Origin of the sequence: Pseudoalteromonas rubra (assembly GCF_000967655.1) — a bacterium.
Taxonomy (GTDB): domain Bacteria; phylum Pseudomonadota; class Gammaproteobacteria; order Enterobacterales; family Alteromonadaceae; genus Pseudoalteromonas; species Pseudoalteromonas rubra_A.
In genome coordinates this window covers 1-57,671 of the sequence record NZ_JXYA01000058.1, presented here as the reverse complement: position 1 = coordinate 57,671, position 57,671 = coordinate 1, and the positions used below count along the sequence as shown (strand labels likewise).

Annotated in this window: 50 protein-coding genes (1 of these 50 running past the window's edge); 35 read left to right on the top strand and 15 right to left on the bottom strand. The window is 52.0% G+C overall.

Translation table 11 applies throughout. From position 1 onward, the window contains the following. Positions 1-37: the 3' end of a YheV family putative zinc ribbon protein gene (locus TW77_RS21095; protein WP_010386993.1), read on the top strand. 164 nt of this gene lie to the left of the window's left edge; 37 of the gene's 201 nt are visible here — the last part of the coding sequence; the start codon falls outside the window, past its left edge; the stop codon is at positions 35-37. A 57-nt stretch (positions 38-94) separates the two neighbouring features. Here TW77_RS21095 and TW77_RS21090 read toward each other — a convergent pair whose 3' ends face one another. Then, positions 95-307 carry a SlyX family protein gene (locus TW77_RS21090; protein ID WP_046006934.1) on the bottom strand — a complete coding sequence of 71 codons (213 nt, stop codon included), beginning with the start codon at positions 305-307 and terminating at the stop codon, positions 95-97. A 2-nt stretch (positions 308-309) separates the two neighbouring features. Then, positions 310-1,302 carry a WD40 repeat domain-containing protein gene (locus TW77_RS21085; RefSeq protein WP_046006933.1) on the bottom strand — a complete coding sequence of 331 codons (993 nt, stop codon included), beginning with the start codon at positions 1,300-1,302 and terminating at the stop codon, positions 310-312. 268 nt (positions 1,303-1,570) lie between these two features. Here TW77_RS21085 and fkpA point away from each other — a divergent pair, with 268 nt between their 5' ends. Further along, positions 1,571-2,341, top strand: coding sequence for an FKBP-type peptidyl-prolyl cis-trans isomerase (fkpA, locus tag TW77_RS21080; protein ID WP_046006932.1), 771 nt, complete (start codon positions 1,571-1,573; stop codon positions 2,339-2,341). Positions 2,342-2,454: 113 nt separating this feature from the next. On the opposite strand, the gene TW77_RS21075 is transcribed toward fkpA, so the two are convergent. Next, a complete protein-coding gene (locus TW77_RS21075) occupies positions 2,455-2,928 on the bottom strand; it encodes an Rsd/AlgQ family anti-sigma factor (protein WP_046006931.1) in 474 nt (157 codons plus the stop codon). Positions 2,929-3,569: 641 nt separating this feature from the next. Between TW77_RS21075 and hemE the strand changes: the two genes are divergently transcribed. Then, complete coding sequence (gene hemE, locus TW77_RS21070) at positions 3,570-4,637, top strand: uroporphyrinogen decarboxylase (protein WP_046006930.1); 1,068 nt, start codon at positions 3,570-3,572, stop codon at positions 4,635-4,637. Between the two features lie 71 nt (positions 4,638-4,708). Here hemE and speE read toward each other — a convergent pair whose 3' ends face one another. Next, positions 4,709-5,575 (bottom strand): polyamine aminopropyltransferase, encoded by an 867-nt coding sequence (gene speE, locus TW77_RS21065; RefSeq protein ID WP_046006929.1) that lies wholly within the window; start codon positions 5,573-5,575, stop codon positions 4,709-4,711. A 240-nt stretch (positions 5,576-5,815) separates the two neighbouring features. Between speE and speA the strand changes: the two genes are divergently transcribed. The 5 genes from speA (at position 5,816) to TW77_RS21040 (ending at position 11,850) form a co-directional block, all read left to right on the top strand. Further along, entirely contained in the window at positions 5,816-7,696 is a 1,881-nt protein-coding gene (gene speA, locus TW77_RS21060) for a biosynthetic arginine decarboxylase (protein WP_046006928.1), read from the top strand. Positions 7,697-7,850: 154 nt separating this feature from the next. Beyond that, the gene (locus TW77_RS21055) at positions 7,851-8,774 is read left to right on the top strand and encodes an acyltransferase (protein WP_046006927.1); all 924 of its coding nucleotides are present in this window, start codon (positions 7,851-7,853) and stop codon (positions 8,772-8,774) included. A 25-nt stretch (positions 8,775-8,799) separates the two neighbouring features. After that, a complete protein-coding gene (locus TW77_RS21050) occupies positions 8,800-9,720 on the top strand; it encodes an acetyltransferase (protein WP_046006926.1) in 921 nt (306 codons plus the stop codon). Further along, entirely contained in the window at positions 9,717-10,922 is a 1,206-nt protein-coding gene (locus TW77_RS21045; RefSeq protein WP_046006925.1) for a mechanosensitive ion channel family protein, read from the top strand. The genes TW77_RS21050 and TW77_RS21045 overlap by 4 nt, the downstream gene beginning before the upstream one ends. A 109-nt stretch (positions 10,923-11,031) precedes the next feature. Beyond that, complete coding sequence (locus tag TW77_RS21040) at positions 11,032-11,850, top strand: substrate-binding periplasmic protein (RefSeq protein ID WP_052713295.1); 819 nt, start codon at positions 11,032-11,034, stop codon at positions 11,848-11,850. Here TW77_RS21040 and TW77_RS21035 read toward each other — a convergent pair. Beyond that, positions 11,847-14,435, bottom strand: coding sequence for a serine hydrolase (locus TW77_RS21035; protein WP_046006924.1), 2,589 nt, complete (start codon positions 14,433-14,435; stop codon positions 11,847-11,849). The genes TW77_RS21040 and TW77_RS21035 overlap by 4 nt on opposite strands. Before the next feature lie 194 nt (positions 14,436-14,629). On the opposite strand from TW77_RS21035, the gene TW77_RS21030 reads away from it, so the two are divergent. Then, on the top strand, positions 14,630-15,136 hold the full coding sequence (locus TW77_RS21030) for a DUF6653 family protein (RefSeq protein ID WP_046006923.1): 507 nt from the start codon (positions 14,630-14,632) through the stop codon (positions 15,134-15,136). Here TW77_RS21030 and TW77_RS21025 read toward each other — a convergent pair. Together TW77_RS21025 and TW77_RS21020 are read right to left on the bottom strand one after the other, a co-directional pair. Beyond that, complete coding sequence (locus TW77_RS21025; RefSeq protein ID WP_046006922.1) at positions 15,121-15,468, bottom strand: rhodanese-like domain-containing protein; 348 nt, start codon at positions 15,466-15,468, stop codon at positions 15,121-15,123. The two genes, TW77_RS21030 and TW77_RS21025, sit on opposite strands and share 16 nt — an antisense overlap. A 3-nt stretch (positions 15,469-15,471) precedes the next feature. Further along, the gene (locus TW77_RS21020; RefSeq protein WP_046006921.1) at positions 15,472-15,660 is read right to left on the bottom strand and encodes a YgaP family membrane protein; all 189 of its coding nucleotides are present in this window, start codon (positions 15,658-15,660) and stop codon (positions 15,472-15,474) included. Between the two features lie 116 nt (positions 15,661-15,776). On the opposite strand from TW77_RS21020, the gene TW77_RS21015 reads away from it, so the two are divergent. From TW77_RS21015 to TW77_RS21005, 3 genes are read left to right on the top strand one after another with little or no spacing between them, the layout of a single operon-like run. Continuing rightward, the gene (locus tag TW77_RS21015; RefSeq protein WP_046006920.1) at positions 15,777-16,085 is read left to right on the top strand and encodes an ArsR/SmtB family transcription factor; all 309 of its coding nucleotides are present in this window, start codon (positions 15,777-15,779) and stop codon (positions 16,083-16,085) included. Beyond that, entirely contained in the window at positions 16,082-19,408 is a 3,327-nt protein-coding gene (locus TW77_RS21010) for an efflux RND transporter permease subunit (protein ID WP_046006919.1), read from the top strand. The genes TW77_RS21015 and TW77_RS21010 overlap by 4 nt, the downstream gene beginning before the upstream one ends. Beyond that, complete coding sequence (locus tag TW77_RS21005) at positions 19,401-20,501, top strand: efflux RND transporter periplasmic adaptor subunit (RefSeq protein WP_046006918.1); 1,101 nt, start codon at positions 19,401-19,403, stop codon at positions 20,499-20,501. The genes TW77_RS21010 and TW77_RS21005 overlap by 8 nt, the downstream gene beginning before the upstream one ends. On the opposite strand, the gene TW77_RS21000 is transcribed toward TW77_RS21005, so the two are convergent. After that, on the bottom strand, positions 20,464-21,141 hold the full coding sequence (locus TW77_RS21000) for a nitroreductase family protein (RefSeq protein WP_046006917.1): 678 nt from the start codon (positions 21,139-21,141) through the stop codon (positions 20,464-20,466). The genes TW77_RS21005 and TW77_RS21000 overlap by 38 nt on opposite strands. Before the next feature lie 252 nt (positions 21,142-21,393). Between TW77_RS21000 and TW77_RS20995 the strand changes: the two genes are divergently transcribed. Further along, positions 21,394-22,059 carry a fumarylacetoacetate hydrolase family protein gene (locus tag TW77_RS20995; protein ID WP_046006916.1) on the top strand — a complete coding sequence of 222 codons (666 nt, stop codon included), beginning with the start codon at positions 21,394-21,396 and terminating at the stop codon, positions 22,057-22,059. Here the strand turns inward: TW77_RS20995 and TW77_RS20990 are convergent. The 4 genes from TW77_RS20990 to TW77_RS20975 are packed head-to-tail and all read right to left on the bottom strand — an operon-like array spanning position 22,049 to position 38,859. Continuing rightward, a complete protein-coding gene (locus tag TW77_RS20990) occupies positions 22,049-23,332 on the bottom strand; it encodes an MFS transporter (RefSeq protein ID WP_046006915.1) in 1,284 nt (427 codons plus the stop codon). The genes TW77_RS20995 and TW77_RS20990 overlap by 11 nt on opposite strands. Further along, positions 23,329-27,450, bottom strand: coding sequence for a non-ribosomal peptide synthetase (locus tag TW77_RS20985; protein WP_046006914.1), 4,122 nt, complete (start codon positions 27,448-27,450; stop codon positions 23,329-23,331). The genes TW77_RS20990 and TW77_RS20985 overlap by 4 nt, the downstream gene beginning before the upstream one ends. An 11-nt stretch (positions 27,451-27,461) precedes the next feature. Further along, the gene (locus tag TW77_RS20980; protein ID WP_046006913.1) at positions 27,462-33,848 is read right to left on the bottom strand and encodes a non-ribosomal peptide synthetase; all 6,387 of its coding nucleotides are present in this window, start codon (positions 33,846-33,848) and stop codon (positions 27,462-27,464) included. Between the two features lies 1 nt (position 33,849). After that, a complete protein-coding gene (locus TW77_RS20975) occupies positions 33,850-38,859 on the bottom strand; it encodes a non-ribosomal peptide synthetase (protein WP_082078996.1) in 5,010 nt (1,669 codons plus the stop codon). Between the two features lie 186 nt (positions 38,860-39,045). Between TW77_RS20975 and purT the strand changes: the two genes are divergently transcribed. Beyond that, positions 39,046-40,233, top strand: coding sequence for a formate-dependent phosphoribosylglycinamide formyltransferase (purT, locus tag TW77_RS20970; protein WP_046006912.1), 1,188 nt, complete (start codon positions 39,046-39,048; stop codon positions 40,231-40,233). Further along, complete coding sequence (locus TW77_RS20965; protein WP_046006911.1) at positions 40,230-41,117, top strand: aldo/keto reductase; 888 nt, start codon at positions 40,230-40,232, stop codon at positions 41,115-41,117. Before purT ends, TW77_RS20965 begins: the two co-directional genes overlap by 4 nt. Before the next feature lie 17 nt (positions 41,118-41,134). Here the strand turns inward: TW77_RS20965 and TW77_RS20960 are convergent, their stop codons facing one another. Continuing rightward, positions 41,135-41,821, bottom strand: a complete 687-nt coding sequence (locus TW77_RS20960; RefSeq protein ID WP_071211957.1) for a TorF family putative porin — start codon at positions 41,819-41,821, stop codon at positions 41,135-41,137. 239 nt (positions 41,822-42,060) lie between these two features. Further along, positions 42,061-43,227: a hypothetical protein gene (locus TW77_RS20955; protein WP_046006910.1), complete on the bottom strand. Its 1,167-nt coding sequence runs from the start codon at positions 43,225-43,227 to the stop codon at positions 42,061-42,063. Positions 43,228-43,438: 211 nt separating this feature from the next. On the opposite strand from TW77_RS20955, the gene TW77_RS20950 reads away from it, so the two are divergent. From TW77_RS20950 to rplQ, 19 genes are all read left to right on the top strand, one after another. After that, complete coding sequence (locus TW77_RS20950) at positions 43,439-45,388, top strand: AsmA family protein (protein ID WP_046006909.1); 1,950 nt, start codon at positions 43,439-43,441, stop codon at positions 45,386-45,388. Positions 45,389-45,564: 176 nt separating this feature from the next. Beyond that, positions 45,565-46,407, top strand: coding sequence for a polysaccharide deacetylase family protein (locus TW77_RS20945; protein ID WP_046006908.1), 843 nt, complete (start codon positions 45,565-45,567; stop codon positions 46,405-46,407). 300 nt (positions 46,408-46,707) lie between these two features. Next, positions 46,708-47,076: a 50S ribosomal protein L14 gene (rplN, locus tag TW77_RS20940; protein ID WP_010386947.1), complete on the top strand. Its 369-nt coding sequence runs from the start codon at positions 46,708-46,710 to the stop codon at positions 47,074-47,076. A gap of 10 nt (positions 47,077-47,086) precedes the next feature. Next, the gene (rplX, locus tag TW77_RS20935; RefSeq protein WP_046006907.1) at positions 47,087-47,401 is read left to right on the top strand and encodes a 50S ribosomal protein L24; all 315 of its coding nucleotides are present in this window, start codon (positions 47,087-47,089) and stop codon (positions 47,399-47,401) included. 15 nt (positions 47,402-47,416) lie between these two features. After that, positions 47,417-47,956 (top strand): 50S ribosomal protein L5, encoded by a 540-nt coding sequence (gene rplE, locus TW77_RS20930; RefSeq protein ID WP_010386945.1) that lies wholly within the window; start codon positions 47,417-47,419, stop codon positions 47,954-47,956. Positions 47,957-47,966: 10 nt separating this feature from the next. Beyond that, a complete protein-coding gene (gene rpsN, locus TW77_RS20925; RefSeq protein ID WP_010386944.1) occupies positions 47,967-48,272 on the top strand; it encodes a 30S ribosomal protein S14 in 306 nt (101 codons plus the stop codon). 20 nt (positions 48,273-48,292) lie between these two features. After that, entirely contained in the window at positions 48,293-48,685 is a 393-nt protein-coding gene (gene rpsH / locus TW77_RS20920; protein ID WP_046006906.1) for a 30S ribosomal protein S8, read from the top strand. A gap of 13 nt (positions 48,686-48,698) precedes the next feature. After that, entirely contained in the window at positions 48,699-49,229 is a 531-nt protein-coding gene (rplF, locus tag TW77_RS20915; RefSeq protein ID WP_046006905.1) for a 50S ribosomal protein L6, read from the top strand. Positions 49,230-49,238: 9 nt separating this feature from the next. After that, the gene (gene rplR / locus TW77_RS20910; protein WP_046006904.1) at positions 49,239-49,589 is read left to right on the top strand and encodes a 50S ribosomal protein L18; all 351 of its coding nucleotides are present in this window, start codon (positions 49,239-49,241) and stop codon (positions 49,587-49,589) included. 9 nt (positions 49,590-49,598) lie between these two features. Next, entirely contained in the window at positions 49,599-50,105 is a 507-nt protein-coding gene (gene rpsE / locus TW77_RS20905; RefSeq protein ID WP_046006903.1) for a 30S ribosomal protein S5, read from the top strand. Positions 50,106-50,111: 6 nt separating this feature from the next. Then, positions 50,112-50,291: a 50S ribosomal protein L30 gene (rpmD, locus tag TW77_RS24905; protein ID WP_010378276.1), complete on the top strand. Its 180-nt coding sequence runs from the start codon at positions 50,112-50,114 to the stop codon at positions 50,289-50,291. Between the two features lie 4 nt (positions 50,292-50,295). Next, complete coding sequence (gene rplO, locus TW77_RS20900; RefSeq protein ID WP_046006902.1) at positions 50,296-50,730, top strand: 50S ribosomal protein L15; 435 nt, start codon at positions 50,296-50,298, stop codon at positions 50,728-50,730. 11 nt (positions 50,731-50,741) lie between these two features. Next, on the top strand, positions 50,742-52,070 hold the full coding sequence (gene secY / locus TW77_RS20895; protein WP_046006901.1) for a preprotein translocase subunit SecY: 1,329 nt from the start codon (positions 50,742-50,744) through the stop codon (positions 52,068-52,070). 22 nt (positions 52,071-52,092) lie between these two features. Further along, entirely contained in the window at positions 52,093-52,206 is a 114-nt protein-coding gene (rpmJ, locus tag TW77_RS20890) for a 50S ribosomal protein L36 (protein WP_002959476.1), read from the top strand. Between the two features lie 129 nt (positions 52,207-52,335). Continuing rightward, complete coding sequence (gene rpsM, locus TW77_RS20885; RefSeq protein WP_010386936.1) at positions 52,336-52,692, top strand: 30S ribosomal protein S13; 357 nt, start codon at positions 52,336-52,338, stop codon at positions 52,690-52,692. Between the two features lie 13 nt (positions 52,693-52,705). Continuing rightward, a complete protein-coding gene (gene rpsK / locus TW77_RS20880) occupies positions 52,706-53,092 on the top strand; it encodes a 30S ribosomal protein S11 (protein ID WP_010386935.1) in 387 nt (128 codons plus the stop codon). A gap of 22 nt (positions 53,093-53,114) precedes the next feature. Then, the gene (rpsD, locus tag TW77_RS20875; RefSeq protein ID WP_046006900.1) at positions 53,115-53,735 is read left to right on the top strand and encodes a 30S ribosomal protein S4; all 621 of its coding nucleotides are present in this window, start codon (positions 53,115-53,117) and stop codon (positions 53,733-53,735) included. A gap of 24 nt (positions 53,736-53,759) precedes the next feature. Beyond that, positions 53,760-54,746, top strand: coding sequence for a DNA-directed RNA polymerase subunit alpha (locus tag TW77_RS20870; RefSeq protein WP_010386933.1), 987 nt, complete (start codon positions 53,760-53,762; stop codon positions 54,744-54,746). Positions 54,747-54,785: 39 nt separating this feature from the next. Then, complete coding sequence (gene rplQ / locus TW77_RS20865; RefSeq protein ID WP_010386932.1) at positions 54,786-55,187, top strand: 50S ribosomal protein L17; 402 nt, start codon at positions 54,786-54,788, stop codon at positions 55,185-55,187. Between the two features lie 239 nt (positions 55,188-55,426). On the opposite strand, the gene TW77_RS20860 is transcribed toward rplQ, so the two are convergent. Continuing rightward, entirely contained in the window at positions 55,427-55,786 is a 360-nt protein-coding gene (locus tag TW77_RS20860; protein ID WP_156158725.1) for a hypothetical protein, read from the bottom strand. A 552-nt stretch (positions 55,787-56,338) separates the two neighbouring features. On the opposite strand from TW77_RS20860, the gene TW77_RS20855 reads away from it, so the two are divergent. After that, positions 56,339-57,412, top strand: a complete 1,074-nt coding sequence (locus tag TW77_RS20855; protein ID WP_046006898.1) for a M23 family metallopeptidase — start codon at positions 56,339-56,341, stop codon at positions 57,410-57,412. Positions 57,413-57,671: the final 259 nt, after the last annotated feature.

The window sequence follows — 57,671 nt, the reverse complement described above, 5'->3', positions numbered from 1 at the left end:
GTTTGAACAGGTTATTGGGGTATTCAGACCTGAATAAGGGGTGTGGCTTCACAGTTCAATAGTCAGAGCGGGTTTAACCCGCCCGGCTGTGCCATTAATAGTGTGGCGGTGGCGGCTCCTGATGCTGCGGCATCATGCCCGGATCTCTGCCTTCTTTAATCTTTTCTGCCAGTAATTCAATCTGGCGCTGCATTTTGGCAAGGCGTACCTGATGCGCACTCAGCTCATTATTTAAAGTCTCTATGGTTTCGTCCTGAAACGCCACTTTGGCTTCCAGCTCGTTAACGCGATCTTCGAGTTCAGTCATGGTTACTCTCTTGCAAATTGTTCTAACAGGCCGCTGGAACTTTCTGTCAGCAGGGTGTTGTCGTTTCCTGTAAAGGCCACAGCGAAGACCACTGCGGACTTAGGTCGGCTGCCCTCACGCGGCTTTACGCGCCAGGTTGCGAGCTTCTCACCACTGTTAACCTGCCACAGGGTGAGTTGCCGGTTTGGCGAGCCCGTCGCAATTAACCGCCCATCCTGATTGAAGCGCACGGCACTGAATATCTTCTGGCGCGCAATATACTGCAATTGTGACTTGATTTCACCTGAAGTGAGCTGCCAGATGCTGGCCTTTTTCATGCTGTCTGCGGTAAACGCGTAGCGCCCCTCGGGATCTAAGGCCACTTTCGTGACCCGACTGGGGTGGTTAAAGCGGTGGATCACCTGGCCGGTGCGGGTATCCCAGAAGTAAGCGCTGTAATCATTGGCCCCGGTTAACGCAAAGTGGCCGTTGGGTGACAGCGCAATACTGTTAATTTTTTCCTGATGACCAAGGAACTCTATGCGCCTGCCGCTATCTAAGTCGAGATGCACAACCACATTGTCGCTGCGTCCGTAGAGCACATAGCGGCCTTCGTTGCTGATTGCGATGTCGCGGATGGTGCCTTGTTCTATCTGGTAGTAGCCAATGTTCTGGCCATCGGATAAACGCCATATGGCGAAGCGGTCGTTGGCTGCGGTCACTGCACTGGAATTGTCATGGGCAATGGCCAGTGAATGTACCAGCTCGTCGGCTTGCTGTGATTGAGACCACTGATATTTCAAACCATGGGTGGTGTTATCCCATAAAACCACTCCATGTTCGATGGACGACACTAAACTGTAACGCCCATCGTGTGAAATAGCGGCGGCAAAGGCACCACGCGTGGCATGTTCTACAGTCAACAGCGCATCCGAGCTGTCTGTGGGGCAGCCAGCAAGCAGTGAGGTGATGAGAATAAAGGCAATTTGTGCGTTGCGCCGTAAAATTTTGGGCATAAATTCGGTATTTCCTCTTAACTCCATGATTTGCAGCGAGTAGACTAATGGGTAATTTGCAGAGGCCACAAAACTGATATTAGCCTATCGGTATATGAATGTCGCCGATCCCGAAATGAATTTTGCGTCAAAAAGAGAAATTTGGCTTTATGCGCTACGGATGTTAATGTGGCATCCACCCTTTTTAAGATTAATATAATTTTAACAAAGACACCCAACCAGGATAGTGATTGTCGCACTCTGAGCCTGGGTATGTCGGAGAGAAAACATGAAACAAACAATTAAGTTATCCTTAGTGGCTGCCGCGGTTCTGGCATTGACCGCTTGTAATCAAAAAGCAGAAGAAAAAACAGCGAAAGTTGAAGAAGTGAAGCTGGAAACTGAAGTGCAGCAGCAAGCTTATGGTATCGGCGCATCGGTTGGTAACTTCCTGCAAAAAGATATGGCAGACAAGAAAGAGCTGGGCATTGAGCTGGACCAGGCACTGATCATGCGCGGTTTCAAAGATGCACTAGACGGCAACGCTAAACTGGACGAAGCGAAAATTCGTGAAGTTCTGACTGCACTGGACTCATCTGTACGTGAAAAGCAAACAGCAAAAGCCAAAGCAGATGCGGAAAAGAACAAGGTTGAAGGCGCAGAGTACCTGGCTGAAAACGCGAAGAAAGACGGTGTTAACGTGACTGAGTCTGGTCTGCAGTACGAAGTACTGAGCGAAGGCGAAGGTAAAAAGCCAGTTGCGACTGACATCGTAAAAGTACATTACAAAGGTACTTTGCTGGACGGCTCTGAGTTTGACAGCTCTTATGCACGTAACCAGCCTGCTACTTTCCCTCTGAACCAGGTTATCGCTGGCTGGACTGAAGGTCTGCAGCTGATGGCGGTTGGCTCTAAGTACAAATTCACTATCCCTTCAGAGCTTGGCTACGGTGAGCGTAACCTGGGTAAGATCCCGGCTAACTCTACGCTGGTATTTGAAGTAGAACTACTTGAAATCCAGGAAGAGAAAGAGCACGGTCACGCGCACGACTCAGAGTAATTTAGTCTTAGCCTCATCAGTCGATGGGGCTTTACTAAAGACCCAATAAAAAAGGACCAACGCGGTCCTTTTTTATTGTCTGCTTTTTTACTTTACAGATTCACTCAGTGTGATCAATCTTCGCTGTGATTCGCATACAGGTTATCAATCAGTTCATCTTCGAGTGCAAAGCGCAACTCCAGGGCTTCACCCAGCTCAGAAAGATCTTTATCAAAGTCTGCCATCAGGTTGTCTGACTGCGCCTCTGCATACTTGTCGTTGAAGTCCAGTGCCAGGTCGGTGGTATCCGTGATCCTGGGATACAGCGATTGCGCCAGCTTGAGGCTTTGTGGGCCCTTTTCTTTACAGGCGGCAACCAGGTTGTCGTAAATTTCAAAATGCCCGGCGGACAGGTAATCCATCAGGATCTGACAAAATGTCTGGATCTGTAGCTGATCAGGCAGGGCGTGGTCGTCCTGTTCAAACGGAGACAGGCCTGCAACCTTACAATACAGCAGCAAAAGCTCCTGTCGTTCAGCTAACCAGTTGTCGATAACGCTATGGCTACCTCCCCACCTTTGTTGGGCTTGTTCTAAGCGTGACAGCATAGTTATCTCCTTAGCGGGTCATAATCTGCCCGTGGCTTGCCAAAAACATCGGCACAGTGTGACCCAAAACGGGGTCAAGACTTGACAGTGACCACCAAAAAGCGGTGATGCCGATTATGTTTATCTGTCCTCTATAAAAAGGAAATCTGATGCAAAGGTCAACCTCTTTTTTTGTCTAGTGAGTAAATAACGGGCTATGTTTCTGAAGCGGGGGCGGGAATAACTCTTGTTTACGAGCTGCTCAGTGTAAACTGGCCGCTAGGGGGATGAGGTGTTTAAAATTAGTTAAACAAAAAAGCCGCTTCAGGGGGTATTCCTGAGCGGCCATCAATGCAGTTTAGCAATAGAGCTTTATTATTATTGGTTTTAAAGGTGTTTTTATTCTTCTTAGCGCAGCAAATTTATAGCAAGCTTTTACCCTTGTTGCAAACAGTTTAATCAGGTGTTTTTAATCTGGTTTGTAATTGATTGAACTAAAAGGGGTTTAATTTAACGCGAATTGAATGGAAAACAGTCAGAGTGACATAAAGTGCTTAATCCAGATCATGGTGACGGGAATTTGCATGTTGTTTCAATAGTGGCGTATTGAAGTTAATGATACAATCTGAGCAATTTTTACAGCATTGGAATGAAATTACGCTATGAGCGAGTTGAAAAATGATCGTTACCTGCGCGCGTTGATGAAACAACCCGTAGATGTTACGCCCGTTTGGATGATGCGTCAGGCTGGCCGCTATCTTCCTGAGTACCGAGCGACCCGAGCGCAAGCCGGCGACTTTATGAGTCTGTGTAAAAACGCAGAACTGGCCTGTGAAGTGACCCTTCAGCCATTGCGTCGGTACCCGCTTGATGCGGCGATCTTATTCAGCGACATCCTGACTATCCCGGATGCGATGGGACTGGGCCTGTATTTTGAAACCGGTGAAGGTCCTAAGTTTGAGCGTCCGATCAGCTCGCTGAGCGATGTACAAAAGCTGCCTAAGCTGGATCCAACCGATGAGCTGGGCTATGTGATGAATGCGGTCAGCACCATTCGCCGCGAGCTTAAAGGCGAAGTGCCGCTGATCGGCTTCTCTGGTTCACCCTGGACGCTGGCGACTTACATGATTGAAGGCGGCAGCAGCAAAACCTTCGGTAAAATCAAGAAAATGGCCTTTGCTGAGCCGAAGACACTGCACCTGTTGCTTGATAAAGTCGCAGACTCCGTCATTGATTATTTGAATGCGCAGGTCAAAGCCGGTGCACAGTCGCTGATGATCTTTGACTCATGGGGTGGGGTACTGAGCCCGCGTGACTACAAAGAGTTCTCTTTGCAGTACATGCATAAGATTGTTGATGGTCTGATCCGTGAAAACGATGGTCGTAAAGTGCCAGTTACCCTGTTCACCAAAAATGGCGGCCAGTGGATTGAAGCGATTGCGGCAACGGGCTGTGATGCGGTTGGCCTGGACTGGACAATCGACATTGCCGACGCCAGACGTCGCGTGGGTGACAAGGTAGCCCTGCAAGGCAATATGGACCCATCTATGCTGCACGGCACGCCTGAGCGTATCCGTGAAGAGGTACAACATATCCTGTCTGGTTACGGTCAGGGTTCGGGTCATGTGTTTAACCTGGGCCATGGTATTACCCCGGATGTTGACCCGGAAAATGCCGGTGTGTTTATCAACGCCGTGCATGAATTCAGCCGTCAGTATCATCAGGAATAACTGACAGGCATAGAAAACCCGGCTGATGCCGGGTTTTTTATATCCAGATAAACGCTGCGAGTGCGTAGATATTAATCCTTGCTTTCAAAGGCTCGGCGCATAAACCCTGGGGTTGCCAGCGCACCTTTGTGTATTCCGGTATTGTAATACTCAGTGTCAAAGCCAGCCTGCTCGGCGTCTTGCTCACGAAAGCCATTAAACGGCTCGCCTTTACGCGCCAGCGTCGCTGACCATAAACCGCTTGGGTAGATAGGCTGCGGGAATGGCAGAGTTTGCAGATCAACAAAGCCGACATCCAGCATGGCCTGGCGCATTTCTTTCAGCAGGGTCATGTGCATCAGCGGCGACTCACTTTGTTGCACCAGAATACCGCCCGGGCGCAACGCCTTCAGACAGCTGGTGTAAAACGCGTGGTTGAACAGGCCTTCACCCGGTCCAACCGGATCGGTGCCATCGACGATAACCACATCGACTGACTCCGGTGCGGCGTCGTGCATATACTTAATGCCATCATCAAACATCACAGTGGCGCGTGGGTCGTCGTTAGAGGCGCACAGCTCTGGGAAATATTTTAATGCCATTTGCGTGACGACTTCGTCAATGTCGATTTGGGTCACGGTTTCTACACCAGGGTGCTTGAGCACTTCACGGAGTGTACCGCAGTCTCCACCACCAATGATCACCACATTTTTAGGTGCCGGATGAGAAAACAAAGCAGGGTGGCTCATCATTTCATGGTAGAAAAAGTTTTCCCGGGTGCTGACCATAGTACAGCCGTCAATGATCATCAGATTGCCAAAGTCTGTGGTCTCATACATTTCAACATTCTGAAATGGCGACTGGATCTCGTCCAGTTTACGGTTAACGCGTAATGAAAACGCGCTGCCATCACGGTCGCTGATCTCAGTAAACCAGCGGTTAGCTTCTAAATTTGACATTGTTGCCTTCATGCAGATGTAATTTTCAGAGATTTTGCCAGCGCTTTCGCCCCAGCTCAATCTATTTTAGCGTATAAACGCCGACTCGGTTAGCGACAAAGTGAGCTTGCCGGCTCACAAAGTGGTGCAATGCGTATCAAAGGGTGGGCGTGTTTTGCGCTTAGGGTGGCAAAAGATTGTCACATCTGGGCCATAAGTATTAAAATGTGCAGTCTGTAAAGCAAGTTAATAGAGATTGCCATGACCTGGGGTTTGCAAACCGCACGTGCCACTTATAACGTGACGCACTGGAGTGAAGGATATTTTGACATCAACGATCAGGGGGAGCTGGTTGCCTATCCCGATGGTGATCGCGCAAAACCGGCGATTTCGCTGGTTGAGTTAACCGAGCGCTTCAAAGAGCAGGGCCTCACCTTGCCGGTGCTGGTGCGTTTTACTGACATTCTTAACAGCCGTGTTGAGACCATGACACAGGCCTTTTCACAGGCAACCGCCGCTAAATCTTATCAGGGGCAATACACCTGTGTTTACCCTATCAAAGTAAACCAGCAGCGCTCCGTGGTGAGCAAGTTACTGGCGCACCCGAGCGGCCTGGTTGGTCTTGAAGCGGGCTCTAAGCCGGAGTTGATGGCGATTCTGGGGATTGCCAAAGATCCCATCACCATTGTTTGCAACGGCTATAAAGACAGCGAGTTTTTACGTCTGGCGATGATAGGTCAGGCGATGGGCCACAAGGTGCAAATCGTGATTGAAAAACTCTCTGAGCTGGATACTTTGCTTAAAGAGATCGCAACTTTGGGCATTGAGCCGGCCATAGGTATTCGCATTCGTCTTAATTCCATTGGTAAAGGCAAGTGGCAAAACACAGGCGGAGAAAAAGGCAAATTTGGTCTGACGGCCAGCCAGGTGCTCAGTGCGGTTGATAAGCTCAAAGCGCAAGGCAAACTGCACTTAATGCAGCTGGTGCACTTTCATATTGGCTCGCAAATCGCCAATATCCGCGACATTCAGCGTGCACTGCGCGAGTGTGCCCGCCACTATGCCGAGTTGTCTCAGCTGGGCGTGCCATTAAAAACGGTCGATGTGGGTGGTGGCCTGGGCGTGGACTATGAAGGGTCCGGCTCTCGCAGCGCCTGTTCAATGAACTACACGGTGGCGGAATATGCCCGTAACGTGGTCGGTGCCTTTGCCGAGGTGGCGGAGCAGCACGGGTTGCGTCATCCGGATATTATCACTGAATCTGGCCGTGCATTGACGGCACACCATGCGGTGCTGATCACTGATGTGATAGACGTTGAAAAAGCCCCGTACCAGACCATCCCGAGTATGCCGGCCCAATCTGCCCATCATATCCAGCAGGAGCTGTGGTCATCATTACAAAGGCTGACGCCCAGACTGGCCATAGAAACCTACCACGATGCCATGCATCTGTTCGGTGATGGTCATGACCAATATGTGCACGGCCTGATAGGCATGCAGCAATGGGCGCAAATTGAGCAACTGTATTTTACTATCCTGCAAAGGGTCAGAGAGTGTCTGAATATTCATTCGCGCTCTCACCGTGAGGTGCTCGATGAGCTCAATGAAAAGCTCGCGGATAAACTGTTCGTGAACTTCTCTTTGTTCCAGTCTTTACCTGATGTTTGGGGGATCCAGCAGCTGTTCCCGGTGATGCCCATTGCGGCGTTGGATCAGCCGCTCACTCAGCGCGCAGTGATCCAGGATATTACCTGTGACTCGGATGGTCAGATCCGGGAATACGTAGAAGGTGCGGGGATCGAATCGAGCCTGCCCATTCCGCCTTATCAGCCCGGTGAGCAATATCATATTGCGATGTTCATGGTTGGGGCATACCAGGAAATTCTTGGCGATTTACACAATCTGTTCGGAGATACCGACTCAGTGCATGTGGAACTCACCGAGACAGGGTATGAGCTAAGCAATGCCATCAAAGGCGACAGTGTGGAAGATGTACTGCGATTTGTACACTATGATAAAGCCGTGCTGGCAGAGAACTTTACCACGCAAATCTCTGCGCTGTCAGTTGATGAGGCGACCAAAGCCGACTATCTGGCACAATTACATGCCGGGCTCAGCGGTTATACCTATTTTGAAGACTAATTCCCTGGTCATGCACCAGCCAGTGCCGGCTGCCTAAGGAGTCTTGGCAGCCAAGGGCCCGGTATGGTGTAATAGGGCCAGTTCGTTATTCTTATCCTGTGGTCTGTTTGCACAGTCAGTCAGGCCATTGTCAGTCGTAGTAAAGGAACATTGCATGTCGTTAATCCGTCAGGTTCTGGGGTTACTGTTATACGCTATTAATACACTGTTCTGGTTTCTTCCCATTTTTTTATTGGGCGTGATCAAACTCTTACCTATCCCACCTTTGCAAAAGGTGGCCAGTCGCATCGCCAAAGGGTGTGCCAGTTTATGGGTGGCAGGCAACAATCTTAATCAATCGATTGTGTCGCCATTTCGGCTTACTGTCTCCATGCCAGACACGATGAAAGCCCAGGACTGGTATCTGGTTATTGCCAATCATCAGAGCTGGGTAGACATATTGATCTTGCAGCGGGTGTTGCACCGTAAAATCCCCTTTCTGAACTTTTTTCTGAAAAAAGAGCTGCTGTACGTGCCGGTACTTGGCCTTGCCTGGTGGGCGCTGGATTTTCCGTTTATGAAACGAACCAGCAAAAGCCAGCTCAAGAAAAACCCTAAGCTGCGTGGCAAAGACGTTGAAACCACACGTAAGGCGTGTGAAAAGTTCAAAACCATGCCGGTGAGTATCGTGAACTTTGTAGAAGGGACACGCTTTACCACGCAAAAGCATCAGCGTCAGAACAGCCCGTTTAAGCATTTGCTCAAACCAAAAGCCGGCGGCATCGCGTTTGTGATGCAAGCTATGGGTGAGCAGATCAACCAGGTGGTCAATGTCACCATTCATTATCCGGGTGGTATTCCCAGCTTTATGGACTTTGTGGCCGGGCGCGTTGATGAAATAACTGTTCAGGTTGAACTGATGCCAGTCAGTGCTGAGCTAATTGGCGATTACAGCAATGATAGCGAATTCAGAGTACGCTTCCAAAGCGAGCTGAACCGGTTGTGGACGCAAAAGGATCAGCAGTTAGCGGACCTGGTGGTTAACCATAGCAGTCCCGAGGCGCCTGCTGAGCAGCAGCAAAAGTCGCAGCAGTCCTGAGCATCATTCAGCTAAAGGAGGTGGTATGTTGAGAAGGTTTTTACCAGCCTGGTTAGTCGGTATGCTGGCTACTATGATACTACTGGCCAATACCCTGTTATGGGGCGTCGTGGTGTTTGCACTGGGCCTGGTTAAGTGCATTTTGCCGCTGCGTGGTGTGTCTGAACTATTGCACTGGGCGTATAAAGGCTGGTGCCGGGGCAATCGCCTGGCGCTGTGGCTTGGTTGTGCTGAAATATCGCTGGATTTACCTGAGCAAATGAGTGAGCAGGCCTGGTATATGCTGGTGGCCAATCATATCAGCTGGTTAGATATTGTGGTGCTAAGTGCACTCGAGCGCTTACCAGCTCCTAAGTTTTTTCTTAAAGATGAACTCAAATATGTGCCACTGATCGGCACCGGTGCCTGGGCACTGGGCATGCCCTTTATGAAGCGGGCAAGTAAGGCGAAAATCGCCAAAAACCCTAAGCTCAAAGGTATGGACGTAGAACGTACCCGACACAGTTGTCGTCACTTTCGACAGCACCCGACCACCGTGATTAATTTCGTTGAAGGTACCCGATTTACTGCACAAAAACATCAGCGTCAGGGTGGGGAGTTTCAATATCTGCTGAAGCCTAAAGCGGGCGGAGTCGCCTTTGCGTTAGAGGTTTTGGCCCAGCAATTGGACGGCATGCTCGATGCTACCGTGATTTATCAGAGCCCGGATCAACACATCTGCCGCAGTTTTATGTGTGGCAAGTTGCAGCGCATTGACGTGCGGATCCGCCTGCTGTCGATGGACACAGTGCCGCTTGGCAACTACCAGACAGACAAGCAATACCGGGTGGCCTTTCAGGGGTATCTGAATCAGTTATGGCTCGACAAAGATGCCCAGCTCGCGGCTTACTGGGAGCAACAACATGCGACCGATACACTGTGCGTTGATGAGGTAAAACAAGCATGAAGGTAACCCATCTCAGCGAAGTGCTGGCCCCCTGGGTGGGCGCAACGCCCTATTCAGGCTTACTGATCGTAGGCACTAACGTACTTGCGCTGGTGATCTTACTGCTGGTCTTTTGGCTGATCCGCCAGTGGTTATTACCCCGTATTCAGCACTTTTTAAGCGAGTACTCCACATCCAAAATTGGCTTTCTGGCCCCCTATCTAAGCAAATTCAGCGGGCGTTTCTCCCTGGTAATGTGTACGCTGCTGTTCATTGCGTTTAAAGAGGCTCTGTTTATTGCCCCGGTGTGGTTATTCAAGGTTTTTGGGGTGGTCTCTCAGGTGTTGTTGGTGATCAGCATTGGCTTCTTATTAAGCAGCCTGGTCAACATAGTGAATGCAATTTATAACCAGCAGCCGTTTGCCAAGAGTGTGCCCATTCAGAGTTTAGTGCAGGTCAGTAAATTGCTGATTTTCATTGTCTGTGCCATTTTGGTGATCAGCCTGGCCTTAGATAAATCGCCAACCTATATCTTGTCCGGGTTTGGTGCCATCGCCGCCGTGACCTTGTTGGTGTTTAAGGACACCATTTTGGGCCTGGTGGCTAGCATTCAGATAGCTGCAAACCGATTGCTGGCAACCGGAGACTGGATCCAGGTGGATGCATTTGGTGCCGACGGTGAGGTCATCGAAGTGGGGCTCAACACGGTGCGGGTGCGGAACTGGGACAATACAGTCACGACCATTCCGACCTACAAAATCATTTCCGACTCGTTTAAAAACTGGCGCGCCATGCAAGAGTCCAATGGCCGACGTATTAAGCGTGCTGTCTATGTCGACTTTGATTCAATTCAGCTGTTGAGTGAGGCGCAACTGACAACGCTAAGCCAAACACTGCCCGAGGTTGCACAGATAATCCAAGACACACCAGAGCAGCAGTGGAATAATGTGTCTTTGTTTCGTCGTTATGCCGAAGCCTATCTGAAAGCCCATCCGCAGGTGAATCCGGAATGTTTGTGCATGGTGCGGGAGCTGGCGCCGACGCAATATGGATTGCCGTTAGAATTGTACTGTTTTAGCCGCGATAAGCGCTGGGTGCCCTATGAGCATTTGCAGGCCGACTTACTGGATCACGTGCTGACGGTGATGCCGTCTTTTGCGCTGCGCCCCTACCAGGTGATCTCAAGTCATCAAAGTGAAATAAATCACAAAAAACCAGAGTAAGCGCTGGATCCTTGTGTTATCTTATCGACTCAGAGTTTATCTTTTTATGACATATTTGTGACATGGAGACGAATGAGGTTGCTGAATTGCCCAAGAGGTAGGTAGTGCAATGAAGTATTTTTTAGCAATCGTGCTCGTATTGAGCTTGTATTCAACCAAGCAGGCCGTGGCGGATCACCAGCAAATTTTGGTCGCCATCGACCACGCCCCTCCTTATAGCGCCCTCGATGAAAAGGGCAATGCCAAAGGCCTGATCCTCGATATTCTCAACTACATTAAACACCACAGTGATGAAGACATCGCTGTCAAAGCCGTGCCCTGTCCATTTTCTCGTTGTATTCGCATGCTGGCGCAGGGTGAGGTGGATGTGATGGGGGGACTGGTCAGAACGGCGGACCGTGAGCGCCAGATGGCGTTTGTAACACCCCCTTATATGGCGCTGTCTTCCTCTTATGTGTTTTATGGTCATCAGCACAGCGGCGTAACTGTAAACCGTTACGAGGACCTGATTGGAAAACGGATCGCCATCATGCGTGGCGCTGCATTTTTCCCTCGCTTTGACCAGGACACACGGCTGGACAAGGTTGAAGTGCCCTCAGAGCGGGTGGCCGTCGACCTGGTTTTGAAAGGGCGGGTCGATCTGGTGATTGCTGTGGAGGACACCGCCGATCTGGCCATGAATGTGTTGGCTCAGCCTGCGCATCAGCTGAGGAAGATGGACTATCGCCATACTCAGGTGATTTACGGCCATATGGCGATGAGCCGTACGTTTGCACAAAGCCATGTGGGGCAGGCATTCAGCGAGCACATGCGCAAGATGGCAAAAAACAAAGTACTTGATAAGCTGGTGGCGCCCTATCAACTCCCGGCTATCCCGCCCCAACTGCTGTCAGAAGAGGCGGGCAGCACACAAACCCGCACCTTTTAAGGCTGGCTGGTTTTTGCCTGAGTGAAGCCGTAGCTGAAGGTGAGCACTAGCTGCGCTATCTCATCATAAGCCTGAGCGCTGCTGTCATTGCCTGAATCCCCATTGGTCAGCAAAACAAAACCGCGTTGCTGACGTAAGTCACCATAAATCTGGGTGAGCACGCCCGGATCATCACCGCTGTGATAGATTTTATCGCCATCAACACCCCAGAAAAAGCCTCGCTCTACCGAGATACTCGGGATAGTTGTTTGCGGGCTCAGCATTGCTGCCACCACACTGGCTTTGAGCCCTTGCGCACCGTTAAGCTTGCCCTGCTGCATGGTGGCAATCAGAAAATGCCCCAGGTCATGGGCGGTAGAAACGGCACTGCCTTCGCTGTAGGTGATGTTGCCGTAATCAGGCAAAGGGATCAGAGTGTGCGTTTGTGGATGGTGAATATAGCGCTGCACAACAGGTCCCTCTGGTTGGGTAATGGCCCATTCACTGCGATGCATTGCCAGTGGTGTAAAAACACTGTCCTGGGTTAATTGCGTGAGCGACTGCCCGCTTGCCTGCTCGGTGACATACCCTGCCAGTGCGGCACCGATATTGGTATACACCGCGGCTTCATTATTAACCAGGCCGAAGCGGCTGACAAAATGGCTGGGCTGATAGTTCGCGCCGGACTGTGACAGATAAGCCGCAAAGAAATGGCCTAACTCTGTGTTTGCTGGCTCGCCACAGGCAGTGCTCTGAGTAAGTCGGTTATACAAACTGCTGCCGTCGGCATGTACAAAGTAATTACAGCGGTACACCTGCTCTGTGTCCATGATACCGCTGGTGTGGGTGATCAACTGACGCAAGGTAATGGCCTGAGATAAGGGAGTCGGAAAATCGATGGTGAAATTCAGATAATCCATGACCGGCACATCGAGATCAACGAGTTGCCGCTCAGCCGCATCGGCAAGTGTAGCGCCCAACAGGGTTTTGCTCACAGACCCCAGATAGAAGCGGCTGTGTGCATCGACTGCCGTGCCCAATTCATCCGCGCGGCCAAAGCCTTGGTGATAGACCGACTGGCCATCGTGAATAATATTAACGGCCACGGCCGGAATGTTGCCCTGCTGCTGCAGCGCGCTCAGCCGGCGCTCAAACTCTTCCACAGTCAGCTGTGGTGTGGGGTCTTTACCGAGTAAAGTCAGAGCGTGATCGTAACTTTCAAAGCGACCACTTTCGAGAGCATGCATGGTAAATGCAGGCACGGCAATATCTGGCTGAATGCCACTGTGTTCATACAAAGTGCCGTGTGCATCCCGGTAGACTTCATTGGAGAGTGAAATTTCCCAGCCATTAGGTAAGGTGAAAAAACGCATGTCCGATAAGGCACCCGCGGTTTCTTCGCCGAGCAAAGTGACCTGCGGCAGGTGCATCATGGCCAGGGTAAAAACCTCACCTGCGCTGATGGTTAGCTGGCTGGTCAGCAAATACACGGGTCGGGTGTATGCCTCGGGGTGAGCCTGAAGAGACTGACTGAGCAACACCCCCTGGCCCGCCCGATTCAATGCTTGTTTGTTGAATGCCAGGCGCTTAGAGGTATTGAATCGGGAGGCGATGGCCAGAGCAATGGCATCATCGCCGCCAATGTTGTTGCGAATATCGAGGATTAAACCATCGGTACCGGCCAGTTCCGCGATGATGCTGTCTATCAGCGCTGTGGCTGCACTGAGGTGTTCGGTCTCGTCTGCATCCGGATCACTGCTGTACTGGGAGAAGTTATTGATCACCAGCACGCCAATGTTGTCCTCAGTCTTGCCCCACAGCAAGGTTTTCTCCTGCTGCTGAACTGGAAAGCTGCCGATGCTGTCACGGCTCAGGTATTGCTGAGCCACATTCAACGAGTCCAGCACCAGCTCAGAGAACACCTGTTCGTCGCTCAGCTGCATGTCGTAGCGCAGGTAATAGCTGGCGGTGCCCCGAGCCGCGCGCAAAATGGGGGCATCTTTCATCACAAAATACGGACGCCCCGGCGTTCTGGCGACCGACACATGGCCATCGGCAAGCGGCGCAATCATCTCGGTCAGTATTTCAAACAGCGCGTCATCGGGCATCTCATCGTGGATTTTGGCACGGTAATGGGCGTATTGTGCCTGCCAGTCCATGTCGCGCAGGGCAAAGAAAGCATAGTAATCGTTAAAGGCGTGCCAGAAGTATTCGAAAACCTGAGTTGGACTGGCTGTGGCATCGACGGATAACGGCGAGCGGCAAACATCCGGAAGCGTCGTCTTACGCTCATAAATGTGTGGGTAGACTTCACCTGCATAGGTCAGTTGCAGTTGCGCTTTGCTGCGTTGCTGCGCTTGGGTTATCTGCGGCTCAGTACTGTTCTGTGGCAGCCCAATTTGTGCAACTTTAATACAAGCGTGTGTATTAAATTCATAGCGTTGCACGCGCTGTGGTGTGATATCAAGCACTTCACCGTAAGCGGTTTTTTGCCACAGGCCGGGATGCTTTTGGACTGCGGTACGATGATCTGTGGTGTCGCCGCAGCCACCGAGCAGTGCACTGATAATGAGTCCCGAGGCGAGAAGAGAAAAGCCTTTAACCATAGTGATATCCCTTACTGAGTGAGCCAAATGTTTTACTGGTGTGTGCTCAGTTTAAGGTTCGGGGATTGCCTGCGCTGTTAGCGAGTTACGCCAAAGGGTCAGAAAATGTACCCGGCCGTTGACATTTTTAAACAGAGGGTAACGTGAACTCTGGCTACACTGCCTGATAAGTAAACTGATCCCGTGAGGTCGATATGATGCAACGAACTGCTGCCAAGTATTTCGCCATGAGCGAAGAAGTATGGGCACGCCATGCCAACCCCTGGAGTGTCTGGAGTCGCTATTCCTGTTTGCCTTTGCTGATTGCCTGCCTGTGGTGGCGTGACTGGCTGGGAATGGCTTTTTGGCCTGTGCTGGTGGTGTTGTTGCTCTGGGTTTGGCTCAACCCCAGATGCTTCAGTAAGCCCAGAGACACCCATAACTGGGCGTCACAAGCGGTGCTGGGCGAACAGATCCTGATCTATCAGTTGGAGCGGGTGCCACTGGTGCATTATCGGGTGATTAAAGTAATCACCACGGTACTGAGCGTGAGCACGCTGGTATGCGCTGCAGGCTTGTGGTTTCAAGAAGCCATCAGCACCAGTGTTGGCGCATTGGGTGTGATCCTGAGTAAAACCTGGTTTTTGGATCGCATGGTCTGGCTCTATCAGAGTGTGACTCCATCAAACACCGAGATGGCAGCGCGTCAGGCAAAAACCTGACACACTTCCTCCGCTTTACAGGTGATCACGCTAACATTCTGGTAGCCAATGCGGGTCAGCTGTTCAGCGGCAAATACCGCCCGGCCACCGGCGGCACAGTGCAAATAAAGCGGTCGGCTTGGGTCTTTTTCCAGATTGGGTAATTGAAACTCCAACACGCCGCGTGGAATATTCATCGCGCCGGGGGCCGCTTTTTCCTGATGTTCCTGAGGTTCACGCACGTCAATCAGCAGGCCCTGGTTGGTGGCGATTTCTGCTTTGGCTTGCTGCGCGCTGATACAACGCTGGTTAGGTCGGACGGTTTTTAAAATGTCCTGCGGGGATGTCAGCATAAATTAATTCTCCATTCCAAGTTTTTTGAGCAAGGTCATCATAGGACACCAGCCGGTGAAGGCGGATTGCATCAGGTTTAATGCGATAAATACACTGAACCACACCCAGCGCGGATCCATAAACCAGGTGAGTAAAAATGACAGTATCAGCATACTGCCGGCTACCAGCCGGATAGCGGCTTCAAGTCTCATAACAATTACCTCCTGTATTCAAGTATATTGCAAGATTGAATATTAGCAAGATCTAATATTAGTAATTTCTAATGTTCTATCCTATACTCCCTGCGTAACCAATGTTGGGGGGAAGTATGGATTTACACGCAATGGCCGACAGTGCCGCACAAGCAGAGGCATTACTGAAGATGTTGGCAAACCGCAATCGGTTGATGATTTTATGTAGTCTACAAAGCACGGAGCTCAGTGTCGGAGAGTTAAATGCTCAGGTGCCGCTGGCTCAGTCTGCGTTATCTCAGCATCTGGCTGCTATGAGAAAAGCCGGGCTGGTTGCGTCGCGACGTGAAGGGGCAACGGTGTACTACCGCATTGCCGATGACAAAGTGCTGGTGATCCTGCAACAGCTCTATCAGCTGTTCTGTGCCGACCAGGAGGGATCATGAGCGGGTCCGGGGGATTCACTGAGCGAGTCATTGGCCAAAGCCTGACGGGCCGTTTACCGGCGCTATTGTTCTTCTTTTCCATGGTCCTGGGCGTGCTGGCCTTGCTATTCACGCCACGAGAGGAAGAGCCGCAGATTGTGGTGCCCATGCTCGATATTCATGTCACCGTGCCCAACATTGCTGCGCCGGAAGTGGTGCGTCTGGTGACCACGCCGCTTGAGAAGCTGCTGTTGCAAATTCCGGGGGTAGAGCATGTGTATTCAACCACCCACAGTGGCCGCGCGGTGGTCACCTTGCGGTTTCAGGTTGGTGAGAGCCGCGAGCAGGCTATCCTGAATACCTATACCAAACTCTATGCCAATGAACATCAGATGGCTGCGGTGGTCAGTGACTGGCAGATCCGGCCGGTGGAAGTCGACGATGTGCCCATTGTGATGCTGGGCTTATACAGCGAAAATCCAGCCTTATACGATGATTATGACTTAACCCGCTTTGCCCAGGAAATTTCAACGCAATTACAGCGCCTGCCCGACACCAGTGAAGTCAACGTGGTCGCCGGGCGGCAGCGCCAGCTGAACGTATGGCTGGATGCAACCGCGCTGGCGGCACATCAGAGCACGCCGCTGGATGTATTACAGGCCATTCAAAACAGCAATCAGTTGCTACAGGTAGGCAAGCGCAGTGCGGGCAGCAAACAGATTGTACTGGAGTCGGGTGATGTGCTGCGCACCAGTGCGGCGTTACGCGACTTAGTGATCACTGTGGTGAACGGGCGCGCTGTTAAACTCAGGGATGTTGCGCGCATTGCCGAGGGGCCGGGTGAGCCGGAGCATTATCAATGGCTGGCGCTCAGCGACCAGCAACAAGGCCTGCCACTGGTCACCATCAGTGTGGCTAAGCAAAAAGGCAGTAATGCCGTCGCGGTGGCCGAACAAGTGCATCAGCTGATGAGCCGCCTGCAAATGCAGTTATTACCGCCGGAAGTGACTGTACGGGTATTGCGGGATTACGGTCAGACCGCCGATGAAAAGGTTAACGACCTGATGGCCAGTCTGGCGTTTGCGGTGCTGACCGTGGTGATCTTTGTGGGGGTTTTCCTTGGCTGGCGACCGGCCATCGTGGTGGGCTTGGCCATTCCTGTGTGCTATGGGATCACGCTGGCACTGGACTGGGCGTTTGGTTATACCATTAACCGGGTCACTCTATTTGCCCTGATCCTGTCGCTGGGTTTGCTGGTGGATGACCCCATTACCGGGATAGATAACATCAGCCGTATGCTGGTGCCCGGCAAGCCCCGTCGCCAGCAGATTGTCGCCGCTATGCTGGAGATCCGTACCGCTTTATTAATGTCAACGCTGACGATTATGATGGCGTTTTTGCCGCTGGCGTATATCACCGGTATGATGGGGCCATACATGGCACCCATGGCGTTTAATGTGCCCGTCAGTGTGATGATCTCAACCGTCGTGGCCTTTTTTATCACTCCCTGGCTGGCCAGTCGCTTACTGCGCACTCAACCGTCTGCAGCATCAACGCAGGATAACGCCTGGTATGGGGCTCTGCTCACCCCGTTGTTGCGCTCGCCATGGCGTGCCAAAGGGCTGTTATGGGCAGTGCTGGTGTTGTTTGTGCTCAGCGCCAGCTTACCTGTGCTGCGGGCGGTGCCGCTCAAGTTGTTGCCCTACGACAATAAAAACGAAGTTCAGATACTGATCGACTTACCCGAGGGAAGCACGCTGGAAGCCACCGCGCGCCTGACCCGCACCGTGCAGCAACAGGTTTGGCAATTCAGTGAGGTCAGCGCCATTGCAGCCTATGTGGGTCAGTCATCGAGCATGGATTTTAACGGTATGGTGCGCGGTTATTATCGTCGCCACAGTGATAATCTGGCCGAGCTGCGGGTGTTATTGCTGGATAAACGCGAGCGGGCACACCAGTCTCATGCTGTGGTGCTGCGACTGCGCCAGGCTCTGTCTGAGTTCAATCGAGACGGCGTGGTGATTAAAGTGGTTGAGGTCCCGCCGGGGCCGCCGGTGTTAAGTACGCTGACGGCGGAAGTTTATGCGGAGCCCTTTATTTCTGCCGACACCCACCATGATGCGGCGCTCAGGCTGGCGGCACGCTTGCGTCAGGAGGCCCATGTGGTCGAAGTCGACACGTCTTTGTCGGCGCCGGTTACCTTGCAGCGTTTTGTCACCGATAAACACAAAGCGGCGTTGTCCGGGGTAAGCAGTGTGGAAATTAACCAAACCCTGGCCATGGCCAGCGGGGGGATGCAAGCCGGATTGCTGTATCAGCCAAGAGAAGCGCAGCCCGTGCCTATTACCTTGCAACTCGCTTATGCAGATCGCCAGCGATGGGCGGATCTGCTCGCCACCCAGATCCGTGGCAGCAGTGATGTCACGCAGCAGCAGGACAATTTTGGCCTCAGCCGGGCAGCCCGTCCTATGGTCGCCCTGTCTGAGTTAGGAGAGGTACACACGCTGACGGTTGAGCCGGCGATTTATCGTAAAGATCTGGCACCTGTGGTGTACGTCTTTGCTGAATTAAATGGCCGTACCCCGGCTGAGGTGATTGCCGATGTGGTGGCCGATGAGCAACCAGCCGGCGCAGTTATAACGGATGAAATACAGGCAAGTCCCTGGCAGCAGCGTACTTTTCTCAGTAGCGGTGGCGGCGTGCCCTGGCAGCTCCCCGAGGGAACCGAGTATCGCTTCAGCGGCGAAGGGGAGTGGCGGATCACCGTCAGGGTATTTCGGGATATGGGGATTGCGTTTGCCTTTGCGCTGGCGGCGATTTTCGTGATCCTGCGTTGGCAAACCGCATCCAGTGCCTTGGCGCTGATCATCATGTCTGCTATCCCCCTGACTATGATAGGCATTATGCCGGGCTTTTGGGCACTGAATCAGTTTGGTGAGCGCACCATTGCAGGGGCGCCAGAGCCGGTGTTGTTCACCGCTACGGCCATGATAGGCATGATCGCACTGGCCGGGATTGTGGTCAGAAACTCACTCATTCTGGTGGAATTTATTACTCAGGCCAGACAGGCCGGTATGCCACTGCAGGCGGCCCTGATCCGTGCCGGGAGCGTGCGTATGCGGCCGGTGCTGCTGACCGCTGGCACCACTTTACTGGGCAATCTGGTGATCATTCTCGACCCGGTGTTCAGTGGCCTGGCGCTGGCAATCATGTTTGGCATTATCGCTTCAACCCTGTTTTCTTTATTGGTTGTGCCTGTCGTTTATTACCTGGTGTTCAAAACACCCGACGACGCGGCTATAGCCGACCCCAATTCTGTTGCTCCGGAGACTCGTTATGTTTGATATTCGATTTTTGCGCCCCGTGCTGGCGATTGCCTTGTTACTGGTGGCGGTGGGCTGGATGGCCGGGATGTTTAACAGCAAAGTGTCGCCCGGGGATAAGCCACAAAGCACTATACCAAAGCTGAACTTGCACGAAGTTGAGCAGCGGCTGGTCAAAGACGTAGAACAGATCCCGGGCAGTGTGATTGCCAAACACAACACGGTAGTTGCCAGCCGGGTGCTGGCACAGCTGAAAACCCTGGCGGTGCGCTCTGGCGATCCGATCCAGGCCGGTCAGTTAATTGCCACGCTGGATGATGCCGACTTGCGCGCACAGCTGGAGGCGGTGAAAGCCGAGCAGCAGGCTAATCTGGCACAGCTGACTCAGGCAAAAAAACAGCTCGCGCGTGCACAGGCGCTGCAGCAAAAAGGCCTGGTTGCCCATAATCAGGTGGATGAATGGCAGACTCAGGTGAATGAACTGACCGCCAGAGAAGCGGCCCTGGCCCAACAATATGCTGGTGCTGAAGTGGCCTTAAGTTATACCCAGGTGCGGGCGCCCATCTCCGGCACTTTGGTCGCGCGTTTGCAAGAGCCGGGTGCCATGCTCAATCCCGGCACGCCGCTGGTCTCTATTTATAATCCGGCGCAGTTGCAGGTTGAGGTCTCGGTGCGTGAGCGCTTGCTCAGCGAGCTGACAATCGGGGCGCGTCATCAGGTAAGTATACCAGCGGCCGAGGCGACGCAATATGCCACCATCAGCGAACTGGTTCCGGTGGCCGATCGCGGCGCACGCAGCTTTACGGTGAAACTGGATATGCAGTGGGCGCAGGGCGTGATCCCCGGTATGTACGCCATCTTAAAGTTGCCCGGCAGCGAGCGCCCGGCGGTGCTGATCCCCACGGCTTTAGTGCAATATTATGGCCAGCTTAGTAAAGTGGCGGTGCTGGATAACGGCCAGGTACAAAGCCGCTTTATTCGCCTTGGCAGGGAATATGGCGATCAGGTTGAGGTGATCAGTGGTTTGCAAGTCGGTGAGCTGTTGGTTGCAGGCTCACCGATAAGCGTGACTGCCGCTACAGAAAAGTCGCGATCTCCTCAAGCGGCTTTTTAACCAACGCGTGTTCTGGCACGGTGGCATCCTCGGCCGGATAACCGGCGATCAACAGCATATAAGGGCGTTCGTTTTCCTTATCGCGTTGGCAGATCTCCATCAGGAAGCTCATAGGTTTCGGCGTGTGGGTCAACGTGGCCAGCCCGGCATGGTGCAAAGCCTGGATTAGAAAGCCGGTAGCAATACCAACGGATTCATGGACATAATAGTTGGTATGCTTGTCCTCGCTGTGAATACCGCCTTTTTTCTGGCTAAAGATGGCAATCAGCCAGGGCGCATGTTCCAGATAAGGTTTGTCGGCATCGGTGCCCAGCGGTTTTAAGGCATCGAGCCACTCTTCACCGGCACGACCTTCATAAAAGGCCTGTTCCTGTTGCTCTGCGGCAGCGCGGATCTGTTGTTTCACGTCCTGGCTGTGGATGGCCACAAAATGCCAGGGCTGGTGATTGGCCCCACTGGGGGCAGAGCCTGCCGTTTTAATACAGGCTTCAATGATTTCTTTGGGTACCGGCCGATCACTAAAGCTGCGGATGGTGTGACGGCGTTTTGCTTCATCCAAAAACTCGGTGGCCCGGCTTAACATTTCTTCCTGTGGATACTCAACAAAATCGTTGAGGGGCACGTTCGCATGTTGTTTCATGATTTACCTTTGTCTTTCTTGTTTATATTTTGTTATATCCTGACTGCAGAACCCTTGCAACTGGCGCGCATATCGGCTGTAGTGACAATGTAAAGCAAACGCAGAGGCTGCGGCAATTTAACTTTACCTTTGTCCGCTAGAGCAAAAAGGCGATTGTTATTCATATTGGTTATATCCAACATCAGGGCTCCGGGCTCTGAGTTAATACGCTGATCCGTTATACTGCTCACCCATTTCTGAACGGAGATCTTTATGTATCAGCATCTATGGGAATCGGGCGACGCCGTTGCTCTGGGGGTCGGTAAGGCCGTGTGTGTGGGTCGCAACTATGTGGCACATGCCAAAGAGTTAAACAATCCGATACCGGACAGCCCGCTGCTTTTTATTAAACCAGCTTCGGCATTTTGCGATTTTCAGTCGCCACTGGCGCTTAATACCGCACTGGGCGAGCACCATTATGAAGCTGAACTGGTGCTGCTGGTGGGGGAAACCATAGACAGCAATACCCGCGCGCCGCTGCAACACATTTGCGGTATTGCAACCGGGCTGGATCTGACACTCAGAGACTTACAAACCAAACTGAAGCAACAAGGGCATCCCTGGGAATGTGCGAAAGCGTTTGATCAAAGCTGTGCGCTGACTCCTTTCACACCCGTTCAGGGCCTGGATGAACACACAGAGTTGCACTATCGATTCTGGCAAAATGACGTCCTTAAACAGCACGGCGACAGCAGCCTGATGATTTTTTCGCTGGCCACTTTGCTGAGCGAGATCAGCCGTTATTTCACCCTGCATCCGGGCGACATCGTTATGACGGGGACCCCGCAGGGCGTTGGTGCACTCAATGAGGGCGACACCCTGACGCTACAGCTCCAGGATGCCCCCCGTTATACTACAAGCGTGACCGTCAGGCGCTGACGTCTGCCGGCGCCGTCTCGGTCGTGGTTTCTTTGTCTTCTGGCTGCTCTGGCTGGTTGAGCGATGGGCTGAGTAACAGCACTATGCCCAGCAGCGACAGGGCACCAAGCAGCAACCAGCTGACCGGCAGAGAGACCAGGTTGAGTAAAGCGCCTGTCAGCGCGGCACCCAGCATCCCACCCATTCGGGTAGTCAAGGATCCAAGGGATTCTATGGTGGCCCGCACACTGTTGTCGCACAGCTGGTGCTGCAACTGTAACTGTGCAGGCTGAGTCAGGCCAAAGCACAGGAAGAACAGCAGTAACGCAGCTACAAACCAGTTCAGGCCCGGGGCCAGCGCCATCGCCACTAAGGCAACCAGCTTAAGCAAGTGGGCAACGGCCATGGCTTGTCCCAGCTTTTGATTGAGCAGTGTACACAGCTTCGCGCTGAGGACTGCCGCCACCCCGTTGAGGGCAAAGGTCGCCGCCATCACCGCCGGGAATAACCAGGCCACCGCATCCATGTCCACCTGCTCCAGCTGGTGCACAAAGATAGGCCAGAACTTTTCTATACTGGCGCTGACCGGAATGACTATCACCAATGCAATCAGCAGCTTCGCCAGCGCGGGTTGACGCACTGTTTTGATGGTGGCGCCAACATGATGATTCAGTGCTTGTTTAAAGCTGTGCTCAGAAGGGGTCTTCAATTCTTTTACCCAATGAAATGTCAGCGGCAGCAGCAAAACAAACCCGATACTGGAAACGATAAAGATCAGCTGATACATCTGCAAAGTCGAAAGCCCCAACTGATTGCCAAAGGCCAGAAACAAAGCAGAGAGCACCGCAGAAGACGCGCCAATGCCATAGGCCAGTCCGTAGGCTGATGCAAACCCCTGATTCAGGGTTTGCTCGCCCTCGGCTTCTTTAAAGCGCTCCACAAACCAGGCGTTGAGCGTGCCGCTCAGGGTGGCCTGATTCAGTCCCCAGCAGCTGACCGCGATCAGCAAAGTGATAAAATCAGTGGCTACCAGCAGCAACAAGTTGGTCAGCAGGGCAAAGATCAGCGAGCAGCAAAACAACCGGCGGCGACCGAAATGGTCGGCAAGGGCCCCGCTTGGCACTTCACTGACAATGATCACGGCGCTCATGATCACCATGGCAATGGCAATCTGGCTGACCACAAACCCCTGGGCAAGCAGGTATGGGGTCAGAATAGGCAGTAGCAGCATGGCCGCAAACATGGTCAGGCCAAGGTGTATGCCGTAGCGCTTACACAGTTGTTGTTTGTTCATGCGCGTCGCTCCTGCACAAGGTGGGGATGGGCCGAGGCCAAAACCTGATTGATGCGCGTGGCAATGCAATGCAGGTCCTGTTCATCGGTCATAATTTCATCATGGGCGCTGTGCAGGCGGATGTACTCGGCCTGCGGCAGCAATGATGCAAAGCCGTTGTCGGGCAGTGCAAAGGTCGCCTTATACACAGTAGGTACATCAAACACCGGCTCGAACAGCCCCAGCACCTGGGTGGGCATGGCGTCATCATTCACCCTGTCGGCTGTAAAAAAGCTCACCGAATAAGGGTAAGGATCGGCGGTGTGGAAGTGACGCACAAAGTCGACAAAGGCGCGTCCTACCGGCCAGGTTTCCAGGTCTGGATCGCTGTCCTGAACACATTGCTCTGCCTCGGCCAGCTGGGTTGCGCTCAGTTGCGGAATGATGGGGTCAATCAGGAAGCTATGCGCCACTTCATGGCCCAGAGATTCCAGGTGCCTGGCCACTTCCAGACTCAGAGCTGCGCCTTCACAGAAGCCACCCAGATAGTAAGGTCCTTCGCTTTGGTGCGCGATGATCCGCTCGGCATAATACCGTATCAGGCTCAGCTGGTTGAGGTGACGACCGGTGAAGATTTTCACATTCTCCAGCGCGTGCACTGCGAAGTGCTCATTTAATCTGGCAATCAATGGATTAAAGCTGTCGGCACTGGCGGCGGCCGGGAACAAGTGGAGCACCGCGGCATCGGATACTGTGGCCGGACGGATCAAGCCGGGTTCAAAGTGTGGCAGCTGCAATACGGCCTGCAGTGCTTCATCATCATTCATACCGTTAAACAGATCGCGGTTTTGTTGATCCAGCAGCTGGGCCTGGGCACGTATGGTGTTGTGCTCTATCACCAGTTTGGGGGTCAGCTGCCAGCCTTCTTTACTGGCCGCGCTGCAAAAGTGCAGCAGCCGGATGGAGTCGGCACCATAGTGCATCACAGGCTGATTAACACACATGCTGTCTAAGCCCAGCAGGGATTGCCAAAGGAGCAGCAGTTTCTTCTCTGTCGCCGTATCGGGCGCAATCACTGTGTCTGCAACTTGCTGTGGCGCCGGCAGGCGACGCTTATCCAGCTTGCCATTGGCGGTCAGTGGCAGTTGCTCAATGGCACTGAGGGTATGCGGCTGCATATAGCCCGGCAGACGCTGGTTTAGTGTGTCCCGGATCACAGTAAGCTGCGCTGCGGTATCCTGCTGCTGGGCAAGCACCACATAGGCATCGAGCTGACTGTGGCCCTGATGCTGGCGTACCACCACGGCGCAGTTACTGATCTGAGGCAGCACATTAAGTTGCTGCTCGATTTCGCCCAGCTCCACGCGGTGGCCACGGATCTTGACCTGCTCATCATTGCGGCCCAGGTAGGCCAGCGTGCCGTCTGCTTGCCAGTACACCAGATCGCCACTGCGATAGTAACGCTGGGCCTTATCAAACAGGCTCAGGGTGACAAACTTTTCTTCACTCAGAGCCTCGCGGTTGAGATAGCCCTGAGCCAGACCGGCTCCGGTGATGTATAGCTCGCCGGGGCAGCCAGGCGGCAGCAGCTGGCCTTGTTGACCCAGTACCAGCGCAGCGCGTCCGGCGATGGGCGCACCAATCGGGATCTGAGCATGTGCTTCGCTGAGCTCATAGCAGGTCGTAAAGGTGGTGCACTCGGTCGGGCCATAGCCGTTGATAAAGTGTGCCGGAGCATAAGCGGAGCTGAGCAGCTGATTGACCAGCTCACAGGTCAGGGCTTCACCGCCCACCAGAAGATGTTCCAGCGAGGCAAACAGCGTGGGGTCTTGCTGATACAGCGTGTCGAATAATGCCCGGGTCAGCCACAGTGTAGTGATGCCTTGCTCATTCAGCAGCGCCTTAAACTCGGCCACCTGACTCAGTAGGTCGTTATAGCCACAGTAGAGGCTTGCACCATTAAGCAGCGGCATCCATACCTCAAAGGTGGTGGCATCAAACGCCGGGTTTGCCAGTTGCATAAAGCGCGACTGAGGCGTAACGCTAATATAAGTGTTATCCAGGGTTAAAGAAGTACAGCCATAGTGACTGACCATCACGCCTTTGGGCTGCCCCGTGGTGCCCGAGGTATAAATGATATTCGCCAGGCTGTGTGGCGTGATTTCACTGTGCACCGGTTGTGCGCTGAGTGAGGTATTGCCAATGATGTCGTCGACATTCAGTAACGGCAGCTGGGCTGCGTCGGCCAACAGCTCTGCCTCTTCAACCTGCGTGCCCTGGGTGAGCAGCAGTTCGGCCTGGCTGTCTTCCAGCTGATAGGCGCGCCGTGGCAACGGGTCCTTACAGGGCAAGGTGGTGTAAGCAGCCCCGGCCTTGAGCGTGGCCAGCATGGCGATGACCAAAGCGGCGTCACCCGGCATATGCAGGGCGACGACCCGAGCCTGGGGTGCAAAGGCCTGGATCTGCGCAGCCAGACGATTGGCTTCCTGATCCAGCTGCTGATAGGTCCACTGTCGTTCAGCCGTGACCAGCGCAGGGCGCTGCGCAAAGCGCGATGCCATGTCAGCAAAGCGCTCGGTGATGGTGTGCGGTGCCGGAAAAGCCTGTGACAGGCCGCTCAGCTGCTGTTGCTCCGCGAGGTCGGCTTCACTGAGAAGCGGCAGGTTAAACAGTGGCGTCTGCTGGGTTGTCTGGCTGTCTGCGTAAGCCGCTAATATCCGGGTATATAAGGTGGCGATACGCTGGGCATGTGCCTCACTGTACAGCGCGCTGGCATAGTTGAGGTTCACTTGCGCCTGTCCGGGAGCCAACTCCAGGTGCATGGTCAGGTCAAACTTAGCGGTCACATCGGCATCTGTTGTTGTGTGGTGTTGTTGCCACAGCGTGTGCGCACTGCCTTGCTGAAACTGACTGGAGGTGAACATGGTCTGGAATATCGGGTGGCGGCTGGTGTCCATGGTCACCGCCAGCGCCGATTTGATTTCTTCAAAAGGCAGGTCCTGATGGGCTTTGGCTTCATTGACCTGACCCTGCACCAGCGCCAGCCAGTCGCTCACACACAGGGTCAGCTCAGCCTGTAATCGGATCGGCAGTGAATTGACAAAATAGCCAAGGATCTGCTGACAGGCCTGGTTGGGACGGTTATCGCTGGGCAGACCGATGATCAGGTCCTGCTGGCCACTGTATAAACACAAAGTGTGAAACCAGGCCGCCAGACCGAGCGTGTTGGTGCTGATCTTGTGGCGTTTTGCCAGTGCCTGGAGTTGCCCGTCACTGCCCTCAGGCAGAGTCAGTGTGATATTTTTCCCGCTGTGGTCAAAGACTTTGGGTCTGGCGTTGGCACAGGGCAGATGCAGGGCGCTGTGGCTGTCCAGTTGTGTTTGCCAATAGTCTTTCAGCGTGGCAATGCGCTGTGCACTGAGGCGCTGTGCCTGCCAGTGTGCGTAGTCATTAAACTGCAAGGTGTCTGCCAGCGGCGTTTGCTGGTAACTGGCTTGCAGCTGCGCTAAAAAGACCCCCAGCGACCAGCCATCAAAGGCAATGTGGTGCCACACCAGATAAAGGTACTGGTGCGACTGCGTGCTTATCCAGGTGGCACGAAACGGGCGCGCTTCATGCAGTGCAAAAGGCTGGGTAAACAGCTGCTGACATGTTTGCGCCAGTTCTGCTTCATCGCAATGCAGTTGCGTCAGCACAAAGGGTGTTGTGCAACGTTGCTGTTGCATCTCACCTTGTGCGTTACTGGTAAAGCAGGTGTCCAGCGCACTGTGCCGCTGACACAAGCGCTGCAACGCCTGCTCCATTTTAGCCATGTCGCACTCAGCACTGAGCTTGAGCAGACAGGGAATGTGATAAGTATGGGTCTGATCGCTGACCTGCTGAGAAAACAGCATTTGTGTCTGGCCCAGTGTCAGCGGTGCGGCATCACTTTCGCTGGCAAAAATCTGAGTTTGTTCAAAGCACAGGCGGCTGTTGATGTGATGACGCTGCAAATAATCCAGCAGCTGGGTTTTATGTGCCCGGATCGTTGCCACTATGTCTGACTGGCTAACATCGCTCTGGCTGGCAAGCTTCAGCTTGCCCTGATCATGCCAGACACTGATCTGCTGGGCTTTTAGGGTATACATTAACTGGTGCATGGAGAACCTCATTATAATTCCATTTCAAATTCGGCGTCGGGGATGGCTTGTTCCGCCAGCAGCCGATCAACGGCGGCGGCAAACTCGGCCAGCACCGGATGAGTCAGTAAGGTGGCCAGTTCAATATTGACCACAAAGGCTTTTTCACACTCGGCGATTAGCCGCGCAGCCTGTACGGACGAACCGCCCAGCTCGAAAAAGTCATGATTGATATTCAGCTCAGACACGCCCAGCAGGCGCTGGCAAAGTTCGAGCACGGTTTGTTCGGTTTGCGTTTGCGGGGCGCGCTGCTCAACCTTAAGCTGATCCAGCTCGGGCTGCGGCAACTGCTTAAGATCCAGCTTGCCGTTTAAGGTCAGCGGGAAATGAGACACAAACAGCAGGTGTTTTGGTCGCATATAAGGTGGCAGCTGGGCGTTCAGCCAGTTGAGCAGGGCACGAGAATGCGAGTCTGCTACAGGGGAGGTGGCGCTTTGGTTTAACACACAGTAGGCGATAAGCTGCTGCGCATGCCCCTGAACCTGACAGACCACGGCCTGGCCGACGTCCGGGTGGGTCAATAATTTTGCCTCAATCTCACCCGGCTCAATGCGGTAGCCATTGATCTCCAGCTGCTGATCGGTCCGAGCCACAAACTGCAGGGTGTCCGCATCAACCCGGCGCACTAAATCGCCGGTGCGGTAGACCTGCTCATGCAATTGTTGCGCACCATGGTGCATTGTCAGGGTGATAAAATGGGCCGCCGTTTTGTCGGCATTTTGCCAGTATCCCAGCCCGGTACTGCAGCCTGCGCTGTGTAGTTCACCACAGCCGCCCGGTGGCACAGGTCGCTGATATTTATCCAGCACATACAGACGGGTATTACGAATGGCGCGCCCTATGGTGATTGGCTGCTGGGGCGTAACCTCGGCCTGAGTCACACACACGCTGGTTTCACTCAGTCCATATTCGTTGTAGAAGGTGTTTGCCAGGCGCTGATGCACCGGATTGAGCGGCGCGCCACCGACAAACAACACATCCAGCTGGCACTCGGCCAGCAGATCCGCAAACTGATTGACCAGCACGGTGGGCACAAAGGCCACATCTACGTGCTGGCGACGCAAGAACTCACACAGCCTGGGTACATCGCGACGTATGGGCTCAGGAATGATCTCCAGTCGCGCACCCGCAGCCAGCGCCGGGAAAATCTCGATGATGGAGGCATCGAAGACATATTCGGCATACTGGCTGGCAACCACCTGACGTGACTGACCAATTAAGCGGTGGCTGTGCATCATGTGTGCTGAGAGGTTGATAAGGCCGCGGTGGCTGAGCATGGCCCCTTTGGGGGTGCCTGTGGTGCCGGAGGTATAGATCAGATAGGCGAGGCGGTCTGGGCTGTGGTTAAAGTTAATATCATTATGCTCGGTCTGTGTCTCTGGCCAGTCTCGCCAGTGATACAGCAAGGTGGGCACTGTTGACCAGCTTAACGCATCATCACTGAGCAGCAGTTCGCACTGCGCCTGTTGCAACAGAGTTTCACGGCGTGCCTGCGGGTGGTTGGGCGACAGCGCAACGAAGGCGGCACCGGCTTTGAGCGTGGCCAGCATGGCGATGATCATGTCACAGCCTTTGTGAAAGTGCAGTGCGACGCGGGCGGGCTCAGCTCCCGGCGTGCCAAGATGCTGATGCAGTGTGGCAGCCAGCTGTGATGACAAGCTATCCAGTTCGCCATAGCTGAGTTGCTGATCTTCAAACGACAAGGCAATATTGTGCGGCGCACGCTCGCAGGCCTGTGCGAAACAGGCTAACCAGTTTGTGTGTGGATCATTACTTTGCTGTGCCTGGTGTGTCACCAGGGTTTGAAATTGCGCGTGGCTGAGCAGCGGGCAGTCGCGTACCGGCTGCTCCGGGGCCGCCATCAAATTGTTTAGTAGCACCTGATAAAATGCCAGAAACTGCTCACAGCGTGTTGCATCATAGCGGGTTGTGGCGTAGGTAAACTGGCCTTGCAGCTGGTCACCATCGTCCTTAAACACCATATTCCACTCAAATTTGGCCGGCGTATAGGCGTAATCTTGCGGGTTCTCCGGGATCACCTCAAAACCGTTAAATGCCTGAGTCAGCGGGTTAAACTGATCCAGTGTGAAAAACAGCTGAAACAGCGGCGACAGGCCACTTTGGCGCTCAATGTTGAGCGCATCTGCCAGCACATCCACAGAGGTGCCCTGATGGCTTTTTGCATCGTGAACCTGAGTCTGCACTTGTTTCATTAAAGCCGTAAAACTGAGTGTGCTGTCCAGGCGCAACGGCAGTGCCAGGGTATTGACAAAATATCCCATCAGCTCGTGACTGTCCGGATGGGCGCGGTTGTCGCTCGGTGTGCCAATGACAATGTCGTCCCGATCGGCCCAGAAACAGGCGGCGAGCTGAAAGCTGCTAAGCAGGGTTGCATAAAGGCTGACTCCCTGTTGCTGTGCCAGCGCACGCAACGAGCGGGTCAGTGCATCAGGCAGGGTAAAGCTCAGCGCCTTGCCCTGGGGATCATAACTGGCGCTGCGGCTAAAGTCGCTCTCCCATGGGGTCAAGTCAATACCAGCAAACGCCTGTTGCCAGTAATCCAGCTCTGCCTGCTCGTCCAGGGTGCTGCGCCAGTGGGCATAGTCCCGGTAAGTCAGTGTGGACGGGGTAAGTACCTGCCCGGCCATTTGCTGATCCAGTTCACGAATAAAGCGCTCGACCGACCAGCCGTCAAAGGCCACATGGTGAAACACCAGTAACAACCTGTAGCTGGGCAGCGGGCCTACACGCAATTGCGCCACTCGCACCGGCGCTGACGTGTCTAATGTAAATGGCGCATTGACAAATTCCTGCAAGGCACTGTCATTATGGCTCTGTAACGCCAACACCTGACAGGGTACCGGGTAGCGCGTCTGACTGATAAACCAGTGTCCCTGCTCATCCTGATCGTAGCCCTGCTGTAATATCTGATGGCGGCTGATCACTTGCTGCACCCCTTCCATCAGCGCCTGCTGCTGTGCCAGCGACCCGCAGCTCAGCATCAGGGGGATATGATAGGCCCCCGCAGTGGTGGCAAGGCGTTCACTCAGTAACATCGCTTGCTGCTGCGGAGTGACTGCCACAGGTTGAGTAGGATCGGCGAGCACGGGAATGGGTTCGATGCGGTGCTGGGTATCCAGATTAGCCAGAATAGCGGCCGGTGTCTTGTGGCTCAGCAACGCTTTGAGCGTGACAGGCAGCGCCAGAGTACGCTGCATTTTAGCCACCAGGGTCATGGCGCTTAGCGAGTTTCCGCCCAGCGCAAAAAAGCTGTCCTGCATGCCTACTTGCTCAACCCCGAGGTGTTCGGCCCACAGGGCGCAGAGATCTTTTTCCAGCGCGCTTTGCGGGGCGACATAGGTCGTGCTGACGCTGATATCCAGCGGTGCAAGTGCGCGGGCGTCAACCTTGCCGGAAGGCAGTAAAGGCAAACTCGCGCTGCATTGCAGTGCTGCCGGATGCATGTAATCTGGCAGTCGTTCGTTCAGCCAGGGCAGCAACTCATCGAGTGTTAGCATGCTGGTGGTGCCGAGGTAAGCAACCAGCGCAGGCCCCTGTGCCAGGGTTTGCACTTTCACACAGGCCTGTTCAATATCCGGGTGCTTAAGCAGCACCACTTCGATTTCATTGAGCTCAATGCGATAGCCACGAAGTTTAACCTGCGCATCATTGCGGCCCATAAATTCCAGGTTACCGCAGGGCAGCCGACGGGCCATATCGCCGGTGCGATAGGCGCGCCCGCGTGCTGTGGTAATAAAACGTGCTTCAGTTTGCTCTGGCAGATTGAGATAGCCACGGGCAACACTGTGGCCTGAGATCAGGATCTCACCGGGGCAACCGACCGGCAGAGAAGCGAGTGCGTCATCGACTATGTCGATGGTGACATGGCGCAAAGGTTGACCAATGGCCTTAAGGTTTTGCTGCTGAGCAAACTGCCTGTGCACTGTGGCCGTGACCGTAGCTTCGGTAGGGCCATATTCACTGAACAGGCGCTGTTGCCAGGTATCGACCAGGCTTTGGCTACAGGATTCACCACCGAATACCACCCGCCGAATGGCGCTGGCTTTGCCGCAGTGTCCAATCGCTTGTAAATGCGATGGCGAGGCCACCAGGTGGGTGACGGCCCTGTCGAGAATTTCCTCTCGCATAGCCAGCGGGTCGTTGCAGCTGCGCTCGCAGGGAATGACCAGGCAGGCACCATTGAGTAAAGTCATAAACAGCGGCTCGACTGAGGCATCAAAAAAATAGGGCGTTAACCAGTAGGTCCGCTCGTCGCTGGCAAATTGATAGACCTCGCTGGTGCTGCGTACCAGCGCATCAACATGACCATGCTCGACCATCACGCCCTTAGGCTGGCCGGTACTGCCCGAGGTATAAATAACGTAGGCAAGTTGCCCGGCATCGCCCTGCGCTAAGTCATATTCCGCAGGATCTGACAGCAAGGCCTCGGTTGTGAGTACCGGGGTGGCATCGGACTGGGCCAGTTGTTGCGCCTGTGCCGCCAGCTGAGATTGGGTCAGCAGTAGTGCCGCCCCCGAATCATTAAGGATAAACTGGTTACGGCTGCTGGCCTGAGTCGGGCTTAGTGGCACATAAGCCGCGCCTGCAGCTAAGGTGGCCAGAATCGCGGTGACCATCTGTGGTCCACGAACAAACATCAAAGCGACCTTAGGGTCGTCATGCTGTGCTATCTGTGCGCGTATATGGCTTGCAAGCGTTTTCACTTCCCGGGCCAGGGTGCGATAACTTATCTCCTGCTCCTGGTAGATCAGGGCACTGGCCTGAGGGGTTTGCTTGGCCTGGGCAACAAAGCGTGCATAGAGGTTGTCATAGGCAGGTTTGTCTTGTGTCTGCGGTTCGCTCAGACACTGACCCGGCGGCACATACGTGTGCGATTGCAGCGGCTGGTGGGGCGCGGCAACACTGCACTCAAGCAGGTGGATAAAGGTCTGACGAAATGCCTCAATATAAGCCTGGCTGAAGCGGTTTGGGTTGTAATCAATCTGACCTGAGATAGTCGCTTCACTGTCATCCAGTGCCAGCAACAGGTCTACTTTAATGGGCTGATACAGCTCATCATCACTGAGCAATGGGCTGACTGAAAAGGGCAGTGACAACGCCGGGTCCAGCTGGCTGGCCAGTTTTTGTACACTGAACATGATCTGCAGTGCGCTTTGCTCACGGTCGCCCTGTGTAAAGTATTGAACCACCTCATCAAATGGCAGATCCTGATGGCGTTTGGCCTGATGCAGGGTGTCTTTCACCTGAGTGACCAGTTGCGCAAAGCTGGCTTGTTTATCAAGCTTTGCCCGTAATGCCAGGGTATTGACAAAAAAGCCCATAATGTCCTGGGTTTGCGGGTGATCCCGGTTGTCTGATGGCACTCCCAGCAGGATATCGTTCTGATTGGAAAAGAGCATCAGCGTATAATAGTAGGCACTGAGCAGGACACTGAATGGCGTGGCACTGAGGGAGCTTGCCAGCTGACGAAGCTGGGTGCTCAGTGTGTCGGGCAGAGTAAAATACAGATTACTGCCACGGGTGAGCGGCTCATTTAAAGGCGCGTCCAGCGTTTTGGGTAGCCGGGTTGGCAGCGCATCTTTTAATTGTGTCTGCCAGTAATCATGCGCCTGTTGCTGATCCAGTGTCAGGTGCCAGCTTGCGTAGTCACAGTAGGACAAAGGCAATGGCTGTTGCTGCGCCCATGAAGGGTCGGCCATCAGCTGACTGAGCTCTTTGAAAAACAACTGCATAGACCAGCCGTCAAAGGCAATGTGATGCCATAAAAACAGCGTGTAAGTGCTCGAGGCACAGTGATAATGCACCACTCGCAGCGGCGCATCCTGGCTTAAATCAAACGGTGTCAGCACTTGCGTTTGAACTAGCGCTTTCAGTTGCTCAGGATCGTTGCACCGTGTTTTTACGGAGGTCAGTGCGCGACTGCGGGGCTGACAAAAGAGCTGATCGTCGTGCTCCACAATCTGGCTGTTTAAGATCGGGTGGCGCACCGTCAGTGCCTGAATGGCCTTGTCCAGTTTGGCAATCGTGTCCGCTTGCTGGTGCTCGACCAGCATCGGGATATGATAGGCACAGCGCTGTGGCTGTAAGCGGTCGACAAACAACAGTCGTGCCTGAGCATTAGACAATAAAGAAAGCTGCAACACAGACCAGTTTAAAAAGGCCTGCTCTGAGTGTATCTGATGCTCTTCAAGCAAAGCCAGCAAGGCAGGCTTGTTGGCTTTTAGCTCGGCAATCAATTCGGCTGCGACGGTTTCCTCATATCCCAGTGCCAGCGAATTGTTGTCACCCAGCCAGACCCGCAGGCCTTGTGTGTGTAGTTTTTGAACAAAAGATAACATATTAAAGCTCCATGACCTGCTTCGCGCTGGTCTGTGTTGCATGCTGTGAACGAACTATGGTGTTTACCTGAGTGCTGCTCAGGTGCTCTGCCAGAGTGGCAATATTGGGGTAACTCAGCAGGGCCGATAACGGGATGGCCAGCTGCAAGGACTCCTGTGCTTCGCGCACCAGCTTAACGGCCAGAATGGAGTTGCCGCCGAGCTGGAAAAAGTCATCCTGAATGCCAACCTGGCTTACGCCGAGCACCTGCTGCCAGAGCACGCAGAGTTGCTGTTGTAATGGGGTTTCGGGTGCCACATAGCCGCCCTGAGGTGTCAGGCTAGGGGCAGGCAGCGCCTTTTTATCCAACTTGCCATTGACCGTCAGTGGCAGGGCATCCAGTGCAATCAACTGATCCGGGATCATATAGCTGGGCAGGCGTGTGCCCAGGCGCTGACGCAGCGCTTCGCAGTCTTGCGTATTGCCGGTGGTGACGATGTATCCCACCAGGGCCGTTTGCCCCTGATTGTCATAGGTCAGTACGCAGGCCTTGGAGATTTCACTGAAGGTCAGCAGCTGTGCTTCTATCTCACCCAGCTCTATGCGGTGGCCACGGATCTTTACCTGATCGTCCAGTCTGCCCAGATATTCCAGATGTCCGGTTGGCAGCAGTCGTGCTTTGTCGCCGGTGCGATACACTCGACACTGACGCCCGCCGGTGGTGAGTGTAAAGAAGCGTTCAGCACTCAGTGTCTCGCGATTGAGATAGCCGCTTGCCAGGCCCGCTCCGGTAATATACAGCTCGCCCGGGCAGCCCAGCGGCACAGGCCGATGCTGTTCATCCAGTACCAGCGCCTGCATGTCAGACAATGGCTTACCGATATCGGCAATATGACGCGGCATGGCTGCGCTCAGGGTCAGGGCGGTAACATGCACTGTGGTCTCAGTGATGCCATACATGTTGACCAGCGTGATACGGTCACCATAGTGTTGCCACCAGGGGGCCAGCTTACTGTAGTTGAGCTGCTCGCCACCAAAGATCACATAACGCAGGGTATTGAGTGGCACCTGAGCTGTGCTGGCGATATCGGCAAAGGTATAGAATGCGCTGGGCGTCTGGTTCAGTACAGTGACGCCATATTGCTGACATTGCCCGACAAACTGCATGCTGTCGCGGATCTCCAGATAGTCGGGAATAAACAGCTTGCCGCCATAGGCCAGCGCGCCCCAGATCTCCCAGACACTGAAGTCAAAGATATAGTCATGGTACAGCACCCAGGTGTCTTGTTCAGAAAAACTAAAGTGCTGCTCGGCAGCACTGAGCAGGCGCGCGACATTGCCATGGGTTTGCACGACACCTTTAGGCTTGCCCGTGGTGCCAGAGGTATAAATAACATAGGCCGGATCGGCGCCTTTGATGTTGCATGCGGGCGGTGTGTCCGGATAGTCACGCAGTGTTGCCTCGTCGTCGAGCAGCAGATACGTCAGTTGCGGGGCACCCAGTTCGTTGCTCAGTTCACCATAACTTATCACCACCTGCACTTCGGCATCGTCGAGAATAAACCCATTACGGCTGGCCGGTGCACGGGTCGATAAAGGCACATAGGCGGCGCCCGCTTTTAAGACCCCGAGAATGGCGACCAGTGTATCCGGGCCTGGTGGTAAATATAAGCCGACAAACTGGCCGCTCATATTCTGTTCAACCAGCCACTGGGCCAGTTGGTTGGCCCGGAGTGCTAATTGATCGTAACTCATGGTGCCCATTGTGGTAAGCAGGGCGGTATTGTCGGGGTGGCGCTGCGCCTGTTGATCAAATAAGTCTGTCAGACTCTGCTCTGAATATAGTGGCGTGGTGAGTGGCTCGGGCAGCGTTGCCGCAGGTGCCAGTGCACTCAGCGGTTGCATCAGCTCGGATTGCGAGGTGCAGTTCACCAGTTGCGCCAGCAGGTGGGCAAAGTTGCTGGCCATGGACTCAACAAACCACAGGTCATAGCGGCTGCGGTCATACTCCCATTGCATGGTAACCGGGCGCTCCGGATCCTGACTGTGGATGTCCTGCAGGGCAATGTTCAACTCGAACTTGGTATCCTGAGCCGGTGCACCGTGTTCCAGCGCAATATGCGTAAAGGTCTCCGGGTGCTGCGTCGGTAGCGGCGTATCCTGAAAGGTAAAGCACACCTGAAACAGTGGGTTCACACCGGGGATGCGCGACACATTCAGGGCCTCAACCAGCGCCGGGAAAGGCAGTGCCTGATTTGCCTGTGCTTCGCTGCATACTTCAAAGCTCTGCTGGATCAGCTCATCAATGGTCGTCTGAGCCGCGCTTTGCAGGCGGTGCACCACAGTGTTGACCAGCATGCCCAGTGTGGTTTCCAGTTGCGGGTGCGCCCGGTTAGCCAAAGCCGAGCCAATACAGATATCCTCATCGCCGCTGAAGCGCGACAGCACCAGGTATAATGTGGCCAAAGTGGCAGAAAACGGTGTGACCTGGTTGCGCTGACAAAACTGTTGTAGCTGTTGCCACAGTGCTCTGGGTAGCTCAATCTGATGAGTAGCTGCACTGACAGGCACATCCTGCGCCAGCTGAGAAACGGGTAAGTTAATGCGTGGCGGCGCTGATTCTAACTGGGTTTGCCAGTACATGCGCTGCTGCTGTGCCTGCTCGCCACTGAGCCACTGCGCCTGGTGACAGGCGTAATCGGCATACTGGATCTGGTTTGGCTGGGCGGCAGGGGCTTCGCCATTTTCCAGCTGGGCATACAGGGCCAGTAACTGGCTTGCAAACTGATTGGCCGACCAGCCATCGTGGATCAGATGGTGCTCGACTTGAAGCAGCACATGTTTTTGATCACTTAGCTTCACCAGCGTCCAGCGTGCCAGTGGCAGGCTGTCGAGCTTAAACGGGGCATTCAGCTGATTTAGCTGCTGCGTCAGCTGCGACTCGGCTTCGGCTTCGCTCAGTTCACTGTAATCCAGCAGCGGCAGTTCAGGCACATAGTCCGGGTGGATATGCTGAAGCGGTTCGTGCAAATCAAACGACGTGCGATAAATTTCATGGCGCTGAACCAGCGTGCTGAGCGCGGCATGCAATTTGGATGGCTCCAGCGCACCGTTTAGCGTCAGTCGGCTGACCGAGTGATAGGCAAGGTTGTCCGGTGCCTGGCGCGCTAAAAACCATAACCCGCTTTGTTGCGCCGACAGAGGGGCCGTGTGCTGGTGGTGCGCCGGGCGATGTGCAATGGCAGCAGGCGGGCGGACGTTGTGCGTCAACAGGGCCTGCCAAATCTGCGCCGGGGTGCGCAGCCGGTAAATCAGCTGAGTGTCTAGGTGCAGCTTAAGTTGCTGCTGAACTTCATTGGCGATACGGATAGCAGAAATAGAGTCGCCACCTTGCTCAAAGTAGTCGCTGTGCCAGTGCAGCTCAGCCGGGCAATAGCCTTGCATCAGGCTTAAAAATACCTGCTGAGTATGAGATAGCTGGGCATCCACATGAGTGTGTTCGACCTCAACAGGCAGGGCCGCCAGTGCACGCTTATCGGTTTTGCCATTTTCCGTCATCGGTAACTTGTCTAGCAGCACTATCAGGTCGGGCTGCATATAATCTGGCAGGGTACGGCTCAGGTGAGTGGCGATATGCTGAGTCTGCTTAGCGTCGCTGTCCTGTGCCACGACATAGGCGGCAAGTAAGCGACGATTCCCCTGTTGTTTGATCACGCAGCTGACCAGCCTGACGCTATCCAAAGCCGCAATGGTTTGTTCGATTTCCTCAAGCTCAATGCGAAAGCCACGTAACTTAACCTGGCCATCATCACGACCGGCAAAATGGTATTCCTGACCGTCAAAAGAAGCCAAGTCACCCGTCTTATATAAGCGGCTGAAACCCGCCGGATCGCACTGAGGGTCGTAAAAAGGGTTGGCGATAAAGCGGCTCTGGGTCAGGTCGTCCCGGTTCAGATAGCCCAGCGCCAGCCGTGGACCACTGATATAAAGCTCCCCCACTTCGCCCTGTGGGCAGGGAGTTAGCTGAGGGTCCAGCACATATAGTCGGGTATCGTTCAGTGGCTGGCCAATATTCAATTCGCTGTCTTGTGGCGCAAAGCGATGCAAACTGGTGGCAACCGTGTTTTCTGTCGGGCCATAACCATTATAAATTGCAGTGATCTGGCTATAGGCTTCGAGCATGGCCACATTCGGCGTCTCGCCTGCGACTATCAAACACTTCAATGCACTGAGTTGCTGCGGCGGGATCAAGGCCAGCAGCGCAGGCGGGATGGAAGCAAATTCGATGTCATTTTGCTGTACCAGGGTGCTCAGCGCCTGCGCATCGGTGCGCTCGTGTTCGCTGGCGATATACACGCTCTGGCCCAGTAATAAATGAACAAACAGTTCGAACACACTGGCATCAAAGATATACGAGGCAAACAACAAGGCGCGCTGATATTGCCCTGTGTTGAACCAGTCGATATGCGCATCGGCCAGGTGTAAAATATTCTGTGCGGGGATCTGAACGCCTTTCGGCTGTCCGGTTGTCCCTGAGGTATAAATCACGTACCCTACCGCATCTTGCGTTTGGGCGGGGGCAGTATCGAGTCCATCTTGTGTACTGAGCTTGTCAACGTAGAGCACAGCACGGCCCGCAATGGCGTCTGCTGTACTAAGGTCGCTGTGGGTCAGGATCAGTGCAGGCTGGCTGTCCTGTAAAATAAATTGCGTCCGCTGCGCCGGGGCATCGGTGGAAATAGGAATATAGCCAAAGCCGCAGTGCAGAACGGCTAACATACTGACGACCATATCAATGCCGCGCTCATGATAGAGTGCAATGTATTGAGAAGAAGGCGCGGTGTGTGTCTGTTCAGGAAGTTGCTGGCGAATATGTCCGGCAAGAAAAGCGACTCGCTGCGCTAATTCCTGATAGCTGATATGATTATTTTCATAAATAAGTGCAGTTCGATCCGCAAAATTGCCATAAACTTGTGAGAGAGTCATTGCCAGTGGTGGCATGCCACTGTCTGAAAAATGCTTCGTGTTCACGTCTTCTAGTCCTTCGCTAACATGTTCAACTTGGTTGCATGTGAATTATGTATCCCAACTGTGTACAAATTGTGTCTTTATTGTTTTTATTTGGATATTTTCACGCTTTTTTTTGTGCTGTCGGTATTGCAATTTATGTTATTTTGTAGTGCATATTTGAAACACATCGTTACTTAGGAATAAATCATGAAAATTAAACAGTTGGGTACGCCGTTTAGTGCGACCGCGTGTAAGGTGTTGTTATGCGGTGGCGGGGAGCTGGGCAAAGAAGTGGTGATTGAGTTTAAACGCCTGGGTGCTGAGGTGGTGGTGCTGGACCGCTATGAACATGCGCCCGCCATGCAGGTTGCCGACCGAAGTTACACTTTGTCGATGCTGGACGGTGATAAACTGGCTGCAATTATAGAGCAGGAAAAACCCGATTATATTGTGCCAGAGATCGAAGCAATCGCGACCGACACATTGGTGACGCTGGAGCAGCAGGGCTTTACCGTGGTCCCCAGTGCCAGAGCCACGCAACTGACCATGAACCGCGAGGGGATCCGTCGGCTGGCCGCTGAAGAGCTGGGGCTGGCGACGTCACCTTATCGTTTTGTTGATACCCAGCAGGCGTTTATCGCAGCGGTTGGCGAAATTGGCATGCCCTGTGTGGTGAAGCCGATTATGAGCTCTTCAGGTAAAGGGCAGAGTGTGGTGCGCACGGAAGCGGATCTCAACGCTGCCTGGGAATACGCACAGCAGGGCGGGCGTGCCGGTCAGGGCAGGGTGATTGTTGAAGGCTTTGTCGACTTTGACTATGAAATTACCCTGCTGACCATTCGCCATATTGATGGTACCAGTTTCTGCGAGCCAATTGGCCATGTCCAACAGGATGGTGACTATCAGCAAAGCTGGCAGCCGCAAGCCATGTCTGAGCTGGCCTTATCGCGCGCCAAAGCCATGGCCGGGCAGATCACCGAAGCGCTGGGTGGCCGGGGCTTGTTTGGGGTTGAATTGTTTATCAAAGATGACGAGGTGTATTTCAGCGAAGTGTCGCCGCGTCCTCATGACACCGGCATGGTGACCCTGATCTCTCAGGACCTGAGTGAATTTGCCCTGCATGTGCGGGCCATTCTGGGATTGCCTATTCCTCATATTCAGTGTCACGGCCCGTCGGCATCAAGTGTTATACTGGTCGACGGCACGTCACAGCAACTGAGTTTTACTCAGGTCGCCGAGGCCCTTTGTGAAGCCGACACCGACTTACGTTTGTTTGGCAAACCTGAAGTGGCAGGTCGGCGCCGCATGGGGGTTGCACTGGCGCGTGATGAAAGCTGTGAACTGGCCACAGAGAAAGCAAAACGAGTAAGTTCAACCATAGGCACGATTTTATGACACACAAGGTAATGGGCGATCTGGTCGCCGGGTTCTGGCGTTTACTGGACTGGCAGCACAGCCCGGCTCAGACTTTAGATTTTGTAAAGCAACTGACAGAGCTGGGTATACGTGACACCGATCACGCCGATATCTATGGCCAGTATGAATGCGAAGCGGCTTTTGGTCGTGCGCTGGCATTAGAGCCGTCGGTCCGTGAGCAGATCCGTATCATCACCAAATGCGGCATTCGTCCGGCTCTGACAAGTAAGGGATTGGCGGGTAAAGCCAATCATTATGACTCAAGTAAAGCCCATATCATTGCCTCGGTGCAGCAGTCTTTAAAGCACTTTGGCACAGATCGCATCGATACATTGCTGATCCACCGTCCCGACTATCTGATGGATGCCGACGAAGTGGCTGAGGCGTTTAACACACTCAAACAACAGGGTGATGTGCTGCACTTTGGGGTATCGAATTTTACCCCTTCGCAGCTGAGCCTGCTGCAGTCTCGCTTAGACTTTGACCTGATCACCAACCAGATAGAGTTTTCACCTTATGAGCTCAAGGCCCTGGATGATGGCACTTTAGATCAGTGTCAGCAGCTGCGTATTCACCCTATGCTGTGGTCACCGCTGGCGGGTGGGCGTATCTTCGCAGCTCAAGATGACAAAGCGGTGCGTTTACGTGCTTGCTTGAGTAAGGTGGCAGCAGAAGTGGGTGCCAGCGGCATCGACGCGGTGATCTATGCCTGGTTGCTGATGCACCCAAGCAAGCCCTCTGTGGTGCTGGGCACCGGTAACATTGAGCGGGTACGTGCGGCCGTGGCGGCACGTACGCTGACCTTATCCCGCGAGCAATGGTATCGTATCTGGCAGGCATCGACCGGCCATAGTGTGCCTTAACTCAGTGGCTGCTGGGCTCAGAGCGTAAAGTCCAGTGCGTAACTCACATAGGCCTTGATGTCATCATCGGCATCAAGGTCTGTTTTGACTAGTCCCAGCGTGAGTCCTCCGGTGCTTAAACTGACACCATAATCCATATAGCTGTCATCCTCACCGGTCCATTCCATGACAGTATCACCACTGGAGCGGCCGATATGCAGGCCCAACTCAGATTCAGAAAACACCGCAAATGCGGCATTGAGCTCCAGATACAACATATCTTCTTCGCTGGTTGAGTCGTCCTGCGCTGTGGTCAGGTGGCTAAGCTTCACGGTGAAAAATTGCCAGCCGAGTGAGGCGTACAGCTCGCCAAAGTCGATATCCCCGGCCGCATCCGGATAGGCATAATGGATATAACCCAGGTCATAACTGAGCTGATTGTACTCGCCACTGAAACCTGCATAGAGATCCAGTTCATAGCTGGTGCTGGCGGCATCACCAAAATCCACATTGGATGCCCAGGTGCCAATGTAAAAGCCTTTGCCGCTGTCGTAATCCAGCCCGCCCGAGACGGCGGCACCATCATCCGATTGGGTAATACCGCGCCAGAAATAATTGGAGCTGGCGGCGACATTGGCGCTAACAGAGCTGGGGCTGTCGGCGAATGCCTGCGCGTGGGTGAACAGCAGTGAGATTGCACAAAAAAGTGAGTATTTATTATTCATGTAGAGTCCTCTGGAGCACAAAGTTGTTGTCGTGCACGAGGTTGCAATGGCTAAGCCAGCCTTAAAAAAATGCGCTTTTAAATTTTAATGGTTTGATTTTTATTAATATATTTAGGCTTCTAGGTGTTGGGGAGTAGCTTGAAGTGGGGGCGAGTATGCACGTCGCTGGTGCATAGATAGCTGAGATTGCACAATTATCAGGCAGTATCGTTGACTGCCTGATAATCGTCTCTGAGCGATTAACCGAAGATGGCGCGCATCAGTGAAATGGTCTCATCGACACTGCGGCCTTTCTCGACTTCAGCGATGATAGAGTCACGCTTGGCACGGATATGCTCCGGGATGCTCTCATCACTCAAGGCGCGGTCAACCAGAGTTTCTGCCGACTCTTTGCTGCGACGCGTGGTTTTGGTCCCGCCACTGCTTGTGGTCCGCTTTGGTTTATTAAGCAATTTGTAATAGTTAGAGCTTTGCGGCGTGTCTTTGTCTGCATAATAGAAGAAGCACGGCAGTAAAGCTTTAATGGCACTCAGCCTGGTTTCAAGCTCGTCAGCGGCGCTGCCCGTTGCAAACCAGGGCATCTTGTTGATGGCGACCACCACATCCTGCCAGTAACGCTCAAAGTCCCGGTTAGTCAGTTTCGCAATGCCCAATGCCTGACACAGGGGATCCAGCTTACTGTTGACCAGCGGCGTAAACACATCCGGGCGGCGCATCGCCAGCAGGCGAGTGGCGGGCGCCAGAGTGGGTTTTTCATCGCTGTGACTGAATGCCATCAGGTAAGCCACGACAAACTCCTGGTAATGCTGCGCTGTTACCTCACCTTCCAGTGGGATATGAGCCAGTGCCGTATCGAACTCACCTGGTAAGTCGGCGAGTAACTGGTGGAACCCTTTGGCGCTTTTGGTTGAGGCAAACCACTCGACGTCGAACTGATATACACCCGTATCCAGGCTGGCGGCATGTTTGCCACTGAATGCCAGGCGATCTTCGCTGATCATGTCCTGTAATGGCGTGGCGCGCAGTGGGGCCAGGTAATCAACCAGCTTAAGCTGCTCGTCTAGTGCCAGCTCGGTCTCACGTTGACGAATGAATTCGCAGATCACCGGCCAGGGTGCAATACGTAAGGTTTTTAGCTGCAAAAAGCTGATGGCACTGATCAGCATATCCTGAAGTTTCTTCACGATAGGCAACTGGTGGTCGTCAAGCAGTTCAAAATTAATGCGGTTTTTGGCTACGTCCAGTAACTCATAGCACCACCCCAGAAAGTCTTCCGGATGATTTTCGACCTTGACGGCCATCAGGTTAAGGCTGATCTCGGTCGCCTGTTTCAGGATGTTCTGGTAGATCTGACTTTCTTGTTCGCCCAAAGCCATATTCGACGGTGAAATGAGCAGCTTCTTCATGTCGCAGCGGTTCTCCAACTAGAGGGTTAAATTCAGACTATTCAGTTTAGCGAAAGGTCGGCAAAACTGACAAGGGCGTGGATCATACCGGGATCTCCCGCAAGTGCAATGCGAGATAGGGCGGATTGAAAAATCTTCCGGGCTGAAGGTGAATTTATCAACCAAATCGCTATCATAGAATGAGTCATAGATGATTTATAAAGGAAGAGTTATGAAACGCGTACTCAAACTGGTCGGTGCTCTGGTGCTGTTACTGGTGATTACTGTTGTGGTGGCGCCAATGCTGATCCCGACTTCGACCATCATTGCGCAGCTGGAGCAGCAGGTTGAGGCGAATACCGGGCGCAAGTTGCAAATCGCAGGCGACAGTGAGCTCAGTATTCTGCCGCGCCTGAATATTACCCTTAATGATGTGCGCTTTGAAAATATGCCGGGCGGTAGTCAGCCACATATGCTGACCATGGACCAGCTGGCCGTGCATATTCCCTGGGTGTCGCTGTTTTCCGGCGAGTTTCAGTTGGAACAGTTTGTGATCCGCAACCCGAAAATTCTGCTGGAGAAAAATGCCGCAGGCCAGGCCAACTGGGTGTTGGCATTGGGTAAGGGCGCAGCGCCAGAACAGCCTTCAGAGCAAGCCACGCCTGCATCGGGCCCGGTGTCATTGCCACAGGGCTTTGACATTGCACTGGGTGAGGTGGCCATTTATGGCGGTGAGCTGATCTATGCAGATGCCACCTCAGGGGCGCGTCATACAGTTTCCGACTTGGCACTGACTATAACGCTGCCTTCTTTGTATAAGGCGCTGGAGCTGGATGGCAAGGTGACCTTTCAGGGGGAAACCTTTGCCCTCAAAATGGCCGTTGATACGCCAGCTAAGGCCATAGAAAGCAAAGACTTTAGTTTTTCACAGACGCTGGAATCACGCCTGGTTAATATGACCTTTGATGGTCTGATTGCGCAGCAGGGCCAAGTCTTTAGCGGCGCACTGAAGCTGTCCGGCGATTCAGTAAAAGACATTGCACAATGGCAAAAGGTCGATCTTAAGGCCAAACCCGAGGCCTTTAATCAGTTTGAAGTGGCCGGCGAAATGCGTTTTGCCAATGACGTATTTGCATTGCAGTCATTAACGGCCAAACTGGATAAGCTCGATATCCAGGGCCGTAGTGAGATTAAACTGGGTGAACGCTTGCACGTCGATGCCAACGTGGACCTGGGTATGCTGGACCTTAACCCTTATTTGCCAGAGCCTGTGGAGGCACCGAAGCAGCCAGAGAGTGCACCGGGTGAACCGCAGCCGATCGTCTGGGATGACAGCGAAATTGATTTATCGGCACTCAATATGCTCGACGCCAGCGTCGTGATCCGTTCCAGTGGCCTGCGCGCCAGAGAGATTAAATTGGGCGAGAACCAGTTTTCCGTGGCGCTGAACAAAGGCAAGGCTAAGCTGTCGATGGACAAATTTGCGGCCTATGAGGGCAATGGCAAAGGGGTGGTTCATGTCAACGCTGCGGCTAAGCCGTATCAAATTACCACCAACTTTGCACTCAACCGCATCAATGCCGAGCCGCTGCTGACCGATGCCATTGGTTTCGATAAGGTGTTGGGCAAAGGCAGTCTGAACTGGGATCTGGAAACCCGAGGCGTCAGCCAGAAACAGTTTGTCTCGGCGCTGGCCGGGGAGTTGGCGTTTGAGTTTAAAGATGGCGGTGTCAAAGGCGCCAACCTGGCCGAAATGGTGCGCAAAGGCAAAGAAATGCTAAAAGGCGACTTTTCTTCTGTTTCTGAAGGGCTGAATGCCGACTTTGATCCAAACCAGAAAACGGACTTCTCTGCACTGACTGGCAGCTTTCAGTTTCTTAACGGCGTTGGCCGCAACCGCGACCTGAATTTGGCAAGTCCGTTGATCCGTATTACCGGAGAAGGAGAAGTCGACCTACCCAAAACTTATGTGAATTATCGGGTTGTGACCGGAATCGTAGATACCATAGAAGGCCAGCAAAGCCAGGATGATAGCACCGGCTTTAAAGTGCCGGTCAGAATTAAGGGTCCGTTCCACAAGGTGGAAACTAAGCTGGACCTGAGTGGCGCGGCGAAAGACAAAGCCAAAGATGCCGTTAAAGATAAGCTAAAAGACAAACTGAAAGGGTTCTTTGGCGGATAAAGCGGCATTTATCGATCTCTGACCGGGCCGCCTGGCCCGGTTTTTTCTTCATTAAACTCAAAGTGCTAAGCCCGTCATAAGCTTTGTTCAGAAAACCTTAAGTGGCGTCATTCTTTAGACTTAGCCACACTGAGCACCTGAATCAGACCTTCTTATACCTTTTCCCGGAGTAACCCATGACAAAAATCTTCACACTGCTTACCCTGCTAAGCTGCACTCTGGCCCTGCCTTTGGTTCATGCTGACACGCACAGTAACCCAGACAAACAGCCGGGCGACATTTTCCATTACCCTCATGGGGCTCGCAATGCGGTGAGCCTGACGTTTGATGATGCCCGAGTCAGTCAGCTGGATGTGGCAGTGCCTATTTTGAATAAACACGGTGTCAGGGGCACTTTCTATGTGATGCCAGATCCTGTGCGCGAGCGACTAAACGACTGGCGCAAAGTGGTGGCAGCGGGACATGAACTGGGCAATCATACTCAGTCTCATCTGTGTACAGGCAACTTCGCCTGGCTGAGAGCGCAGGGCAAAGGACTGGAGCAGGTTGACCTAGACTGGCTGGAACAGGACATTCTTAAAACCAGCCGGTTTTTGAAAACCCAGTTGGGTGTGACTGCGCAAAGTTTTGCCTATCCTTGCGGTAATACCTTTGTGGGTCGCGGCGTTCAGGTGAAAAGCTATGTGCCTCTGATAGCCAAACATTTCAGCTCCGGGCGCACCTGGCTCGATGAAACGGCGAATAACCCGACCTACCTTGATTTTGCTCAGCTGACCGGAATACGTATGGATGGTATGCGCTTTGAGGAGTTAAAAACAATGATAGAAGCGCTTCGTGAAGACAACAAATGGATCATCCTGGCAGGTCACGATGTGGGCGAAAATGGCCTTTACAGTGTCGATGCCGAGGTACTGTCACAATTAATTCATTATCTAAAAGAGCCAAAAAATGGCTTTTGGCTGGAAACCGTCGATAAAGTGTCTCACTACATAAAAATGCACCGCAAACAGCCCGAATAGCCTGTTTTTTGTTCGCTGATAGGCAGTTATCATCCTGGTCTTTGCACCACATTTGCATAATTAGTTTGTCTGTCCGACTTGTGAACGTTTAGTTTGTCCCCATATCCCTGTTTTAATGCAAGTTCGGCGCAGCAGCCCGGTCAAATTAATTAAAAATTGAACTATCTTTAGCGCTGCTTTGCTGTTACAATTGCCCGCCCTTGAAGCACGACACGTTCGTAATTTGAGTGGAAATTAATCTAAATGCTTGGGTTTTAAACAAAATCTAGGCGAGTTGTAATTACACCGGAGCTCATCAAGATGATCCAAATGCAAACTCAGCTGGACGTTGCTGATAACAGCGGCGCTCGCAAAGTGCAGTGTATTAAAGTCTTAGGTGGTTCGCACCGTCGCTACGCAGCGGTTGGCGACATCATTAAAGTTTCTGTTAAAGAAGCAATTCCTCGCGGTAAAGTGAAGAAAGGTGATGTTAAAAACGCAGTAGTTGTGCGCACCAAAAAAGGCGTTCGTCGTCCAGACGGTTCTTTGATCCGTTTCGACAGTAATGCTGCTGTTATCCTTAACGATAGCCTACAGCCGATCGGAACTCGTATCTTCGGCCCTGTGACTCGTGAACTACGTAACGAAAAGTTCATGAAGATCGTTTCACTAGCACCAGAAGTACTATAAGGAGTCGATCATGGCAGCAAAAATCCGTCGTGATGACGAAGTAATCGTACTAGCCGGTAAAGACAAAGGTAAGCGCGGTAAAGTGCTTTCAGTTGTAACTGATACTGGTCGAGTATTTGTCGATGGCATCAATATCATCAAAAAGCACCAGAAGCCTGTACCACAACTACAGCAAGCTGGCGGCATTGTTGAGAAAGAAGCGTCTATCGACGTATCTAATGTCGCGATCTTCAATGCCGAAACTGGCAAAGCTGATCGTGTAGGTTTTAGATTTGAAGACGGTAAAAAAGTCCGTTTCTTCAAGTCTACTGGTAAAACTATCTAATAGTTGGAGTAGACGATGGCGAAACTGCATGAAGTGTACAAAGACAAAGTAGTAAAAGAACTTTTTGAAAAGTTCGGTTACAGCTCTGTCATGCAAGTCCCTCAGATCGAAAAGATCACACTAAACATGGGTGTGGGCGAAGCCCTAGCTGACAAGAAGATTCTAGAGAATGCAGTAGCAGACCTAGAAGCTATCTCTGGTCAGAAGCCTCTGGTAACTAAAGCACGCAAATCTGTTGCTGGCTTTAAGATCCGTGAAGGTTACCCAATTGGCTGTAAAGTAACCCTACGCGGCGAGCGTATGTGGGATTTCCTAGAGCGTTTAGTCTCTATCGCGATGCCACGTATTCGTGACTTCCGCGGTGTTAGCGCAAAGTCTTTTGACGGTCGCGGTAACTATTCTATGGGCGTACGTGAGCAAATCATCTTCCCAGAAATCGATTATGATAAAGTCGACCGTGTTCGCGGTATGGACATCACAATCACTACTTCTGCGAAAACAGATGACGAAGGCCGTGCGTTGTTAGAAGCGTTCAACTTCCCATTCAAAAAGTAAGGGTAGGGTTATGGCAAAGAATTCAATGAAAGCACGTGACGTAAAACGTGCTAAATTAGTTGCTCAGTATGCTGAAAAGCGTGCTGCGTTAAAAGCTATCATCAGCGATGTTAACGCATCTGATGATGAGCGTTGGGATGCAGTGTTAAAGCTACAGTCTTTACCACGCGATTCTAGCCCTTCACGTCAACGTAATCGTTGTAACATCACGGGCCGCCCACATGGTTACCTTCGCAAGTTCGGCATGAGCCGTATCAAAGTACGCGAAGCTGCTATGCGCGGTGAAATTCCTGGCCTTAAAAAGGCTAGTTGGTAATAGAATCACGGGAGTAAGACATGAGCTTGCAAGATCCAATTGCGGATTTGTTTACACGCATCCGTAACGGTCAGACTGCGAAGAAGGTATCTGTAACTATGCCAACTTCAAAGCTGAAAGTAGCTATTGCTAAGGTACTAAAAGACGAAGGTTACATCGGTGACTTCGCAGTATCTGGTGACGTTAAAGCAGAATTGACTATCGAACTTAAGTACTTCGAAGGCAAAGCTGTTATCGAAAACATCCAGCGTGTTAGCCGCCCTGGTCTACGTATCTATAAGAAACGTGACGAATTACCTAAGGTAATGGGTGGTCTAGGTATCGCTATCGTATCAACTTCTAAAGGCCTGATGACAGACCGCGCTGCGCGTAACGCTGGTGTTGGTGGTGAAATCATTGGCTTTGTAGCTTAATCGGAGGGGAACTATGTCTCGTATAGCGAAGGCTCCTATTACTGTTCCTGCCGGTGTTGAAGTTACAGTTAACGGCCAGGACATCAAAGTTAAAGGCAAAAACGGTGAATTAACGCGCACTATCAATGCTGCGGTTGAAGTTTCACTTAACGACAACGTTATCACTACAGCTCCACGTGAAGTTGCTAATGCTTGGGCTCAAGCAGGTACTGCACGTGCGTTGATCAATAACATGATCATCGGTGCTAACGAAGGTTTTGAGAAGAAACTACAACTAGTAGGTGTTGGTTACCGTGCGGCAGTTAAGGGTAAAGTATTAGACTTAACTCTTGGCTTCTCTCACCCAGTGAACTTCGAGATCCCTGAGGGTATCACTATCGAAGCTCCAAGCCAGACTGAAATTGTTGTTAAGGGCGCAGACAAGCAGCTTGTTGGTCAAACTGCTGCGAACATTCGTTCATACCGTGAGCCAGAGCCTTATAAAGGTAAAGGTGTACGTTATGCTGACGAATACGTGCGTCGTAAAGAGGCTAAGAAGAAGTAAGGTAAGACGATGGATAAGAAAACAGCTCGTCTACGTCGTGCTAAGCGCACTCGTAGAAATATTATCGAACAGGGCACAACTCGCCTTGTTATCCACCGCACGCCACGTCACATTTACGCTCAAGTGATCAACGCTGAGGGTACTGTGCTGGCTGCTGCTTCTACTGTTGAAAAAGCAATTGCTGAAACAGTTAAAGGCACAGGCAACATCGAAGCGGCTCAAGCAGTTGGTAAAGCAATCGCTGAGCGCGTAGCTGACAAAGGCGTTGAAAAAATCGCTTTTGATCGCAGTGGCTTTAAATATCACGGCCGTGTGAAGGCGCTTGCTGATGCAGCGCGTGAAGCCGGTCTGCAATTCTAGGAGTAGACAATGGCTAACGTAGAAGCAAAAGCACAACAGCCTGAATTGGCTGAAAAGCTAATCGCGGTAAACCGTGTGTCTAAAGTAGTTAAAGGTGGTCGTATCTTTAGCTTCACAGCACTGACTGTAGTTGGTGACGGCGCAGGTAAAGTAGGTTTCGGTTACGGTAAAGCACGTGAAGTTCCAGCTGCTATTCAAAAAGCAATGGAAAAAGCACGTCGTAACATGATCTCAGTAGACCTTAACGGTCATACTTTGCAGCACCCTATCAAGGGTCGCCATGCTGGTTCTAAAGTATACATGCAGCCTGCATCAGAAGGTACAGGTATCATCGCCGGTGGTGCGATGCGTGCAGTACTAGAAGTTGCTGGTGTGCAGAACGTACTTTCAAAAGCATACGGTTCTACTAACCCGATCAACATCGTTCGTGCAACAGTTGCCGCTCTAGAGAACATGAATTCTCCAGAAGGCATTGCTGCTAAACGTGGTCTTAGCGTTGACGAAATTTTGGGGTAAGACACCATGGCAAACACAGTAAAAGTAACTCAAGTACGTAGCTCAATCGGTCGTTTACCGAAGCATAAAGCTACATTACGTGGCCTTGGTTTACGTCGTATCAACCACACTGTTGAGCTAGAAGATACGCCAGCAGTTCGCGGTATGATCAACCAAGTTTCTTACATGGTTAAGGTAGAGGGTTAATTCGATGCATTTGAATACACTTTCACCTGCTGCTGGTGCAAAGACAGCTGGTAAGCGTGTTGGCCGTGGTATCGGCTCTGGTCTTGGTAAGACTGGTGGTCGTGGTCACAAAGGTCAAAAATCACGCTCAGGCGGTAAAGTACGCGTTGGTTTCGAAGGCGGTCAAATGCCTATGCAACGTCGTCTGCCTAAGTTCGGTTTCACTTCTCGTAAATCACTAGTATCTACAGAAGTTAACCTATACGAAATCGCTAAAGTTGAAGGCGATGTGGTAGACGTAAACGCGTTACAAGCAGCTGGTATCGTTAAAAAGAACATCCAGTTCGTAAAAGTTGTTAAATCTGGCGAAGTTTCACGCGCAGTTACCGTTAAAGGCATTAAAGTGTCTAAAGGTGCTCGCGAAGCTATCGAAGCTGCCGGAGGCAAGGTAGAAGACTAAGGAAGTACACTATGGCTAAACCAGGTCAAGATATGCAAAGCGCACAGAGTGGGCTAGCGGAACTGAAGCGCCGACTACTGTTTGTATTGGGTGCTATCATTATTTACCGTTTAGGTTCGTTCGTGCCGATCCCTGGGATTGATGCCGCCGTACTTGCCGAATTCTTCGAGCAACAAAAGGGCACCATTGTTGAAATGTTCAACATGTTCAGCGGTGGTGCGCTTGAGCGTGCCTCGGTACTCGCGCTGGGTATTATGCCCTATATCTCAGCTTCAATTATTATGCAGCTATTAACGCACATACATCCTGCGATGATAGAGCTTAAGAAAGAAGGTGAGCAAGGTCGTAAGAAGATCAGTCAGTACACGCGTTATGGTACGCTTGTGCTTGCTACATTCCAGTCTATCGGTATTGCGACTAACCTTCCTAATATGATGGATGGGTTGGTTGTGAATCCTGGTTTCGGTTTCTACTTCACCGCTGTGGTGAGCTTAGTAACCGGTACTATGTTCCTGATGTGGCTGGGCGAACAAATCACAGAGCGCGGTATTGGTAACGGTATCTCGGTTCTGATTTTTGTTGGTATTGTAGCTAACCTGCCGTCTGCAATCGGTTCGACAGCAGAAATGGCGCGTCAAGGTGATCTGAACGTATTAGCTTTGGTTGTGATTGCGGTAATCGTATTCGCTGTAACTTATTTGGTAGTGTTCTTTGAGCGTGGTCAACGTCGTATCGTTGTTAACTACGCAAAACGTCAGCAAGGCCGTCAGGTTTTCGCAGCGCAGAGCACGCATTTACCATTGAAAGTAAACATGGCGGGTGTTATTCCACCAATCTTTGCTAGCAGCATCATTTTGTTCCCTGGTACAATTGCAAGCTGGTTCGGTCAAGGTGAAGGTCCAGTTGCTGACTTCTTACAAGCCGTCTCTGCAGTGTTGACTCCTGGTCAGCCTCTGTATGCGATGGTACTTGCAGCAGCGATTATCTTCTTCTGCTTCTTCTACACTGCGTTGGTATTTAACCCGCGTGAGACAGCAGACAACCTGAAGAAATCTGGCGCATTTATTCCAGGCATTCGCCCAGGTGAGCAGACATCTAAATACATTGATAAAGTAATGACACGCCTGACTTTGGCCGGTGCGTTGTATATTACCTTTATCTGTCTGGTGCCCGAGTTTATGACCATGGCGTGGCAAACGCCGTTCTACTTCGGCGGTACATCAATCTTGATTATCGTTGTGGTTATCATGGACTTTATGGCACAAGTACAGACCCATCTGATGTCTCATCAGTATGATTCTGTGCTGAAAAAAGCGAACCTTAAAGGCTACGGCCGCTAAGGTCTGTTTACGGAGTTGAGTAATGAAAGTACGTGCTTCCGTTAAGAAAATCTGCCGTAACTGTAAAGTTATCAAACGTGCCGGTGTGGTACGCGTGATCTGCAGTGAGCCTAAGCACAAGCAAAGGCAAGGCTAAGAAATCTAGTCGTGCAGGCTAAGTAATTTACTTAGCCTGTTTCATTGGTAAAACCTGAATGTCGGTTGGGTATCCTATACGGGCTTTCCAGCAAGATGATAATCAGGTTTATTTATAGGAGATATGTTAGTGGCCCGTATCGCAGGCATTAACGTTCCTGATCATAAGCATGCTGTTATCGGTTTAACAAGCATCTATGGTGTAGGTAAAACTCGCGCTAAGGCTATCTTAGCTGCGACAGGTATCGCTGAAACTACTAAAATCGGCGATTTAAACGACGAAACTCTTGACATCCTTCGTGAAGAAGTTGGCAAGTACACTGTTGAAGGTGATCTTCGTCGTGAAGTTACACTAAACATCAAGCGTCTTATGGACCTTGGTTGTTTCCGTGGCTTACGTCACCGTCGTTCGCTTCCACTACGTGGTCAGCGTACTAAGACTAACGCGCGTACTCGTAAGGGTCCTCGCAAGCCTATCAAGAAATAAGGTGGGGTAAGTTATGGCAAAAGCACCAATTCGTCGTAAAAAGGTCAAAAAGCAGGTTGTTGACGGCATGGCTCACGTTCATGCATCTTTCAACAACACGATTGTGACCATCACTGACCGTCAAGGCAATGCTCTTTCTTGGGCGACTGCAGGTGGTTCAGGTTTCCGTGGTTCTCGTAAGTCTACTCCTTTCGCTGCACAGGTTGCTGCGGAGCGTGCAGGTACTGCTGCTCAAGAGTACGGTCTTAAGAACCTAGAAGTGTTCATCAAAGGTCCAGGTCCAGGCCGTGAGTCTGCTGTTCGTGCATTGAATGCTGCTGGTTTCCGTATCACAAACATCACTGACGTGACGCCAATCCCACATAATGGTTGTCGTCCACCGAAGAAACGTCGCGTATAATTAATAGGTTAGGAGAAAGAACATGGCAAGATATTTGGGCCCTAAGCTCAAGCTGAGTCGTCGTGAAGGTACTGACCTGTTCCTTAAAAGCGGCGTAAGAGCTATTGACTCTAAGTGTAAACTAGAAACAGCACCTGGTCAGCACGGCGCACGTAAAGGTCGTCTATCTGACTACGGTCTACAGCTACGTGAAAAGCAAAAAGTTCGTCGTATCTACGGTGTACTTGAAAAGCAATTCCGTAACTACTACAAAGAAGCTGCTCGCCTTAAAGGCAACACAGGTGAAAACCTGCTTCAGCTTCTAGAGCAACGTCTGGACAATGTTGTATATCGCATGGGTTTTGCAAGCACACGTGCTGAAGCGCGTCAGCTAGTAAGCCACAAAGCGATTATGGTTAATGGTCGTGTTGTTAATATCCCTTCTTTCGTAGTTACTCCAGAAGACGTGGTAGTAATTCGCGAGAAGTCTAAAAAGCAAGCGCGTATCATCGCTGCTCTAGAGTTGGCTGAGCAACGCGAAAAGCCAACTTGGATTGAAGTTGACGGTTCAAAAATGGAAGGTACTTTCAAGCGCCTACCAGAGCGTTCTGATCTGTCTGCGGACATTAACGAACAACTAATCGTCGAACTTTACTCGAAGTAAAGTTAAGAGTTAAGAGAGGATAAAATGCAGGGTTCTGTAACCGAATTCCTAAAACCAAGATTAGTCGATATCGACGCTGTAAGCTCAACGCGTTCTAAAGTAGTTTTAGAGCCTCTAGAGCGTGGTTTCGGCCACACACTAGGCAATGCTCTACGTCGTATACTTCTTTCATCTATGCCTGGTTGTGCTGTGACAGAAGTTGAAATTGACGGTGTATTGCACGAGTACAGCGCGAAAGAAGGCGTACAAGAAGACATCATTGAAATTCTGTTGAACCTCAAAGGTCTGGCAGTATCTCTAGAAGGTAAAGATGAAGTTTTCCTTACCCTGACTAAGTCTGGTGTAGGCCCTGTGACTGCGGCTGATATCCAGCACGACGGAGACGTGACTATTGCCAACCCTGAGCATGTGATCTGTCACCTTACGGCTGACAATAGTGAGATCAGCATGCGCATTCGCGTTGAGCGTGGTCGCGGTTATGTACCGGCGTCTAGTCGTTTATCCTCTGATGACGATGAGCGTCCAATCGGCCGTTTGCTGCTTGATGCATCATTCAGCCCGGTTGAGCGTATTGCGTACTCGGTTGAGTCAGCTCGTGTTGAGCAACGCACAGACTTAGACAAACTAATCATCGATATGGAAACGAACGGCACTTTGGATCCTGAAGAAGCGATCCGTCGTGCGTCTACTATTCTTGCTGAGCAGCTAGAAGCATTCGTAGACTTACGTGATGTTTCTGAGCCGGAAGAAAAAGAAGAGAAGCCAGAGTTCGATCCTATTCTGCTTCGTCCAGTCGATGACTTAGAGCTAACTGTACGTTCTGCGAACTGTCTGAAAGCCGAGCAAATTCAATATATCGGTGACTTAGTACAGCGTACTGAAGTTGAGCTTCTGAAAACACCAAACCTTGGTAAGAAGTCTCTGACTGAAATTAAAGACGTGCTAGCTTCACGTGGTCTTTCTCTGGGCATGCGCCTGGAAAACTGGCCACCTGCAAGTCTGGCTGAGTAATCTAAGTTACTATATTAGTTTAGTTAGAAGGATAGGGTCATGCGCCATCGTAAGAGTGGTCGTCAATTAAACCGTAACAGCAGCCATCGCAAAGCGATGTTCAGCAACATGGCTGGTTCTTTGGTGAAGCACGAAATCATCAAAACAACTTTGCCTAAAGCGAAAGAGTTGCGCCGTGTAATTGAACCTTTAATCACACTGGCTAAGACTGACAGCGTAGCAAACCGTCGTTTAGCGTTTGCTCGCACGCGTGATAAAGAAGTAGTTGGTAAATTGTTCTCTGAGATCGGTCCTCGTTTCGCGGATCGTCCAGGTGGTTACACTCGTATTCTGAAGTGTGGCTTCCGTGCAGGTGACAATGCGCCAATGGCTTACATTGAACTACTAGATCGCCCAGTTGCGACTGAAGAAGTTCAAGAAGACGCGCAGTCTGCAGAGTAAGTCTTACTAGTTAAGACACAGAAAAGCCGGGCAATGCCCGGCTTTTCTACATCTACAGGATAGGTATCTTCCTGAATAGTTACCGTTATTTACCTATTACAAATTCCAGTGGCACAACAAACCTAGGTAGTTACCATCCATTTTGGGGGTGTTGCCATAGCTAGAACCAGTGGATTTTGACAGTTCATACTCTACGACGCAGTATCTAAGCTCCAGGCTGCTATTGAAACTTTCGAATGTCACGAAGAGTGTACCTGCATTATCGAATTCAGCGTCATCAGCAAAGCCATTATCAAGTTCAACGACCATATCCAAGCCTGCGCCCAGCCCGAATTTAAACTGCTCATTGCTTTTGTAGTAGGGATTGTTTCGAGCGCAAAGCGGCTAAAGGTCACATCACCATTTTTTGCGTTCGCAGAATCGAAGTGATGTGCGCCATTAAAGCGAATATCAAACTGTTGATTGAGTGTATAATTTAAAGCACCACTCAGGATGAAGCCATCCCCGGCCTGAATGCTGTCGCTGCTATCATCTTTATAGTTGAGTGTGCCTATTGTGTTACCGCCCATGATGTAACCAACCGTTGCAGATAATGCCAAAGGGCTTTGAGTTTCTTCAGAGGCAGATGCGGTTGTTGAAAGTACCGCTAATACAGCTAAGCCTGACCTTTTTATTATTTTCCTCATTGTTGAAGGCGTTGCGGCGCTATTCAGCCCAAGAGTGCGTGAATTGTATGGGGATATATCAGCCCGAAGATGAAATATCGAAAATAAAGCCGGTGTTACAGAAGTTGAAGAGTGGCAACTTGCGCCCCATGTTTCAGAGGTGTCATACTGGCTTGTGAACTTCCGCCCACTAAGGCTTAGCTGACACTTAACCACCTATGTAGTTATGTTCCTCCACTAATAAAGTTGGATGTTTATTTTTAACAATATATACACTATTTTTACTTTAGCAGTGGTTAACGTACGCTGATAGATTACTGGTAGCTGTTTACGCTTGGGTGTGACTGGCTGTTTTGACGAATCCTCTTTGAGACACTGCCTTAGAGTCGCATTATTTCGCACCACGGAGCTTCGGCTAAAAACCTGGCTCTGTTTATGAGTTGCTGAACCGGTTTTATCGGCTATTCAGTTCAGAAGGAAGGAATAATGAGAACACTACTAAGTTTGCTGGCTCTGTCTATGAGCTTCAACGGCTTTTCCCATTCATTAATGCCGGATATTGATATTGGCAAATATGATGCGAGTAATATTTCTGATAAGCAGACGCTGACTTGGCTAAAGGATGATCATTTTGTCTATCGTCCTATAACGTATCCGTTTCAGATGTCCGATTATTTTTCTGCAAACGCTCATTGGCAGCCTTTAGAAGAAGCGCTTTTGCACTGGAGTGCTGCATTTGGTGTCGACCCACGGATCATACTGACGACGTTAGCTATGTCTCACAACTGGTCGCCAGCGAGCGAAGTGTCAGTATCATCACTCAGTATTTACCAGCAGGAAGTAAAGTCGATAGCCAATCAGCTATCTCAGTTGTTTTATCATTTTCATTCTCAAAATGTGCAGGGAATGAGTGCGGCGTCCTATGCGATTGCCTCTTCACTCAATGATAAAGATCAGGTAACGAAGTGGCAGAGTCGCTATGTCAGCTGGTTTGGTAAACCCATCAAGTCTCCTGAACGCGCTGTAACGGCTATACCGGATATGCAATGGCCCTGGCGGGCTGGATATAACTGGATACCCAACGGACCTCATTCGCATACGGGTTCAGGTTATCCATTGTCGTCAATCGATGTAGCTTATGACTGGCCGGGCTGGGGCGGACAAACTTACAGTGTGACTGCAGCTCATGAAGGGCAAGTGTCGGTCTTTTCCCGTTGTCAGCTGAGGGTGACTCATCCGGATGGATGGGCGACTAATTACTATCATATGGATGGCATAACTGTGAGTGATGGCGACTGGGTTAACAAGGATCAGCGTATAGGCACTTATGCCAGCCAGAAAAATATTGCTTTGTGTCAGGGCGGATCATCAACGGGTCCACATTTACACTTTTCATTACTCTACAATGGCCGCTTTCAGTCCTTGCAAGACATATCTTTTGGTCCTTATAAAATCGATGTAGGCCGATATAGCTATGACAGTAACTGTCGCTATACCTGGATGCTGGATACACGCTCAAATTCAAGAAAGTGTTTCTGGAATAGAGTGGATAATCCTTGAATCAAGAGAATGAAGTCATGCAGGTGTGGCCCGTTTCTGACTAAATAAAGTTTTCGAATTGCACTGTGAGCAGCTCGTCACCATAGAGGCCGAAGTATGAAGGGAGCACAATATTCTTGTTTGTGCTCCTTTTTAGGTGATGAAAAGCCAAGTTTTGTACTCAATTTGAGCGATTTGCTTTAATTTTGCCCGGGCGCACTGTTTTTCTCACTTTTCTTCAAAAAAGGGGTTGCGCTGGGTTTCGATTTCCCTATAATGC

Bases quoted from the DNA above. Each gene is read 5' to 3' on its own strand.
- TW77_RS21090 (WP_046006934.1), bottom strand. From the start codon at position 307: ATGACTGAACTCGAAGATCGCGTTAACGAGCTGGAAGCCAAAGTGGCG.
- TW77_RS21085 (WP_046006933.1), bottom strand. From the start codon at position 1,302: ATGCCCAAAATTTTACGGCGCAACGCACAAATTGCCTTTATTCTCATC.
- fkpA (WP_046006932.1), top strand. From the start codon at position 1,571: ATGAAACAAACAATTAAGTTATCCTTAGTGGCTGCCGCGGTTCTGGCA.
- TW77_RS21075 (WP_046006931.1), bottom strand. From the start codon at position 2,928: ATGCTGTCACGCTTAGAACAAGCCCAACAAAGGTGGGGAGGTAGCCAT.
- hemE (WP_046006930.1), top strand. From the start codon at position 3,570: ATGAGCGAGTTGAAAAATGATCGTTACCTGCGCGCGTTGATGAAACAA.
- speE (WP_046006929.1), bottom strand. From the start codon at position 5,575: ATGTCAAATTTAGAAGCTAACCGCTGGTTTACTGAGATCAGCGACCGT.
- speA (WP_046006928.1), top strand. From the start codon at position 5,816: ATGACCTGGGGTTTGCAAACCGCACGTGCCACTTATAACGTGACGCAC.
- TW77_RS21055 (WP_046006927.1), top strand. From the start codon at position 7,851: ATGTCGTTAATCCGTCAGGTTCTGGGGTTACTGTTATACGCTATTAAT.
- TW77_RS21050 (WP_046006926.1), top strand. From the start codon at position 8,800: ATGTTGAGAAGGTTTTTACCAGCCTGGTTAGTCGGTATGCTGGCTACT.
- TW77_RS21045 (WP_046006925.1), top strand. From the start codon at position 9,717: ATGAAGGTAACCCATCTCAGCGAAGTGCTGGCCCCCTGGGTGGGCGCA.
- TW77_RS21040 (WP_052713295.1), top strand. From the start codon at position 11,032: ATGAAGTATTTTTTAGCAATCGTGCTCGTATTGAGCTTGTATTCAACC.
- TW77_RS21035 (WP_046006924.1), bottom strand. From the start codon at position 14,435: ATGGTTAAAGGCTTTTCTCTTCTCGCCTCGGGACTCATTATCAGTGCA.
- TW77_RS21030 (WP_046006923.1), top strand. From the start codon at position 14,630: ATGATGCAACGAACTGCTGCCAAGTATTTCGCCATGAGCGAAGAAGTA.
- TW77_RS21025 (WP_046006922.1), bottom strand. From the start codon at position 15,468: ATGCTGACATCCCCGCAGGACATTTTAAAAACCGTCCGACCTAACCAG.
- TW77_RS21020 (WP_046006921.1), bottom strand. From the start codon at position 15,660: ATGAGACTTGAAGCCGCTATCCGGCTGGTAGCCGGCAGTATGCTGATA.
- TW77_RS21015 (WP_046006920.1), top strand. From the start codon at position 15,777: ATGGATTTACACGCAATGGCCGACAGTGCCGCACAAGCAGAGGCATTA.
- TW77_RS21010 (WP_046006919.1), top strand. From the start codon at position 16,082: ATGAGCGGGTCCGGGGGATTCACTGAGCGAGTCATTGGCCAAAGCCTG.
- TW77_RS21005 (WP_046006918.1), top strand. From the start codon at position 19,401: ATGTTTGATATTCGATTTTTGCGCCCCGTGCTGGCGATTGCCTTGTTA.
- TW77_RS21000 (WP_046006917.1), bottom strand. From the start codon at position 21,141: ATGAAACAACATGCGAACGTGCCCCTCAACGATTTTGTTGAGTATCCA.
- TW77_RS20995 (WP_046006916.1), top strand. From the start codon at position 21,394: ATGTATCAGCATCTATGGGAATCGGGCGACGCCGTTGCTCTGGGGGTC.
- TW77_RS20990 (WP_046006915.1), bottom strand. From the start codon at position 23,332: ATGAACAAACAACAACTGTGTAAGCGCTACGGCATACACCTTGGCCTG.
- TW77_RS20985 (WP_046006914.1), bottom strand. From the start codon at position 27,450: ATGCACCAGTTAATGTATACCCTAAAAGCCCAGCAGATCAGTGTCTGG.
- TW77_RS20980 (WP_046006913.1), bottom strand. From the start codon at position 33,848: ATGTTATCTTTTGTTCAAAAACTACACACACAAGGCCTGCGGGTCTGG.
- purT (WP_046006912.1), top strand. From the start codon at position 39,046: ATGAAAATTAAACAGTTGGGTACGCCGTTTAGTGCGACCGCGTGTAAG.
- TW77_RS20965 (WP_046006911.1), top strand. From the start codon at position 40,230: ATGACACACAAGGTAATGGGCGATCTGGTCGCCGGGTTCTGGCGTTTA.
- TW77_RS20960 (WP_071211957.1), bottom strand. From the start codon at position 41,821: ATGAATAATAAATACTCACTTTTTTGTGCAATCTCACTGCTGTTCACC.
- TW77_RS20955 (WP_046006910.1), bottom strand. From the start codon at position 43,227: ATGAAGAAGCTGCTCATTTCACCGTCGAATATGGCTTTGGGCGAACAA.
- TW77_RS20950 (WP_046006909.1), top strand. From the start codon at position 43,439: ATGAAACGCGTACTCAAACTGGTCGGTGCTCTGGTGCTGTTACTGGTG.
- TW77_RS20945 (WP_046006908.1), top strand. From the start codon at position 45,565: ATGACAAAAATCTTCACACTGCTTACCCTGCTAAGCTGCACTCTGGCC.
- rplN (WP_010386947.1), top strand. From the start codon at position 46,708: ATGATCCAAATGCAAACTCAGCTGGACGTTGCTGATAACAGCGGCGCT.
- rplX (WP_046006907.1), top strand. From the start codon at position 47,087: ATGGCAGCAAAAATCCGTCGTGATGACGAAGTAATCGTACTAGCCGGT.
- rplE (WP_010386945.1), top strand. From the start codon at position 47,417: ATGGCGAAACTGCATGAAGTGTACAAAGACAAAGTAGTAAAAGAACTT.
- rpsN (WP_010386944.1), top strand. From the start codon at position 47,967: ATGGCAAAGAATTCAATGAAAGCACGTGACGTAAAACGTGCTAAATTA.
- rpsH (WP_046006906.1), top strand. From the start codon at position 48,293: ATGAGCTTGCAAGATCCAATTGCGGATTTGTTTACACGCATCCGTAAC.
- rplF (WP_046006905.1), top strand. From the start codon at position 48,699: ATGTCTCGTATAGCGAAGGCTCCTATTACTGTTCCTGCCGGTGTTGAA.
- rplR (WP_046006904.1), top strand. From the start codon at position 49,239: ATGGATAAGAAAACAGCTCGTCTACGTCGTGCTAAGCGCACTCGTAGA.
- rpsE (WP_046006903.1), top strand. From the start codon at position 49,599: ATGGCTAACGTAGAAGCAAAAGCACAACAGCCTGAATTGGCTGAAAAG.
- rpmD (WP_010378276.1), top strand. From the start codon at position 50,112: ATGGCAAACACAGTAAAAGTAACTCAAGTACGTAGCTCAATCGGTCGT.
- rplO (WP_046006902.1), top strand. From the start codon at position 50,296: ATGCATTTGAATACACTTTCACCTGCTGCTGGTGCAAAGACAGCTGGT.
- secY (WP_046006901.1), top strand. From the start codon at position 50,742: ATGGCTAAACCAGGTCAAGATATGCAAAGCGCACAGAGTGGGCTAGCG.
- rpmJ (WP_002959476.1), top strand. From the start codon at position 52,093: ATGAAAGTACGTGCTTCCGTTAAGAAAATCTGCCGTAACTGTAAAGTT.
- rpsK (WP_010386935.1), top strand. From the start codon at position 52,706: ATGGCAAAAGCACCAATTCGTCGTAAAAAGGTCAAAAAGCAGGTTGTT.
- rpsD (WP_046006900.1), top strand. From the start codon at position 53,115: ATGGCAAGATATTTGGGCCCTAAGCTCAAGCTGAGTCGTCGTGAAGGT.
- TW77_RS20870 (WP_010386933.1), top strand. From the start codon at position 53,760: ATGCAGGGTTCTGTAACCGAATTCCTAAAACCAAGATTAGTCGATATC.
- rplQ (WP_010386932.1), top strand. From the start codon at position 54,786: ATGCGCCATCGTAAGAGTGGTCGTCAATTAAACCGTAACAGCAGCCAT.
- TW77_RS20855 (WP_046006898.1), top strand. From the start codon at position 56,339: ATGAGAACACTACTAAGTTTGCTGGCTCTGTCTATGAGCTTCAACGGC.